52 protein-coding genes and 2 riboswitches (2 of these 54 only partly in view) are annotated in these 56417 nt (G+C 72.2%); of the genes, 27 read left to right on the top strand and 25 right to left on the bottom strand.

All coding sequences use genetic code 11. The features are described 5' to 3' along the window. The 5 genes from ACQP0U_RS09970 to ACQP0U_RS09950 all read right to left on the bottom strand — a co-directional run. Window positions 1-310, bottom strand: partial view of a C39 family peptidase gene (locus ACQP0U_RS09970; RefSeq protein ID WP_433317756.1) — the 5' end (the start) only. The gene continues 539 nt to the left of window position 1, outside the view; 310 of the gene's 849 nt are visible here — the first part of the coding sequence; the start codon lies at window positions 308-310; the stop codon falls past the left edge of the window. Between the two features lie 232 nt (window positions 311-542). Continuing rightward, window positions 543-684, bottom strand: a riboswitch (cyclic di-AMP (ydaO/yuaA leader). A gap of 284 nt (window positions 685-968) precedes the next feature. Further along, window positions 969-1739, bottom strand: coding sequence for a hypothetical protein (locus ACQP0U_RS09965; RefSeq protein WP_433317754.1), 771 nt, complete (start codon window positions 1737-1739; stop codon window positions 969-971). A gap of 133 nt (window positions 1740-1872) precedes the next feature. Then, window positions 1873-2286, bottom strand: a complete 414-nt coding sequence (locus ACQP0U_RS09960; protein WP_433317753.1) for a hypothetical protein — start codon at window positions 2284-2286, stop codon at window positions 1873-1875. A gap of 92 nt (window positions 2287-2378) precedes the next feature. Next, window positions 2379-3611, bottom strand: a complete 1233-nt coding sequence (locus ACQP0U_RS09955; RefSeq protein WP_433317751.1) for an acyltransferase family protein — start codon at window positions 3609-3611, stop codon at window positions 2379-2381. Window positions 3612-3824: 213 nt separating this feature from the next. Continuing rightward, on the bottom strand, window positions 3825-4607 hold the full coding sequence (locus tag ACQP0U_RS09950) for a S1 family peptidase (protein ID WP_433317750.1): 783 nt from the start codon (window positions 4605-4607) through the stop codon (window positions 3825-3827). A gap of 262 nt (window positions 4608-4869) precedes the next feature. Here ACQP0U_RS09950 and ACQP0U_RS09945 point away from each other — a divergent pair, with 262 nt between their 5' ends. Both ACQP0U_RS09945 and pseI read left to right on the top strand, forming a co-directional pair. Continuing rightward, window positions 4870-6033, top strand: coding sequence for a glycosyltransferase family 2 protein (locus tag ACQP0U_RS09945; protein ID WP_433317749.1), 1164 nt, complete (start codon window positions 4870-4872; stop codon window positions 6031-6033). Between the two features lie 133 nt (window positions 6034-6166). Then, window positions 6167-7219 (top strand): pseudaminic acid synthase, encoded by a 1053-nt coding sequence (pseI, locus tag ACQP0U_RS09940; protein ID WP_433317747.1) that lies wholly within the window; start codon window positions 6167-6169, stop codon window positions 7217-7219. A gap of 50 nt (window positions 7220-7269) precedes the next feature. On the opposite strand, the gene ACQP0U_RS09935 is transcribed toward pseI, so the two are convergent. Genes ACQP0U_RS09935 through ACQP0U_RS09920 form a run of 4 tightly spaced genes read right to left on the bottom strand, consistent with a single transcriptional unit; the run spans window position 7270 to window position 10108 of the window. Then, window positions 7270-7809 carry a hypothetical protein gene (locus tag ACQP0U_RS09935; protein ID WP_433317745.1) on the bottom strand — a complete coding sequence of 180 codons (540 nt, stop codon included), beginning with the start codon at window positions 7807-7809 and terminating at the stop codon, window positions 7270-7272. A gap of 22 nt (window positions 7810-7831) precedes the next feature. Continuing rightward, window positions 7832-8587 carry an SDR family NAD(P)-dependent oxidoreductase gene (locus tag ACQP0U_RS09930; protein WP_433317743.1) on the bottom strand — a complete coding sequence of 252 codons (756 nt, stop codon included), beginning with the start codon at window positions 8585-8587 and terminating at the stop codon, window positions 7832-7834. Next, complete coding sequence (locus ACQP0U_RS09925) at window positions 8580-9860, bottom strand: AMP-binding protein (protein WP_433317741.1); 1281 nt, start codon at window positions 9858-9860, stop codon at window positions 8580-8582. The genes ACQP0U_RS09930 and ACQP0U_RS09925 overlap by 8 nt, the downstream gene beginning before the upstream one ends. Further along, window positions 9857-10108 (bottom strand): acyl carrier protein, encoded by a 252-nt coding sequence (locus tag ACQP0U_RS09920; RefSeq protein WP_091401397.1) that lies wholly within the window; start codon window positions 10106-10108, stop codon window positions 9857-9859. Before ACQP0U_RS09920 ends, ACQP0U_RS09925 begins: the two co-directional genes overlap by 4 nt. A gap of 100 nt (window positions 10109-10208) precedes the next feature. On the opposite strand from ACQP0U_RS09920, the gene ACQP0U_RS09915 reads away from it, so the two are divergent. Then, window positions 10209-10718, top strand: coding sequence for a GNAT family N-acetyltransferase (locus ACQP0U_RS09915; RefSeq protein ID WP_433317739.1), 510 nt, complete (start codon window positions 10209-10211; stop codon window positions 10716-10718). A 102-nt stretch (window positions 10719-10820) separates the two neighbouring features. On the opposite strand, the gene ACQP0U_RS09910 is transcribed toward ACQP0U_RS09915, so the two are convergent. Beyond that, window positions 10821-12557, bottom strand: coding sequence for a hypothetical protein (locus ACQP0U_RS09910; RefSeq protein ID WP_433317737.1), 1737 nt, complete (start codon window positions 12555-12557; stop codon window positions 10821-10823). Window positions 12558-12920: 363 nt separating this feature from the next. Here ACQP0U_RS09910 and pseB point away from each other — a divergent pair, with 363 nt between their 5' ends. From pseB to ACQP0U_RS09875, 7 genes are all read left to right on the top strand, one after another. After that, window positions 12921-13904: a UDP-N-acetylglucosamine 4,6-dehydratase (inverting) gene (gene pseB / locus ACQP0U_RS09905; RefSeq protein WP_196927510.1), complete on the top strand. Its 984-nt coding sequence runs from the start codon at window positions 12921-12923 to the stop codon at window positions 13902-13904. Next, window positions 13901-15058, top strand: coding sequence for a DegT/DnrJ/EryC1/StrS family aminotransferase (locus tag ACQP0U_RS09900; RefSeq protein WP_433317735.1), 1158 nt, complete (start codon window positions 13901-13903; stop codon window positions 15056-15058). Before pseB ends, ACQP0U_RS09900 begins: the two co-directional genes overlap by 4 nt. A gap of 10 nt (window positions 15059-15068) precedes the next feature. Further along, window positions 15069-15917, top strand: coding sequence for a hypothetical protein (locus tag ACQP0U_RS09895; protein WP_433317733.1), 849 nt, complete (start codon window positions 15069-15071; stop codon window positions 15915-15917). Continuing rightward, complete coding sequence (locus ACQP0U_RS09890; RefSeq protein WP_433317731.1) at window positions 15907-17733, top strand: class I SAM-dependent methyltransferase; 1827 nt, start codon at window positions 15907-15909, stop codon at window positions 17731-17733. The genes ACQP0U_RS09895 and ACQP0U_RS09890 overlap by 11 nt, the downstream gene beginning before the upstream one ends. A gap of 71 nt (window positions 17734-17804) precedes the next feature. Then, complete coding sequence (locus ACQP0U_RS09885) at window positions 17805-18503, top strand: cytidylyltransferase domain-containing protein (RefSeq protein WP_433320737.1); 699 nt, start codon at window positions 17805-17807, stop codon at window positions 18501-18503. Next, complete coding sequence (locus ACQP0U_RS09880) at window positions 18500-19630, top strand: PseG/SpsG family protein (RefSeq protein ID WP_433320734.1); 1131 nt, start codon at window positions 18500-18502, stop codon at window positions 19628-19630. Before ACQP0U_RS09885 ends, ACQP0U_RS09880 begins: the two co-directional genes overlap by 4 nt. 153 nt (window positions 19631-19783) lie before the next feature. Continuing rightward, entirely contained in the window at window positions 19784-20419 is a 636-nt protein-coding gene (locus tag ACQP0U_RS09875) for an alpha-ketoglutarate-dependent dioxygenase AlkB (protein ID WP_433317729.1), read from the top strand. Between the two features lie 186 nt (window positions 20420-20605). Here ACQP0U_RS09875 and ACQP0U_RS09870 read toward each other — a convergent pair whose 3' ends face one another. From ACQP0U_RS09870 to ACQP0U_RS09860, 3 genes are all read right to left on the bottom strand, one after another. After that, window positions 20606-21124: a TrmH family RNA methyltransferase gene (locus ACQP0U_RS09870; protein ID WP_433317727.1), complete on the bottom strand. Its 519-nt coding sequence runs from the start codon at window positions 21122-21124 to the stop codon at window positions 20606-20608. A gap of 243 nt (window positions 21125-21367) precedes the next feature. Then, window positions 21368-23851, bottom strand: coding sequence for a DNA gyrase/topoisomerase IV subunit A (locus tag ACQP0U_RS09865; RefSeq protein WP_433317726.1), 2484 nt, complete (start codon window positions 23849-23851; stop codon window positions 21368-21370). 56 nt (window positions 23852-23907) lie between these two features. Continuing rightward, entirely contained in the window at window positions 23908-25965 is a 2058-nt protein-coding gene (locus ACQP0U_RS09860; RefSeq protein ID WP_433317724.1) for a DNA gyrase/topoisomerase IV subunit B, read from the bottom strand. Between the two features lie 234 nt (window positions 25966-26199). On the opposite strand from ACQP0U_RS09860, the gene ACQP0U_RS09855 reads away from it, so the two are divergent. The 3 genes from ACQP0U_RS09855 to ACQP0U_RS09845 all read left to right on the top strand — a co-directional run bounded on the left by ACQP0U_RS09855 (window position 26200) and on the right by ACQP0U_RS09845 (window position 29352). Next, window positions 26200-26940 (top strand): hypothetical protein, encoded by a 741-nt coding sequence (locus ACQP0U_RS09855; RefSeq protein ID WP_433317722.1) that lies wholly within the window; start codon window positions 26200-26202, stop codon window positions 26938-26940. 174 nt (window positions 26941-27114) lie between these two features. Beyond that, entirely contained in the window at window positions 27115-28371 is a 1257-nt protein-coding gene (locus ACQP0U_RS09850) for a hypothetical protein (RefSeq protein WP_433317720.1), read from the top strand. 117 nt (window positions 28372-28488) lie between these two features. Beyond that, the gene (locus ACQP0U_RS09845) at window positions 28489-29352 is read left to right on the top strand and encodes an alpha/beta hydrolase family protein (RefSeq protein WP_433317718.1); all 864 of its coding nucleotides are present in this window, start codon (window positions 28489-28491) and stop codon (window positions 29350-29352) included. 33 nt (window positions 29353-29385) lie between these two features. Here the strand turns inward: ACQP0U_RS09845 and ACQP0U_RS09840 are convergent, their stop codons facing one another. Then, a complete protein-coding gene (locus tag ACQP0U_RS09840) occupies window positions 29386-29556 on the bottom strand; it encodes a hypothetical protein (protein ID WP_158629581.1) in 171 nt (56 codons plus the stop codon). Window positions 29557-29753: 197 nt separating this feature from the next. Here ACQP0U_RS09840 and ACQP0U_RS09835 point away from each other — a divergent pair, with 197 nt between their 5' ends. Both ACQP0U_RS09835 and ACQP0U_RS09830 read left to right on the top strand, forming a co-directional pair. Continuing rightward, window positions 29754-30383 (top strand): hypothetical protein, encoded by a 630-nt coding sequence (locus ACQP0U_RS09835; RefSeq protein ID WP_433317717.1) that lies wholly within the window; start codon window positions 29754-29756, stop codon window positions 30381-30383. A gap of 198 nt (window positions 30384-30581) precedes the next feature. After that, complete coding sequence (locus ACQP0U_RS09830) at window positions 30582-30953, top strand: hypothetical protein (RefSeq protein WP_433317715.1); 372 nt, start codon at window positions 30582-30584, stop codon at window positions 30951-30953. A gap of 36 nt (window positions 30954-30989) precedes the next feature. Here the strand turns inward: ACQP0U_RS09830 and ACQP0U_RS09825 are convergent, their stop codons facing one another. Continuing rightward, on the bottom strand, window positions 30990-31895 hold the full coding sequence (locus tag ACQP0U_RS09825) for a DUF72 domain-containing protein (protein WP_433317713.1): 906 nt from the start codon (window positions 31893-31895) through the stop codon (window positions 30990-30992). Between the two features lie 134 nt (window positions 31896-32029). Between ACQP0U_RS09825 and ACQP0U_RS09820 the strand changes: the two genes are divergently transcribed. Beyond that, window positions 32030-32533 (top strand): DinB family protein, encoded by a 504-nt coding sequence (locus ACQP0U_RS09820; protein WP_433317712.1) that lies wholly within the window; start codon window positions 32030-32032, stop codon window positions 32531-32533. A 39-nt stretch (window positions 32534-32572) separates the two neighbouring features. On the opposite strand, the gene ACQP0U_RS09815 is transcribed toward ACQP0U_RS09820, so the two are convergent. From ACQP0U_RS09815 to ACQP0U_RS09805, 3 genes are all read right to left on the bottom strand, one after another. Beyond that, the gene (locus tag ACQP0U_RS09815) at window positions 32573-34639 is read right to left on the bottom strand and encodes an amylo-alpha-1,6-glucosidase (protein ID WP_433317710.1); all 2067 of its coding nucleotides are present in this window, start codon (window positions 34637-34639) and stop codon (window positions 32573-32575) included. Next, a complete protein-coding gene (locus tag ACQP0U_RS09810; protein WP_433317708.1) occupies window positions 34636-35043 on the bottom strand; it encodes an SCP2 sterol-binding domain-containing protein in 408 nt (135 codons plus the stop codon). Before ACQP0U_RS09810 ends, ACQP0U_RS09815 begins: the two co-directional genes overlap by 4 nt. A 108-nt stretch (window positions 35044-35151) precedes the next feature. After that, complete coding sequence (locus tag ACQP0U_RS09805) at window positions 35152-35661, bottom strand: mycothiol transferase (protein ID WP_433317707.1); 510 nt, start codon at window positions 35659-35661, stop codon at window positions 35152-35154. Between the two features lie 79 nt (window positions 35662-35740). On the opposite strand from ACQP0U_RS09805, the gene ACQP0U_RS09800 reads away from it, so the two are divergent. Both ACQP0U_RS09800 and ACQP0U_RS09795 read left to right on the top strand, forming a co-directional pair. Continuing rightward, entirely contained in the window at window positions 35741-36256 is a 516-nt protein-coding gene (locus tag ACQP0U_RS09800) for a 2'-5' RNA ligase family protein (RefSeq protein WP_433317705.1), read from the top strand. A 210-nt stretch (window positions 36257-36466) separates the two neighbouring features. Next, window positions 36467-36652: a hypothetical protein gene (locus ACQP0U_RS09795; protein ID WP_091401337.1), complete on the top strand. Its 186-nt coding sequence runs from the start codon at window positions 36467-36469 to the stop codon at window positions 36650-36652. A 16-nt stretch (window positions 36653-36668) separates the two neighbouring features. On the opposite strand, the gene corA is transcribed toward ACQP0U_RS09795, so the two are convergent. After that, entirely contained in the window at window positions 36669-37799 is a 1131-nt protein-coding gene (corA, locus tag ACQP0U_RS09790; RefSeq protein ID WP_433317703.1) for a magnesium/cobalt transporter CorA, read from the bottom strand. Between the two features lie 169 nt (window positions 37800-37968). Here corA and ACQP0U_RS09785 point away from each other — a divergent pair, with 169 nt between their 5' ends. The 5 genes from ACQP0U_RS09785 to ACQP0U_RS09765 all read left to right on the top strand — a co-directional run bounded on the left by ACQP0U_RS09785 (window position 37969) and on the right by ACQP0U_RS09765 (window position 42839). After that, the gene (locus tag ACQP0U_RS09785; protein ID WP_433317701.1) at window positions 37969-39927 is read left to right on the top strand and encodes an amino acid transporter; all 1959 of its coding nucleotides are present in this window, start codon (window positions 37969-37971) and stop codon (window positions 39925-39927) included. Window positions 39928-40013: 86 nt separating this feature from the next. Next, window positions 40014-40125, top strand: a riboswitch (SAM riboswitch). A 32-nt stretch (window positions 40126-40157) separates the two neighbouring features. Beyond that, window positions 40158-40298, top strand: coding sequence for a hypothetical protein (locus ACQP0U_RS09780; protein ID WP_433317699.1), 141 nt, complete (start codon window positions 40158-40160; stop codon window positions 40296-40298). A 100-nt stretch (window positions 40299-40398) separates the two neighbouring features. Continuing rightward, window positions 40399-41280 carry an ABC transporter substrate-binding protein gene (locus ACQP0U_RS09775; RefSeq protein WP_433317698.1) on the top strand — a complete coding sequence of 294 codons (882 nt, stop codon included), beginning with the start codon at window positions 40399-40401 and terminating at the stop codon, window positions 41278-41280. A gap of 39 nt (window positions 41281-41319) precedes the next feature. Next, window positions 41320-42099 (top strand): amino acid ABC transporter permease, encoded by a 780-nt coding sequence (locus tag ACQP0U_RS09770; protein ID WP_433317696.1) that lies wholly within the window; start codon window positions 41320-41322, stop codon window positions 42097-42099. Then, window positions 42096-42839: an amino acid ABC transporter ATP-binding protein gene (locus tag ACQP0U_RS09765; protein WP_433317694.1), complete on the top strand. Its 744-nt coding sequence runs from the start codon at window positions 42096-42098 to the stop codon at window positions 42837-42839. Before ACQP0U_RS09770 ends, ACQP0U_RS09765 begins: the two co-directional genes overlap by 4 nt. Window positions 42840-42910: 71 nt before the next feature. Here ACQP0U_RS09765 and ACQP0U_RS09760 read toward each other — a convergent pair whose 3' ends face one another. Further along, on the bottom strand, window positions 42911-44485 hold the full coding sequence (locus tag ACQP0U_RS09760) for a Na+/H+ antiporter (protein WP_433317692.1): 1575 nt from the start codon (window positions 44483-44485) through the stop codon (window positions 42911-42913). A 343-nt stretch (window positions 44486-44828) separates the two neighbouring features. Then, window positions 44829-48167, bottom strand: coding sequence for a BTAD domain-containing putative transcriptional regulator (locus tag ACQP0U_RS09755; RefSeq protein ID WP_433317691.1), 3339 nt, complete (start codon window positions 48165-48167; stop codon window positions 44829-44831). Between the two features lie 127 nt (window positions 48168-48294). On the opposite strand from ACQP0U_RS09755, the gene ACQP0U_RS09750 reads away from it, so the two are divergent. From ACQP0U_RS09750 to ACQP0U_RS09740, 3 genes are all read left to right on the top strand, one after another. After that, a complete protein-coding gene (locus ACQP0U_RS09750; protein WP_433317689.1) occupies window positions 48295-49173 on the top strand; it encodes an alpha/beta fold hydrolase in 879 nt (292 codons plus the stop codon). Window positions 49174-49538: 365 nt separating this feature from the next. After that, window positions 49539-49988: a hypothetical protein gene (locus ACQP0U_RS09745; RefSeq protein WP_433317687.1), complete on the top strand. Its 450-nt coding sequence runs from the start codon at window positions 49539-49541 to the stop codon at window positions 49986-49988. Then, complete coding sequence (locus ACQP0U_RS09740; protein ID WP_433317685.1) at window positions 49985-50383, top strand: hypothetical protein; 399 nt, start codon at window positions 49985-49987, stop codon at window positions 50381-50383. Before ACQP0U_RS09745 ends, ACQP0U_RS09740 begins: the two co-directional genes overlap by 4 nt. A gap of 44 nt (window positions 50384-50427) precedes the next feature. Here ACQP0U_RS09740 and ACQP0U_RS09735 read toward each other — a convergent pair whose 3' ends face one another. The 3 genes from ACQP0U_RS09735 to ACQP0U_RS09725 form a co-directional block, all read right to left on the bottom strand. Continuing rightward, complete coding sequence (locus ACQP0U_RS09735; protein WP_433317683.1) at window positions 50428-52596, bottom strand: hypothetical protein; 2169 nt, start codon at window positions 52594-52596, stop codon at window positions 50428-50430. Between the two features lie 7 nt (window positions 52597-52603). Beyond that, window positions 52604-53806, bottom strand: a complete 1203-nt coding sequence (locus tag ACQP0U_RS09730) for a low temperature requirement protein A (RefSeq protein ID WP_433317681.1) — start codon at window positions 53804-53806, stop codon at window positions 52604-52606. A gap of 97 nt (window positions 53807-53903) precedes the next feature. Then, complete coding sequence (locus ACQP0U_RS09725) at window positions 53904-54845, bottom strand: SDR family NAD(P)-dependent oxidoreductase (protein WP_433317679.1); 942 nt, start codon at window positions 54843-54845, stop codon at window positions 53904-53906. A gap of 132 nt (window positions 54846-54977) precedes the next feature. Between ACQP0U_RS09725 and ACQP0U_RS09720 the strand changes: the two genes are divergently transcribed. Beyond that, the gene (locus ACQP0U_RS09720; protein ID WP_433317677.1) at window positions 54978-55799 is read left to right on the top strand and encodes a helix-turn-helix transcriptional regulator; all 822 of its coding nucleotides are present in this window, start codon (window positions 54978-54980) and stop codon (window positions 55797-55799) included. 6 nt (window positions 55800-55805) lie between these two features. Here the strand turns inward: ACQP0U_RS09720 and ACQP0U_RS09715 are convergent, their stop codons facing one another. Beyond that, window positions 55806-56417 carry the 3' portion of a TetR/AcrR family transcriptional regulator gene (locus ACQP0U_RS09715; RefSeq protein ID WP_433317675.1) on the bottom strand. 156 nt of this gene lie beyond the right edge of the window, so the window shows 612 of its 768 coding nt (coding positions 157-768); the start codon falls outside the window, past its right edge; the stop codon is at window positions 55806-55808.

Raw genomic sequence — 56417 nt, 5'->3', positions numbered from 1 at the left:
CCGGGTTGCTCTTGGCCTTGGCGGCGGGTGACGCGGCGCTGGTGGCCGGGGCGGCCGTGGTCGGCGCGGCGGTGGCCGAGGGGGACGCGTCCCGAACCTCGCTGCGGGAGGCGGCGACGTCGCTGCGCATCTCGGCGACAGTGGTCGCGGTGCGCTGGCTGGCCGGGGCGTCGTCGGCCGTGGTGAGCAGGGCGCCGGTGGTGGTGGCGATCGCGAGGGCCGCGGCGGAGGCGGCAACGATCTGGTACGGGCGCTCGGTGGCGAGGCGGCGGAGCTGACGCTGCAGGGTGTGCTTCACGGGGTCCTCCACGGATCGGGGGGAGAGCGGCACACCGGGGCCGGACCGGTATCCGGGCAGGCGCCAGCGCGCGGACCGTGGTCCGCGGATGGTGAACCGCTCAGGGGAACGCCCGGCGTGGCCGGGCGGGGAAGGCGATGACCCGGGGGTCAGCTCACCGTCGCTTGACGAATGAGCGGGTGCACCGCCGCGCCGTGGAGGCGAGGGAACAACCGAGGGGTGGAAAGGTGCTGCACGAGGAGTTGACTCCTTCCGACACCGCCTACCGGGTTAGCTGACGGATTCGGGCGGGAAGATCGCCCTACCGCGGGCCGTGGCTCGCGGATTCACCCCGGACTTACTGGTGGGTCCCCGGTTCGTTGATCACGATTGAGCGGGTCGGTGCGGCGTCGCGTCTTGCGATCGGTTACCGCACCGGACGGGACGACACTACTGGCCGCTTCGCGCCCTGCCAAGCCAGGTTCACCTGCGTAAACCCCAATCGGCACGACAATTTCTGCGCGTATTGCCGATGATGTGACTCGATGGGACAACCGGTTACGGCGACGCCTGCGGGCGACAACCGGACAGGCCGGAAAGAACGCGACCACAATCGCGGGAACAATGACGCGGATCGCGTCGGGCGTCCGATTCCACAATTACGTGACCGGCCTCACATAACGGATCGGGCTCAACCCACCCGGGCCGGGCGCCAGCGTGCCACGACGGCGGGACGCAACGCCCCGGCCACCGTCCGGCGCGCGGGCACCGGGGTCGGACGCAGCCGGGCTGCCGCCGCGTACGCCTCCTCGGCGAGGGTACGAGCCGACTCGGCGGCCAACTCCGCGGCCCGCCAGGCGGCCCGCTCACGGCCGGCGGCCACCTGGTAGTCCGCCAGCCGCGCATCCCGGACCACACGGCTGATCAGCACCTCCTGCTCGACCGGGTGTCGCCGGGGATCCCAGCCGTGCCGGTGCCCGAACACGTCGCCGAGCTGCGCCATGGTCAGGTCGCCCCGCCAGTACGCCGCCATCGCCGCGCGGTGCAGATAGCGTTCCCGGGCGGCGTACTCGGTGGGGGTGTGCGGGGTCTGCGGGGTGGGCAACGCCCCGGCGCCCGCGAAGCGACGCGCGGCGGTGTCCGCCTCGTCGTACCCGGTCCAGGCCCGCTCCATCTCCTCCTGAGCGGTCAGCCAGGCGGCGCGCCGCCGCTTGGCGGTCGTGGCCGCGCCGGTCGCGGCGACCGCCACCTCCTCGGCGTAGCGGCGCCTGTCGACGGCCTCGGCGGCGGCCAGCTCCCGAGGAGTGGGCCCGGCCGGGGGTCTGTCGTCAGTGGGCCGCTCCCGTTCCGGGCGGGCGGCCAGCACGGTGAGCAGGCCCAGGGTCAGCAGGAACAGCGTCGACCAGATGGCGGCGGCCTGCGGCACCTCGGTCACGAACTGGTAGAAGACGACGGTCTCCATGGTCGGCACCTCGGGGAGAGAGCAGTGCGATGGGGAGCCGCGCCGGCCAGCGGGCCACGGTGGGCCACGGGTCGGCGGGGCAGGGAGCGGGTCGGTCGACAGGGCGCGGCGACGGGACTGTCGTCCCGGTGGCTCAGCGCTCGGGCGGGGCCCGGGAAGCTCGACCGCTCGCACCGTCGACGAGGGGCAGCCGGTCCGACTCGGCCGCGCGGACCGGCAGCACGCCGGCCATGGCAGTGCCCTGATCGCCGGGGAGCGTCACCGGCGTGCCGACCGACCCTGCCGGAACCGACTCCTCGGTGGCCTCCGGCGGGGCCGAGCGCTCCGCGTCCTGCGCCTCGGCGTGCCGGCAGGAGGCCGCCAGCGGCCCGGCAGCGACGAAGGCCGGCACCGCGCTCGACGTTGGCACCGGGCTGGGCATCGACACGGCGGCCGTGGCCGGGCCTGCGCCGAGCGCCAGGGCCGCGACGACGGCGAGGCTGGTCAACACCCGCGTCGCCCAGCGCGCCACCCACCACAGCGGACAGGTGAACGCGACCGGAAGCACGTCCCCACGCTACCGTCGCGCCGACCCTGGCGCACCGACCACGGGCGTGTCGGATCACGCCGCGCCGACCCCGCTGACCAGGGTGGACGCTGTCAGCGCCTGTCGACGTACATTGATCGACCGCTGGGCTGACCGACCTCGCCGGCCTCGCCTCGGGCCCCGCTCCCCCGCTCCGGTACGTCGTCGTTGCCGGCGGCCTGGGTGCCGGCCGCGCGTTGCCGGGGGACGGGCGCCGGACGGGCCGGGCGGCGCGGCGCGAGGCGGCGCATCATCGGGGTCTCGACGAAGCGGTGCAGCAGCCCGGCGAGAACGAGGTTCGCCACCAGGAAGCCGAGCACCACGGCCGGCCCACGCCAACCCGCGAAGCCGATCCCCCAGGTTCCGCTCCAGCGCAGCACGCTCGTCATCACCAGCACGTGCACCAGGTAGAAGGCGAACGAGACCTCACCGAGCCAGACAAGCGGCCGGGACCGCCACGGCGAGCGCCGACCCCGCACGTCCGCGTCCGCGGCGGCGGCGATCACCAACAGGTACGCGACCGCGAGCAGCGTCGTCCACAGCTCGGCGCGGATCCACTGCGCGGCCGCCACCCAGGTGGCCAGGAAGATCCCGCTGGCCACGGTCAGACCGGGACCGCGCCAGAGCCCTCGGCGCATCAACTCGGCCGCCACCGCGCCCAACCAGAACTCGAGCGACCGTACCGGCGGGAAGATCTGGGTGAACCACCACCGGCTCACCTCCGGCACCAACTCCTGCGCCGGCCAGAGCGCGAGGATCAGCAGCGGCATCGCGACGATCAGCGCCCAGAGCAGCTTCGGCCGGGCCCGGCGCAGCAGCGGCAGCGCCAGCGGCAGACAGAGGTAGAAGAAGAACTCGCAGGAGAGCGACCAACTGACGGTGTTGATGCTGTAGAACCAGCCCGGCCGGGGGTCCCAGGCCTGGAGCAGCAGCAGGTTCTCCAGCGCGGCCGCCGGTAGGACCGGGTCGGTGAACCACCAGGCGACCACGAGTGTCGCCGCCCACAGCACCAGGTGGTTCGGGTAGATCTTGGCGACCCGCCGCCGCCAGAAGGTGAGCCGGGAGTCGCCCGGACGGGCCGACCAGACCAGCACGAAACCGCTGAGGATGAAGAAGAACTGCACCCCGGAGAGGCCCAGGGTGAACAGCGCGTCGATCACCGCCTTGTAGTCCGGCTCGGCGATGATCCGCATGGTCCCCGCGTGGAAGCCGAAGACCAGCAGAGCGGCGATCCAGCGCAGCCCGGTCAGCGACGGCAGCCGGGGCGGGGCGGGCGGTGCGGCCGACACCGCGGCGGCGGTCGTCATGCCGGGATCCCGACGCTCGGCAGGGTCACCAGCACGGTCGTGTCCTCCTCGGCGCGGCGTCGGACGGCACGACGGCGACGCCCGCGGCGGCCCGGCAGGGCCGCACCGAGGCACCCTACCGGGTCACTCCCGGGTGAACCGGACGTGTCCCAGCGGCACCGAACGCGAAGGGGGCCGGCCCGACGCCGGGCCGACCCCCCACGTGACGTCGTCCTAGACGGTGGCCATCACGTCCATGATCCAGTCCCGGCTCTCGGGCACGGTTCCCCAGTTGGCGATGCCGCCGCACCCTGAGGTGACCGTCGACAACACACCCACCTGGTACCGCAGGCCGTCGACGAGCTTGAACAGCGGACCGCCGGAGTCACCGAAGCACGAGATGCCGTTCAACCCGGTGGTGCGGATGGCCCGGCCACCGTGCAGGTCGACGGCCTCGATGGAGGTGACGTTCTGCGTCGCGCGGCGCAGAATCGCGGACGGATTGCACGTCGCGCACGTCCGACCCCACCCGAAGGCGTAGGTGGTGGCGCCGACCTTGGTGGTCGCCGTGGGCAGCCGGACCGGCTCGGCGTTCGCGGAGCGGGTGAGCTTGAGCAGCGCGATGTCGTGGTTGGTCCGCACCCGGGAATCGGCGACGTTCACCACGCCACCACCTGTGTAGTAGTAGATGCTCTTGACCCGGACGCTGATCCGGCTGTCGGCGATCCGGGTGCTGCCCGAGTAGATGCAGTGTCGCGCGGTGAGCACCCAGTAGTTGTCGACGATCGAGCCGGAGCAGTTGTAGTCACCGTCGATGAGCACCGCAGCGAGCCCGTCGGCGTCGTCCTGGGTCTCGCCTCCGATGATCGGCGCGGGTGCCGCGGCGGCCGACCCGGGGGCGACCAGCGGGGCGGTGACCAGCAGTGCGGCGAGCAGGACGGCGGCGCGTGTGATGCGACCACCTCTGGTGTGACCGGCTCCCCCCGTGGCCCGGAACACTGCAGTCAACCGCTTCATGAGACCTCCATCGATGGGGACAGGTTTCGATGATCTTCGCTCGACCCCTACCCGTCGCGTCGCCCCGTTGATCGTTGGCGTCCCGAAATCGGGCCGGCAACCCAGCCTGTGGTCCATCGGGCGGGTTTCCCGTTCTCCCAGACTCTGGGAAACCCCGCTGCACCGTCGTTAACCTTCCGCTGGGCGGGAGTTCAGGGATTCCACCATCGGCGGCAACGTCAGGTTCCGGGGCTGGCCACCCGGATCGTCGAAGGTGGCGGACGTGGTCAATGAGCCGACGCACGCACCGCTGCTGAGCATCGTCGTGCCCGTGTACGGCGTCGAGGCGTACCTGTACCAGTGCCTCGAGTCGATCCGGGCCGACATCCCGGCGGGCGAGTCGGACGCGGTCGAGCTGATCGCCGTCGACGACGCCTCCCCGGACGGCTGCGGCGACATGCTCCGCTCGTACGCGGTCGGCCGTGACCGCGTACGCGTCGTGCACCTGAGCAGCAACGTGGGTCTGGGGCTGGCCCGCAACGCCGGGCTTGACGTGGCCACCGGCAGGTACGTCTGGTTCGTCGACAGCGACGACTGGTTGCCGCCGGGCACCATCGCGGCGGTGCTGGACCGGCTGCGCCAGCACCAGCCCGACGTGCTGATGCTCGACCACCTGCGGGTGCACGAGGACGGCCGGCGGGAGGTCGACGCCAGCAGCCCGCTGCTGCGCGGAATTCCCGACGTGACCCGGCTGGCCGACCAGCCGCAACTGCTGCGGGTGCAGCACACCGCCTGGAACAAGGTGGTCCGCCGGGACTTCATGGACGAGCTGGAGCTGCGGTTCTTCCCCGGCTGGTACGAGGACATCCCGTTCAGCCACCCCCTGCTGATCGGGGCCGAGAAGATCTCCGTGCTGGACCGGGTCTGCTACCTGTACCGCCAGGGCCGCCAGGGCGCGATCACCTCCACCCGCAGCGGCCGGCACTTCGACGCCTTCGCCCAGTACGAGCGGCTGATGGACTGGGTCGCCCGGAAGCACCCGGACGAGCGGTTGCAGGCCGAGTTGTTCGAGCTGATGATCAGCCACTACCTGGTGGTGGTGGGCAACGACGGCCGGCTGCACCCACACCTGCGGCGCGACTTCTTCCACAGGTCCGCGGCGCACTACCAGCGGTACCTGCCCACCGGCGGCTACCCGCTGCCCCCCGGCGTGACCGGGCTCAAGCACCGCCTCGTCGGGCGGGGTGACTGGTTGGCGTACTCGGCGCTGCGCCAGGCCCACCGGGTCGCCGGCCGCCTGCGTCGGCCCGGCCCGGTGGGTGGCGCCGACAGCGGTTCGCGCGCGGCCGACGAGGACCCGGGCCGAGCGGCGGGCGCCGCCCCGACGCACGACGGTGGGCTCGCGCCGGAGCGGCGCGACGCGCTGGCCGGTGGTCGGCTGCCGTGACCGCCCCCACCGCAGAGCACGCCGGGAGCCGGGGCGGCTCCCGGCGCCCTCGTTTTCCAGGTCGTCCGCCCGCCGGGTGGACGACGACAGCACCACCGCACCCCGGTGCGGGCGTACCTGAGCAGAGGTCGGAATGACGGCGACAATCAAGATCGGACCGCACGCGGTCGGTGCCGGGGAGCGACCGTTCGTGGTCGCCGAGATGTCCGGCAACCACAACGGCGATCTGAACCGGGCGTTGGCCATCGTCGACGCGGTGGCCGAGAGCGGGGCGCACGCGCTCAAGCTCCAGACGTACCGGCCGGACACGATCACCATCGACGTCGACACCCCGGCGTTCCGGATCTCCAGCGGGCACGAGCTGTGGGGCGGGGAGAACCTGTACCGCCTCTACGAGCGCGCGCACACCCCGTACGAGTGGCACGCCCCCATCTTCGCGCGGGCCCGCGAGCGTGGCCTGACCGTCTTCTCGTCGCCGTTCGACGCGACCGCCGTGGAGCTGCTGGAGTCGCTGGACGCGCCCGCGTACAAGATCGCCTCGTCGGAGCTTGTCGACCTGCCGCTGATCCGGCTCGTGGCCAGCACCGGCAAGCCGATGGTGATCTCCACCGGAATGGCGACGGTCGCCGAGATCGACGCTGCCGTTCGCACCGCCCGGGACGGTGGCGCGGCGGGCATCGTCCTGCTGGCCTGCACCGCGTCCTACCCGGCGCCGCCGGCCGACAGCAACCTGCGCCGACTGCCGGTGTTGGCCGGTGCGTTCGACGTGCCGGTCGGGCTCTCCGACCACACGCCCGGCATCGGGGTGGCGGTCGCCTCGGTGGCGCTCGGCGCCTGCTTCATCGAGAAGCACGTGACGCTGGACCGGGCCGACGGCGGCGTGGACTCGGACTTCTCCCTGAACCCGGCGGAGCTCACCGCCCTGGTCGCCGAGTCCGGTCGCGCGTACGCGGCGCTGGGCGGCACCGCGATCGGCCCGACCCCCGCCGAGCGGGAGGGGCTGCGGTTCCGCCGGTCGCTCTTCGTGGTCGAGGACGTCCGGGCCGGCGATCCGGTGACCGCGCAGAACGTCCGCTCGATCCGTCCGGCCGGCGGGCTGGCGCCCGTGGAGATCGACCGGGTCCTGGGCCGTACCTTCACCACCGACGTCCCCCGAGGCACCCCCCTGAGCTGGGACCAGATCTAACCCGTAACCCCGCCCCGGGCCGGCCCGCCCCGGCCCTGGCGATCTTGCACTTACTGTCCCGACCAAAGGCGCGAAAGCTGCGATTGGACGTCAGAAAGTGCAAGATCGCGGGGCGGGAGGGGTGGGGGTGGGAGGGTTGCGGGGGCGAAGCCGACGGTGACCACCAGGTCAGCCGTGCGCAGGGTTCGCCAGAGCGCCGACCCGTCGGCCGGCGTACCCAGACCGTGGCGCCGCCACCAGGCCGCCACCGGCACGTCGGCCAGCTTGCAGCAGCACTCGGCACGGGTCCACCGGGCCCAGAAGTCACTCGCGCCGAACCGGCGGGCAAGCGCCGGGGGCACCGGGGCGTCGGCGCGCTCCGCGTCGATGGCCACCCGCCAGCCGGGCGCCGGTGGGCCGTACCAACCGACGCACCGTCCGTCGTCGAGGTGACTGCGGGTCACCGCGTCGGCCATGGCGGCCGGTGACCCGATGCGCAGGTGGCGCTCGGCGGCGGCGAGCAGCCCCGGCACCGGACGCGGCGCGGCGGCGTCGCCCGCCCCCGACGACGGAGCCGGCCCGGTGGGGACGATCCGCCGCGCGGGTTCCACCGCAGGGGGAATCGGCCGCAGATCAGATGGCGGCGGCACCGTCCACCACGATGACCTGGCCGTTGATGTTGGTGTGCTCCCGCAGCAGCATCCGCACCACCGGCGTGACCTCCTCCGGCTCGGTCAGGTGACCTGTCGGGGTGCGGCGCACGATCTGGTCGAGCTGGGTCGGACCGAGCACAGCGGACATCTCCGAGGCGAAGAAGCCGGGCGCCACCGAGTTGACAAGCATCCGGCCGCCCAGTTCGCGGGCGAGCGAGCGGGTGGCGGCGTCCATGCCGCCCTTGGTGGCCGAGTACGCGACGAGACCGGGGAAACCGCGCTGGCCGCAGATCGAGGTGATGTTGACGATCCGCCCGCGCAGCCCCTTGGCGAGCATCCGGCGGATCACCAGCCGGGTCAGCTGGAGCGGGGCCGTCAGGTTGGTCTCGATGATCCGGGCGATGTCGTCGGTGGCGGTGTGCGCGTGCAGGGAGTCCTGCCCCATGGCGGCGTTGTTGACGATGCCGTCGATCGGGCCGAGGCGCTGCTCCACCTCACGGACGAAGCTCTGCGCGGCGCGCAGGTCGGTGACGTCCACCGAGCCGACGTGCACCCGGTCGGGGTGTTCGGCGGCGAGCTTCTCCAGCTCCGGGGTGATGGTGCGGGCGAACGCGGCCACCCGTACGCCCGCGTCGAGCAGGTCGGTGACGATGGCCAGGCCCAGGCCACGGGAACCGCCGGAGACGAGGACCACGGAGCTGGGCGGGACGAGCTGGGTGTCGGCGGACTCAGACATCGCTCTTCAGGGTCTCCTTGACGGGAATGTCGGTCAGGACGCGGATTCGGCGCGGCACCGCGTGCTCGGGCAGCCGGTCGGCGCACCAGCGGACCAGCGCGGCCTCGTCCGGCACACCGGTGTCGGTGGAGGCCACCCCGGCGGGGGCGAGGACCACCTCGGCGACCACCATCCGCCCGAGCACCGGGGCGCGGCGGCCGGTCACGCGGGACCAGGCCACCGCCGGATGTTCGGCCAGCACGCCGCGGACCACACCGGCGGAGACCTTGCTGCCACCGACGTTGATCTCGTCTGAGTCGAGCCGGCCGGTGATCAGCACCCGGCCGTCGAGCACCTGCACCCGGTCGCCGGTGCGGACCGGGCCGGCGAGACCGGCACCGTGGTATGGAGAGGTGACCACCAGCTCGTCATCGCGGACGGAGAGCGTCGGCCGGCCCGGGGTCGCTCGGTCCAGCCAGTCGACCGGGAAACCGGCCCGCCCGTCGTGCACCACAATGGACGCGCCCACCTCGGAGGACGCGTAGATCCAGGAGATCCGGGCCGTCGGGAAGACCTCCCGCAGCTGGTCCAGGATGGCCTGGTCCACCGGCTCTCCGCCGAGGGTGATCTGACGCAGCGGCACCCGGGCCAGCGCGTCGGCGTCGCGGTAGAGGGTGCGCCGCCAGAAGGTCGGGGTGCCGGAGGCCGCGTCGACCCCGTGCGCTGCCGCGACCGCGGGCCAGTCGTCCAACTCGTCGGGCTCGACCACGACCAGGTGCTGGCCCGGCTGGGTGAGCGACAGCGTGACCACCTGCCACCAGGCGTACGTGCCGGGGGCGTACGGGCAGAGCCAGGTTCGGTCGGGCTGATCCGCCCGCACCGTGGTCAGCGTGTCGAGGGTGTGCCCGACCCGCTTCGGACGGCCGGTGGAGCCCGAGGTCAGCAACCAGAGCCGACCGGGCTCGGCGGCTCGCGGTCGCGCCGGTGGGGTCGGGTGCACGCCGTCGTCGTCGAGGACGCCGACGGTGAACCCGGCCTCCAGCAGCTCGGCACGCATCGCCGCGTCGACCCGACTCGCGGTGCTGAGCAGCAGCTCAGTGCCGTGCACGGCGTGCTGCCGCGCCGCGGTGAGCGCGTGCACGGCGGAGTGGGCGAGCACCGCCGCCGGGTCGGGCAGTGCGGGTGTCGGCAGCGAGCGCCAGGTCAGCGCGGCGCCGCCGACGACGAGCCGGTTGTCGACACCGGCCGGCTCCGGGTGCCCGGCGGTGGGGTGGCGCGACGTCGCGACTGTCACTGGTGTTGAAGCTCGACGAGGAAGTCGAGGACGTCCCCGACGGTGGCGATGCGACGCAGCCCGGGGGCGTCGAAGTTGAGCTCCTCCCCCGTCTCGTCCTCCACCCGCAGGGCCAGCTCGGAGAAGTCGAGCGACCGGAAGCCGATCTCCCGCAACTGCGCCGCGTCGTCCGCGGGCAGCTCCTTGTCCTGGTTCTTCAGCACCTGAGCCATGAGGTCGCGGATCTGCGCGCGACTCAATTCGTTCATGTGCCGCAGTCTACAACCCAACGAATGCATATCTGATTTCCCGGTAGGCCCGGGTAAGGTGCCGGGGCCCGACGTGAACGGCTAGGAAAGCGAGACGCACGTGCTGCGCGAAGCGACGGCGGACGACGTTCATCTGATGTTGTCCTGGCGTAATCAGGAAACCAATCGACAGGTCAGCAAGACCAGTCACGAGATCACCACCGAGGAGCACGCCCGGTGGTGGTCGGCGGTCCGCGACGACCCGTCCCGGCGGGTGCTCGTGTACGTCCGCGACGACCGGCCCTGCGGTGTGGTCACCTTCTTCGACCTGCGGCTGGACGGCCCCCGCACCGGCGCGTGGGGCTTCTATCTCGACGCCGACGGGCTGAGCGGTCGGGACGAGACGCTGCCGGCCTGGCTGGGGGTCATGCGGGAGGCCGTCGAGTACGCCTTCGACGGGCTGCACCTGGAGCGACTCGACGGCGAGGTGCTCGGCCACAATACCGTCGTACGACAGATGAACCGACGTTTCCGATTCGTCGAGGGCACTCCGCGACAGGAGCTGTCCGACGGGCGGGAAATCACCGTCATCCCGATTTCCCTGGCCCGCGCGGACCGCCGTCAGCGCTGATTACCGGACACTTTTCCGCAATGGACCGCAACCATTAACCGACAGTGCTCCCGGTGGACATCCGCCGTTCACGAATAGCGGTGTCCACCGGGGCGTGGCCCGTCAGGCCCGTCGCCAGGCCGCCCAGTGCTGCTCCGGGTTGCCGCCGAGTCGGACGAAGCCGTACGCGGTGCCGTCCCAGTCGTCGGCCTGCCCGGGTGCCCAGCGGGCGAACACCACCTGCGCCGCGGCCGGCGGCTGCCCGACGCCGAACCACCGGACGTCGGTCCAGGTCACCTGGTGGCTGAGGTTGAACCGCAGGACGTAGTGCACACCGGTCGAGGCCCACACCCGCTCGCCGGGGCGTACGCCGACGTCGGCCACCCGGGGTGTCGGCGCGGTGCTCGCGGCGGTCGGTCGCACGATCCGTTGGTCGATCACCTGCATCGTGACGAGGTTGACCACCACGAGGGCGCCGAGGATCGGCAGCCGTAGACGGGGCACCCGGACCGTGGCGACGAGCAGCACGCAGCCGGCGATGCCGACAAGCGACCCGACCACCGGTCGCAGCTCCCGTAATCCCCCGGTCAACGCCACCAGGTCCGGCGCGCTGAAACCGCCGTAGCGCAGTTGGTGGCCCTGGCTGGCCACGTACGCGAGTCGGGCCGCGATCAGCGCGCCGCCACCGACAAGCAGCGCGACCGCGACGGCCGCCCGGCGCAGCACCACCCGCCACCCGGCGGTGAACAGCACCCCCAGCCCGACCAGCAGCCAGAACGGCGCGAGCATCTGCACGTAGCGGCCGTAGATCGCGTCCAGCGGCTTGCCGGTGATGCCGGACAGGATCACCGACGCGCCACCGGCCACCCCGACGGTCACCGCGAGCGCCACGCCCATCGTCCAGCGGGCCGCGTCGCCGTGCCGTGGACGCCACAGCTCGCGTACGGCGCCGGCCCAGGCCACCCCCGCCAACCCGAACGTGATCACCACGAGGTACCAGAGCTGGGTGGTGACCGCCGCGCTCACCCGGACCACACCCTGGGCGGAGGCGATCGCCTCGAGCGTGCTGCCGCCGGGGGTGCTGCCGAGCAGGTAGACCTTGCCGCCGAGGTAACGGATGGCAGCCTCGTTGACGAGCGCCATGGCGAGCACCGGCAGCAGCGCCGCGAGCACCACGGGCGGGCTGATCCGGCGGCGGACGAACAGCAGCAGGACCAACCCGGCGTGCACGGCCACGATCACCAGGCCGCGGGAGTGCAGCAGATGGAAACCGCCGACCAGCAGGCCGACGGTGGCGGCGGCGAGCGGGCCGGGCCGGGCGATCCAGCGATGCACGGCGAGCAGCCAGGCGACCACGAGCGGCGCCATCACCGCGTCGATCATGGCAACGCCCGCGTAGAAGGCGGTGGCCGGCAGGGTCACCGCCGCGACCGCGCCGAGCAGCGCGTACGAGCGGCGCAGCTGGAACAGGCGGCGACCGAACACGTACGCCAGTGGCAGCAGTGTCGAGTTCACCATCGCGTTGATCAGCTGGACGATCCGGTAGCTGTCGGTGAAGTCCCGGTCCCCGAGGAACGCCGGCGAGATCAGCATCGGGTAGCCGACCCGGCGCAGCAGGTCGTTCTCGCTGCTGAAGCCCCCCGGGCCGCCGGCCAGGGCGCGGGCGGTATTCAGGTAGCTGTCCTCGTCGGTGTGCGCGATCGGCAGCACGATGTGCCGGGACCACCACATCCGCCAGGCGACGCTGAGCACCCAACCGACGACCAGCAGCAGCGACACCAGCCAACGCCGGGCGGGCTGGCCACTCGGCGCCTCGGCCACCACCGCCGGCCGTTCGATCACGTCACTACCGGGTGCCATCAACGCCTCCAGAATTGCCCGCCGGACCGGGCCCGTGCCGGCCCGGCGGCCCGCTGGCCGCGTCGGTGACACTCGGGGTGGCCCGCTCGCACCACGCTGGTGTGAATGTCGGGTGAACACGGGAACCGGCTCCGCGCAGGGCCGCCGGGTCATTCGCGCGGTCACTGTAGCGGCCCGATCCGGCCAGGTCAGCCCTCATCCCGGGCGGTTGAAAGTGTTCGCCTACGCGGTGCCCGGCATTCACGGAGACAGGGGTTGTGGTTCACCCACGAGCGCCGGGGAGTTAACCCGCCATGGCTAGCGTGTCACCCCGGTCGGCCGGCCCAGGGCCGCTCGTTCATCCACGAACACGGGAGCACCACATTGAGTGAGTTGAATGGATCGTCCATTCTGATCACCGGGGGAACTGGTTCCTTCGGCAGGACGTTCCTCCGGCACATCCTCAACGAGGCCGACCCCGCCCGCGTGGTGGTGTTCTCCCGTGACGAGCTCAAGCAGTACGAGCTGCGCCAGCAGCTCGGCGACGACCCGCGGCTGCGCTGGTTCATCGGCGACATCCGGGACCGGCACCGCCTCACCCGGGCCATGCACGGCGTGGACCACGTGGTGCACGCCGCCGCGCTCAAGCAGGTGGACACCGCGGAGTACAACCCCTCGGAGTACATCGCCACCAACATCACCGGCTCACAGCACGTCGTCGACGCGGCGATCGAGGCCGGCGTCAAGAAGGTCATCGCGCTCTCCACCGACAAGGCGTCCAGCCCGATCAACCTGTACGGCGCGACGAAGCTCGTCGGCGACAAGCTGTTCGTGTCGGCCAACCACTACGCCGCCCAGCACCCCACCCGGTTCGCTGTGGTCCGCTACGGCAACGTGGTGGGCAGCCGCGGCTCGGTCGTCCCGCTGTTCCGTCGGCTGGCCGCCGAGGGCAAGAGCCTGCCGATCACCGACAAGCGGATGACCCGCTTCTGGATCACGCTCGACCAGGCCGTGCAGTTCGTCATGGACTCGTTCGACCAGATGCAGGGCGGCGAGCTGTTCGTGCCGCGCATCCCGAGCATGCGCATCCTCGACCTGGTCGAGGCAGTGGCCCCGGACGCCACCACCCACGAGATCGGGATCCGGCCGGGCGAGAAGCTGCACGAGGAGATGATCGCGCCCGACGACAGCCGGAGGACGCTGCGCGCCGACGGCCGGTTCATCGTCCAGCCGACCATCGCCACCTGGGGCTACCAGCCGCCGGTCGACTGCGACCCGGTGCCGGACGGCTTCGCCTACCAGTCGGACACCAACGACGAGTGGCTCACCGTCGAGCAGTTGCGCGACATGCTCGGCATCAACGGATGACGGGGATGCTCCCGTACGGCCGGCAGTCGATCAGCGAGGACGACATCGCGGCAGTCGCCGACGTGCTGCGCGGCGACTGGCTCACCACCGGGCCGCAGGTCGACGCCTTCGAGGCCGACCTCGCCGGGTGGACCGGCGGGGTCGGGGTCGCCGCCGTCTCCAACGGCACCGCGGCGCTGCACGTGGCGTACGCGGCGGCCGGGGTCGGACCCGGCGACGAGGTCGTCGTCCCGCCGATGACGTTCGTGGCGACCGCGAGCAGCGCGGTCGCCCTCGGCGCGAAGATCGTGTTCGCCGACGTCGACGACGAGACGTTCTGCCTCGACCCGGCGGCGGCCGCCGCCGCGGTCACCTCGCGCACGAAGGTCGTCGCCGCTGTCGACTACGCCGGCCACCCCGCCGACTACGACGCGCTGCGCAAGTCGGTCGAGGGCAGCGACGCGCTGCTGCTCGCCGACGCGGCGCACTCGATCGGCGGGACGTACCACGGTCGGCCGGTCGGTTCGCTCGCCGACCTGACCACGTTCTCGTTCTTCCCCACGAAGAACCTGACCACCGCCGAGGGCGGCGCCGTCGCGGCGCTGGACCCGGCGATCCTGAAGCGGGCCCGCCGGTTCCGTGGTGTCGGCGTGGTCCGCGAACGCGACGAGCTGCGTTTCCCGGACGAGGGTGGCTGGCACCAGGAGGTGCACGAGTTCGGGCTGAACTACCGGCTGCCGGACGTGCTCTGCGCCCTGGGCCGCAGCCAACTGCGTCGGCTCGCCGAGTTCACGGCCCGGCGCAGCGCCCTGGTCGCCCGCTACGACGAGGCGCTGGCCGACCTGGACGGCGTACTGCTGCCGACCCGCAGGTCATGGGCCGACCCGGCCTGGCACCTCTACCCGATCCGGGTGCTCGACGGTCGTCGCCGCGAGGTGTACGACCGGATGCGGGCCGCCGGCATCGGCGTCCAGGTCAACTACATCCCGGTGCACTGGCACCCCGCCTTCGCCGACCTGGGTTACCGACGCGGATCCTGCCCGGTGGCCGAGTCGTTCTACTCCCAGCAGCTGTCGCTGCCGCTCTACCCGGGGCTCAGCGACGCCGACCAGGATCGCGTCATCGACGCGCTGACCGCCGCGGTACGGGTCGGCTCGGTGCGTTCCGCCGCCTGATGGGAACCTGATGCACCACGCCAACCACTTCTACGGCCACGCGCACGTGCTGGCCCGGTACGCCGGCCTCGGCGACCGGCACCCACCCCGGATCAACGGGTACGTGCAGCACGGCTGGAACATCGGCGACGGCCTGGCCCCCGGCCACCCGTACGCCGAGCGCACCCCCAGCCTGCTCTGGTCCGAGCAGACCCGCCGCCGGGCCTGGTCGGTGGGGCGCCGCAACGTGGTGGTCATCGGCGCGCCGTTCAGCTACCTGCTGGCCCTGCGACCCGAGGAACCACCGGCCGAGGAGCGGGAGGGCACCATCTGGTACCCGTTCCACGGCTGGGAGGGACAGCACGTCAAGGGCGACCACCGCAAACTGATCGCCCTCATCCAGGACACCGAGCCGGGCCCGGTCACGGTCTGCCTCTACTGGCACGAGTACCGGATGCGCAACGTACGCCGGCTCTACGAGCGTGCCGGGTTCCGGGTGATCTGCCACGGCTACCGGGGGCACTGGTGGAAGGACACCGACCCGGAGTTCCTCGACCGGCAGCTCACCGAGCTGCGCCGGCACCGCCGGGTAGCATCCAACCGGCTGACCAGCGCGATCTTCTACGGCATCGCAGCAGGGTGCGAGCCGGCGGTCTACGGCGACCCGATGATCCTGTCCAACGAGGACCCGACGTTCGGCGGCACCGCCCGGATCCGACGGCAGTGGCCGCAGCTGCACGGCACCACCGTCGACCTGCCCACCGCGGTCGAGATCGCCCGCGCCGAGCTGGGCACCGACCACCGCTGCACGCCGGCCGAGCTCCGCGAGCTGCTCGGTTGGGCGAACCTCCAGGAGGAAGAGGAAGACCGTGACGACTGAGACGGCACCCGCCGGCCGGATCACCCTGCCGGGCGGCGAGATGCTGGCCTGGTCGGACCTGCCGCAGGAACGGCTGGCCAACGGTGGGCCGCTCGCCGCGCTGGCCGCACGGCTGGTGCCGCCCGGCGCCCGGGTCCTGGTAGCCGGCCCACACGACCCGGCGCTGCTCGACCAGCTCACCCACGCCGAGGTGACCTGCCTGCTGCGCAGCCACCCGGACGCGGTGGCGCTGGCGCACCGGGCCGCCCGCCTCGTGGTGGGTGGCCCGGCCGGGCTGCCCGACGACGAGACGTACGACGTGGTGATCGCGGCCGCCGGGCTGGACCCGGTGGAGTCGGTGGAGGGCGCCCGGCTCGGCTGGGACGGTGTGCTGGCGCGACTCGCCGCCGCCGTGCGACCGGGTGGCGCGATGCTGCTGCGCCTGGACAACCCGCTGGGCCTGCACCGCCTGGTCGACACCACCCCGTGGTACGCCCGCCGGGACGACTCCGCCTGGGTGATCGGCGGCGTGCTCGACCGCGCCCACCCGGCCAACCGGGACCAGCTGCGCGAGCGGCTCGACGCGGTGGGGCTGCGGCCGGCCGCGTGCTGGGCCGCGTACCCCGATGTCAGCACCCCGACGGCGCTGCTGGACGCCGACCACCTCGACCGGGACGCGGGCTCCGGCCTGTTCGACGCGGTGCTGCACGGCGCCTGCGCCGGAGGTTCCACAAGTGCCACAGTGCTCCAGGACCCGGCCCGGCTGGCGGTGGACGCGCTGCACGCCGGGCGCGCCGCCGACCTCGCACCGGGCTGGCTGACCCTCGCCCACCGGCCCGCCGACCCCACCGACCCGACCACGCCGGCCACCGACGGGGACCTGCCGGTGGCGCTCGTGCAGACCGGTCGCCCCGGGATCGGGGTGCTGGAGGTGCTGCACGGCCCCTCCGGTTGGCGCTGGGGGCTCATCCCGACCACCGACGCGACGAAGCCTGCCGTCGCGCCGTTCGCCAGCCGCGAGGCCGCGTACCGGGACGCAGACGCGTTGTCCGGGCCGGTGCCGTCCGGCCGGCTGCTGCGTACCCTGCTGCTCGACGCCGCCCTCCGCCGCGACCTGGCCGCCCTGCGCGCGCTGCTGCACGGGTACGCGGGCTGGCTCGCCGACCAGGCCGACGCCGACGGCCGGATCGCCGGCGCGGCGGCGCTGGCCGGCACCGACAACGTCGTGGTCGACGGCGAGCGGTACGCGGTGCTCGACCCGAGCTGGCGGGCCACCGCGGCGCTGCCCGCCGACGTGGTGCTCGCCCGTGGGTTGTGGCGCTTCGCGGCGGGCCTGCTCACCGGCGGGTACGCCCACCCGTGGTCGTCCACTCTCGACGTCGCCGGCCTGACCGTGGTGCTCGGCGGACTCGCCGGCCACGACCTCGACCGCGCGACCGTCAGCGAGGCGGTCGAGGCCGAAGCGGCCATCGCCGCCGCGCTGCACGGGCTGAACGCCGACGGCAGGGTCGACCTCGCCACCGAACTGCACGCGGTCGCGCCGACCGACCCGCCCGTCGGCGGGCACAGCTACCAGCAGTTGCGCGAGGCGTGGCTGCGCCAGCGCGAGGAACTCACCAGACTTGCCGCGCTGACCGCCTGGACCGAGGAACTGCTCACCTCGCGGGAACGGGCGCTGCGCCGGGCCGAGACGACTATCGGCCTGCTCAGCGGGTCGATCAGCTACCGGGTGGGCCGGCTCGCCATCACCCCGGCCCGGCTGGCCAAGCGAGGCGCCCGCGCCGCCAAACGCCGGGCCACCGCGGTGCTGGCCCCCAAGCAGGAGGAACAGCAGTGACCGGCGTACCGCTGCCCGAGATCACCGCGAACGACGCGGGGCCACGGATCGTCGGCGTCGTGCAGGCCCGCATGGGCTCGTCCCGGCTGCCCGGCAAGGTGCTCCGCCCGCTCGCCGGACGTTCCGTGCTGGGCCGGGTCGTACGCGCCGCCCGGGACAGCGGCGTCCTGGCCGACCTCGTCGTCGCCACCAGCACCGACACGGTCGACGACGCGGTGGCCGCCGAGTGCGTACGGCTGGACGTGCCGTGCCATCGCGGACCGGTCGACGACGTGCTGGACCGGTTCCTGGGCGCCCTCGCGGCGCACCCGGGGGACGCCGTCATGCGGTTCACCGCCGACTGCCCGCTGCTCGACCCGGAGATCATCGCCCTGGTCGCGTCGGTGTACCGGGCGGTCCCCGGGCTCGACTACGCGAGCACGTCGATCGCCCGGACCCTGCCCCGAGGGCTGGACGTCGAGATCATCCGGGCGGAGACGCTCCGCACCCTGGGCCGGCTCGCCACCGACCACCACCGGGTGCACGTGACCTCGTACGCGTACACCCATCCGGAGCTGTTCCGGGTGCTCGGGGTGACGCTCACCCCGGACCGCTCCGCGCTGCGGCTGACCCTCGACACCGAGCAGGACTGGGCGTTGGTCAGCGCGATCGTCGACCACTTCGGTGACGTCAGCGTGCCGCTGGCCAAGCTCACCGACTGGCTCGACGGACAGCCCCACCTGCGGGCGCTCAACGCCGACGTACGACAGAAGCAGCTGGAGGAGTCCTGAGCACCCTCAGGGTCGGGTTGCGCTGCGACGCCGGGCCCCGGCGCGGCGTCGGCCACCTCGTGCGCTGCCTGGCGCTCGCCGAGGAATTCCTCGCCCGTGGCGCCGACGTCACCGTGTTCGGCACCGTCGAACGACTCGACTGGGCCACCGCCGAGCTGGCCGCGCGGGGCATCCCACTGCTCCCCGGCCCCGACTCGGCGGCCGAACTGGTCGAGGCGGCCCGCCGACACGAGCTGGACGTACTGGTCCTCGACTCCTACGAACTGGACCCGGCCGGGGCGGGCGCCCTGCGCGCCGCCGGCGTGTACACCCTCGCCATCATCGACGGCGACAGCCGAGGTCAGATCGCGGACCTCTACCTCGACCAGAACTTCGGAGCGGAGCTGCCGGGGTTGGCCGCCGGGGCGGAGCCGCCCGGGTTGGCCGCCGGGGCAGGGCTGCCCGGGTTGGCTGCCGGGGTGGGGCTGCCCGGCCGGTTGCTCGCCGGGAGCGGGTACGCCCTGCTGCGCGACACAGTGATCGGCGCCCGACCACCTGTCGCCCCGCCCGCCACGGCGGTCAGCCGCCCCCGGGTGCTTGCCTTCTTCGGCGGCACCGACGCGGTAGGCGCGGCCCCGGTCCTGACCCGGGTGCTTGTCGCCACCGGTCACCCGATGGACCTCACGGTCATCGTCGGGCGACCCGAGATCGAGGCGGAGGTCGAGGACGTCACCCCCGGCCGGGGGCAGATCATCCGACCGGTCCCACCCACCACCTCACTACCCGCACTGATCACCAAGGCCGACCTGGTGGTCAGCGCCGCGGGCACGTCGACCTGGGAACTCTGCTGCCTCGGCGCACCCAGCGCACTGGTCTGCGTGGTCGACAACCAACGTGAGTCGTACACCCGGGTGGTGCGGCACGGCCTGGCCGCCGGCCTCGGCGAGCTACCGGAGCTGACCGCCGGCGGCGTCGCCGGACGAGCCGCCCGCGCGACGGCGGCACGGACCCTGCACGGGCTGCTCAGCTCGCCACAGCGGCGCTCGGCGCTCGCCGCCCGCGCCTGGTCCACCGTCGACGGCCAGGGCCGGGCGCGGGTCGTCGACGAGGTGTTCGACGCCGTACGCGCCGCAGCCGTCACCGGCTGACCGGCTGAGATCACGCTCGATCCTGGAAATAGTCCCCTCGTACCGCGAGCGAGGCCACTGCATCCAGGATCGAGCACGATCATGCCGGGTGGCGGCGGACCCGGGCGGTCCGCGGCTAGCACGGGTGTACGAAAGTGCTGCTAGGGTGGCCGTATGACGCAGGCCGCCTACCAGCCGTCGATGCTCGACCTGGCCGACGCCGGGCCGACCCTGGGATCGCTGCCCGGCCAGGTCCGCCGGCACCAGCTCAGCCGGGGCGCCTGGGTCGACCACCTCCCCGGCTGGGTGCGCGGCTCCGACACGGTCCTCGACACCCTGCTCACCGAGGTGCCCTGGCGTGCCGAACGCCGCACCATGTATGACGCCGAGGTCGACGTACCCCGCCTGCTCTGCTGGTACGACGGCGCGAGGCAACTCCCCCATCCCGTGCTCACCGCCGCGCGGGCCGCGCTGACCGAGCACTACGCGCCCGAGTTGGGCGAGCCCTTCGTCACCGCCGGCATGTGCCTCTACCGCTCCGGGCGCGACAGCGTCGCCTGGCACGGCGACACCATCGGCCGCTCGGCGCACACCGACACGATCGTCGCGATCGTCTCCTTCGGAGCACCCCGCCCGCTGCTGCTCCGCCCACGCGGAGGCGGCGAGAGCCTGCGCTTCCCGGTGGGCCACGGTGACCTGATCGTCATGGGCGGCTCCTGCCAGCGCACCTGGGAACACGCCATCCCCAAGACCACCCGCCCGGTGGGCCCCCGGGTGAGCGTCCAGTTCCGCCCCCACAACGTCGCCTAACCCCACCGAACCCACCCCCGCCGAGTACCGCCCCGCCGATCTTGCACTTTCGGACGCCGTTATGCCCCTTTCGCAGAGCATTGTCGGGGCAGAAAGTGCAAGATCGGCGCCAGCGGGGGCGGGGGCGGAGCGGCGCGAGCGGGGCGGGGGCAGGGTGGAGCGGCGCGCGGCGCGGCGCGGCGCGGGTTAGAGGAGGCCGGCCAGCTTGTAGAGGACCAGGGAGCCGGCTACCGCGACGTTCAGGCTGTGGCCGTGGCCGACCATCGGAATCTCCACCGCCGCGTCCAGCTGGTCGAGCGCCTCGGGTGGGATGCCGGTCGCCTCGTGCCCCAGCAGCACCACGGTGCGGCCCCGAGCGGCGGGCAGATCGCCGAGCCGGACGGCCTCGTCGGCCAGCTCCACCCCGAGAACTTGGCTGCCGGCGGCGCGTTCGGCGGCCAGCCAGCGCAGCGGACTGCCGACCCGGTGGACGCAGCCCGGCTGGCGCAGCGTGTTGCCCCGGGCCACGGCCTCGTCCACCCAGCGAAACGGAGGTACGGCGAGGCAGGCACCGACCGCGTCGCACGTCCGTAACAGGGTGCCCAGATTCGCGCCGTGCAGCGGCCACAGTGGCGCGGCGACCAGGTGACCCCAGCAGCGGTGTGGCCGGGGACGGCGGGCGGCGCGCAGCTCACGCCTCGGCCGGACCCGGATGGCGGCGCTCACGCCGCGCCGGCGACTCCGCCGGACAAAGAAGAAATCATGTTGAGGGGTGCTTAGCGGCGCACCCAGACCCTCACCGACAACAGAGCCCTCACCATACCGCGCTGGCGGCCGCCCCATTTCCCATGATCGTGCTCGATCCAGGATCGAGTGGCATCACCGCGTCAGCGATGCCACTACTTCCCGGATCGAGCACGATCTTCAGCGGGCCGGGCACGCCTCGGGGACGGCGCGGGGTGGGCTCTGTCAGTCGCGCTCGATCACGTGGCCTACCACCGTTGGGCCGAGCATCACGGCGAAGCCACTGCCGTCGCGGCGGGGATCCGCCGCGGGCAGCTCCACCGGGTCGCCGGTGGCGGTCGCGCCGACCGGTCGCGGGCCCACCCAGGCAACCGCCACGTCCGTCTCACCCTTGAGGAAGCGGTGCGCGCGCACGCCGCCGGTCGCCCGGCCCTTTGCCGGGTACGCCTTGAACGGCGTCACCTTGACTGTCGCGCCGGTGGAGGTGACCACCATCGGCTCGCCGTGCCCCGGGTCGTCGGTGCGTACCGCGCCGAAGAACGCCACCCGCGCCCCGGCCGGCAGGTTGATGCCGGCCATGCCGCCGCCCTTGAGGCCCTGCGGCCGGACCAACCCGGCGGGGAAGCGCAACAGCGACGCCTCCGAGGTAACGAAGGTCAGTGTCTCGGTGCCGTCGGTCAGCCAGGTCGCCCCGACCACCTCGTCACCGTCGCGCAGGCCGATCACCTCGAACTCGTCGGAACGCACCGGCCACTCCGGCGCGCAGATCTTCACCGCGCCCTGCCGGGTGCCCAGCGCCAGCCCCGGTGAGCCCTCCGCCTGCCCGCCGAGCGGGGCCAGGCCGACGACGGTCTCCCCCGCCGCCAGCGGCACCAGCTCGGCCGCGGACATACCGCCCCGCAGTGACACAGTGCCCGCCTGCTCGGGCAGCACCGGCAGCGGCAGGACGTCGACCTTGAACGCCCGACCGGCGCTGGTCAACAGCAGCACCCGACCACGGGCGGTGGAGTGCACGATGGCGCGTACCGTGTCGTGCTTGACCCGGCCGTTGCGTCGGCGCCCCTCGGCGCTCTCCTCCGACTCGGCCGCGGTCCGGGCGACCAACCCGGTCGCGGAGAGGATCACCTGGCACGGGTCGTCGGCGACCTCCAGCGGGCCGGCCGGCGCGGACGCGGCCAGCACCTCCTTCAGGTCACCGTCGACAAGCGTCGTACGCCGTTCGGTGCCGAACTGCTTGACCACGGCCGCCAGCTCGTCGGAGACCAGCTTCCTGAGCACCCGCTCGTCGTCGAGGATCTTGCTCAGCTCGGCGATCTCGGTGCGCAGCCGCTCCTGCTCGGTCTCCAGCTCGATCCGGTCGAACCTCGTCAGCCGGCGCAACGGAGTGTCCAGGATGTACGTGGCCTGAATGTCGGAGAGACCGAACCGGCTGATCAGCCCGTCCTTCGCGGCCTGCGCGTCGTCGCTGCCCCGGATCAGCCGGACCACCTCGTCGATGTCCAGCAGAGCGATCAGCAGACCGTCGACCAGGTGCAGGCGCTCCTGACGCTTGCGCCGACGGAACGAGGTGCGCCGGGTGACCACCTCGTAGCGGTGGGCCAGGAAGACCTCCAGCAGGGCCTTGAGGCCCAGCGTGCGCGGCTGCCCGTCGACCAGGACCAGGTTGTTGACGCCGAACGACTGCTCCAGCGGGGTCAGCCGGTAGAGGTCGGCGAGCAGCGCCTGCGGGTTGACCCCGACCTTGCACTCGACGACGAGCCGGGTGCCGCTCTCCCGGTCGGTGAGGTCCTTGACGTCGGCGATGCCGGTCAGCCGCTTGGTCTTGGTGACCTCGTTGGTGATCGCGGCGATGACCTTCTCCGCGCCGACGCCGTACGGCAGCTCGACCACGGTGATCGCCTGACGGCCCCGGCTGCCCTCGATCGGGCCGATCTCCACCTTGCCGCGCATCCGCACCACGCCACGCCCGGTCTCGTACGCCCGGCGCACCTCGTCCAGGCCGAGCAGCACCCCACCGCTGGGCAGGTCGGGGCCGGGGACGAACTCCATGAGTTTGTCCAGAGTGGCGTCCGGGTGGTTGATCAGCCAGCGGGCTGCGGAGACGACCTCCGCCAGGTTGTGCGGGATCATGTTGGTGGCCATCCCGACCGCGATCCCGGACGCGCCGTTGACCAGCAGGTTGGGGAAGGCCGCCGGCAGCACGGTTGGCTGGGTCAGCGACCCGTCGTAGTTGGGCTCGACGTCGACGGTGTCCTCGCCCAGCTCACCGACGAGCAGCATGGCCTCGCGGGACATCCGCGCTTCGGTGTAACGGGAGGCGGCCGGACCGTCGTCGGGGCTGCCGAAGTTGCCGTGCCCGTCGATGAGCGGCACGTTGAGGGAGAAGTCCTGGGCGAGGCGGACCATGGCGTCGTAGATCGCCGTGTCGCCGTGCGGGTGGTACTTACCCATTGTGTCGCCGACGATGCGCGCGGACTTCACGTGCCCACGGTCCGGCCGGTAGCCCTGCTCGTACATCGACCAGAGGATGCGCCGGTGCACGGGCTTGAGGCCGTCGCGGGCGTCGGGCAGGGCGCGGGAGTGGATGACCGAGAACGCGTACTCCAGGTAGGAGTCGGAGACCTCGGTGACCAGCGGGTTGTCGAAGACCCGCGCGCCGGCCTGGTCGAACGAGGAGAGGTCGACCTTGTTTTCCTTACGGCGTGCCATGACTCAGCTCTCCACTGGAACGGGACGGGCGCTGTACCGCGAATTCGCTCGCTCGCTCATGCGTCGATCGCATCCCGGTCGACGCGGTCGGCGGAGTCGATGAGCCAGTTGCGGCGCGGTTCGACCTTCTCGCCCATCAGCAGTTCGAGGATGCGTTCGGCGGCGTCGACGTCGTCGAGGGTGATCCGGCGGACGGCGCGGGTGGCCGGGTTCATCGTGGTGTCCCACAGCTCGTCGGCGTCCATCTCACCGAGACCCTTGAAGCGTGGGATGGGCGTGACGATCTGCTTGCCGGCTTTCTCCAGCTTGCGGACCGTCCCCTCCATCTCGGCCTGGGTGTAGGTGTAGACGGTCTGCGGGCTACGCCCCTTGGTGGTGATCTTGTGGAGGGGCGGCATCGCGGCGTAGAGCCGACCGGCCTCGATCAGCGGCCGCATGTACCTGGCGAACAGGGTGATCAGCAGCGTACGGATGTGGGCGCCGTCCACGTCGGCGTCGGCCATGATCAGCACGCGGCCGTAGCGCAGCGCGGAGAGGTCGAAGGTCCGCCCCGAGCCGGCGCCGAGGACCTGCACGATGGCGGCGCACTCGGCATTGTCCAGAACCTGCTGGAGGTTGGCCTTCTGCACGTTGAGGATCTTGCCGCGGATCGGTAGCAGCGCCTGGTATTCCGAGGAACGGGCCATCCGGCTCGTCCCCAGGGCGCTGTCACCCTCGACGATGAACAGCTCGCTGCGGTCGATGCCGGTGGCCCGGCAGTCGACCAGCTTCGGCGGCATGGACGCGCCCTCCAGGGCGGTCTTGCGCCGGGCGGCGTCCTTCTGCTGTTTCTGGGTGAGGCGCACCCGGGCGGCGTCGACGATCTTCTGGAGGACGGTGCGCGCCTCGGCCTTGGTGCGCCGGTCCTCCAGCCAGGCCTTGATGTGCGCGTCAACCAGGGACTGGAGAACCTTGGTGATGCCGGTGGTGGAGAGCTCGTCCTTGGTCTGCGAGGTGAACTGCGGCTCGGGGATCCGCACGTGCACCACAGCGGTCATCCCCTCCAGGACGTCGTCCAGGGTGGGCGGCTCCTCCTTGGCCTTGAGCAGACCGCGGGTGTTGCGGATCGCGTCGGCGAGCGCGCGTACGAGGGCCCGCTCGAAGCCCCTGCGGTGGGTGCCGCCGTGCGCGTTGCGGATGGTGTTGGTGAAGCACTCGACGGTGCGCTCGTAACCGGTGCCCCACCGGAACGCCACCTCGACCTCGGCGCGCCGCTGCACGTTGGACTGCATGACACCGTTGGCGTCGGCGGCGTTCTCCCGGTAGGTGCCCTCGCCGTTGACGAGCAGGGTGCCGGAGACCGGGCGGTCGCCGGCCGGGGCGAGGAACTCCACCATGTCGCTGAGCCCGTTGGGGTAGTGGAACCGCTCCTCGGCGGGCGTCTCGCCGGTCAGGTCGCGAAGCAGGTAGGTCACGCCGGGGACCAGGAACGCGGTGTTGCGCAGCTTCATCCGGACGGTGTCGACGTCGAGGGCGGCGCCGGTCTCGAAGTAGCGGGCGTCGTGCCACCAGCGGATCGAGGTGCCGGTGCGCTGGCCGCGCTTCATGGCGCCGGTCACCTGGAGCCCGGGGCCGGCGGTGAAGGGCGCGTCCGGCCCGTCGCCGTCGAAGATGCCCGGGACGCCGTGCCGGAACGACATCGCGTGGATCTTGCCGGCCCGGCGGACTGTCACGTCGAAGCGGCGGGACAACGCGTTGACCGCCGACGCGCCGACGCCGTGCAGACCGCCGGAGGTCTTGTAGCCGGAGCCGCCGAACTTGCCGCCCGCGTGCAGCCGGGTCAGCACCAGCTCGACGCCGGAGATGCCGGACTTGGCGTGCACGTCGGTGGGGATGCCCCGGCCGTCGTCGTCGACCTGCACCGAGCCGTCGGCGTGCAGGATCACCTCGACGTGGCTGGCGTGACCGGCGACACCCTCGTCGGTGGAGTTGTCGAGGATCTCGTTGACGAGGTGACCCACGCCACGGCTGTCGGTGGAACCGATGTACATGCCGGGCCGCTTGCGGACAGCGTCCAGCCCCTCAAGGTGGGTGAGGTCATCGGCCCCGTACAGGGTGTCAGGCTCTGCGGTCAACTGGTCGTACTCCCCGGTCTCGGCGGTGTGCTGCCGGTCACCGGCGACATCAGCCGGCGTGGCGCGCCGCAGCGAGCCTAGCCCGAGGCTAGGACAACCACCGGAGGACCTACGCGACCCGCCGCGCGCGGCCCGCCGGACGTGAGCCAACGAACAGCCGGCGGGTGATCATGGGACCACGCAGAGACAGCGTCACCGGTACGCTGACGCGTGATCGCGGCCGGTTGAGCGCGGGTGCACGCCGGTCCGGGTCGAGGAGATCAGGAGGCGGTCGAGGTGGACGAGACGATGCGCGACGCTCTGCGGCGCTCCCTCGGCACGCGGGCCCGGCGGTGGCTGCTGGTGGGCACAGTGGTTGCGGGGCTACTGGCCGCCGTGGCGCTGGTCGCGGCGGCGGCTCCCGCCGATCGGACGTTCGCCGATCTGTCCGGCACCGTCCAGAGCCTGATGTCGGTCGTGACGCCGCTCTTCGGCATCCTGCTGGTACGCGACCTGCGGCGGGCGTCGGTACGTGTCCCGGTTCTGCCCACCGTGCTCGCGGTGGGGGTGCCGGCGGTCGTCATCGGCGTCGTCGGTGTGCTGGTCTGCGCTGCGACGCTGGCCCTCACCCCGGCCGACGTCGCCGACGAGCCGTGGCGGTTCGCCGGGACGGTCGCGGTGGGCAGCGTGCTGGTGCAGATCGTCGCCGGCCTGGTGGGCACCGGGCTGGGCCTGTTGGTGCGCTCGGTGGTGGTGGCGTTCCTGGCCACGATCATTCTGCCGCTGGGGTTGTTCGCGCTGTTGGGTGCCGTGGACGCCAGCCGTCCGGCGCAGCCGTGGCTCACCCCGTTCGGCAGTGTGCGCAACCTGCTCTCGGGCGAGATGACCGTGCTGCGGTGGGTGCAGTGGCTGTGCGTACTCCTGATCTGGGGTGTCGGTCTGAACGCCCTCGGCGCGGCGCTGCTGCACCGCCGCGACGACCCGACCGGTCGCTAGCTCCGCGCGCCGACGGGCGCCGACGAACGCCGATCTCTACGCGGTAGGGCGTCATGCCTACGTGCGCGTGTCTTTCGTCGAACGAATCTGTTACGGGCCATTGACGCCCGTCGCACAGGGGTGATCTGATCGCGCTCTCAGAGAATCTTTCATCTTTCGATGGATGGGGGCCCCATGCCCAGGTTCCGGCGTACCGCGCTCGCCGCGGGACTAACGATCGCCATGGCCGCGTTGTCGACCGCCGTCGCGCTGCCCGCACCCGCGTCCGCCGCGCTGCCCACCGCCGCGGTGGCGCTCGGGGACAGCTTCATCAGTGGCGAGGGCGCCGGGGCGTACACCCCGGTGGTCGACGCCAACGGCGTCAGCCAGGGCTTCCCCGGTTGGACGGCGGCGAACAACAACGCGTTCTTCTGCCACCGTTCGGCGAACGCCTCGCTCAACCAGGCCAACCTGCCGGGCATCCAGAACCGGTTCAACCTGGCCTGCTCCGGTGGCCAGCCGCACGACATCGCCAACGCCTCGCAGGCGCGGACCAACGGTCGCACCGTGGCCTCGCAGCTGAGCCAACTGCGCGCCGTCGCGCAGACCCAGGACATCGACCTGGTGCTGATCGGCCTCGGCTCCAACAACAGCTCGTTCACCTTCGGCAGCGTCGCGGAGAAGTGCGCCAACCGGTTCATCGCCGACGCCTGGACGGGCTGGTGGGAGTTCTGGGCGTACCTGAACGGCCCGGTGGAGCAGAAGCCCTGCAGCGACGCCGACCTGGCCACCGCCGCGCAGCTCAGCGCCGCGACCGCGGAGACCACCGCGGCCGTACGCCAGATCCTGACCACCCTCGACCAGGTGGACGCGGACGGTCAGCACCGGGTGGTGTTCCAGGACTACACGAACCCGCTGCCGCTGGACCTGAACCAGCAGTTCCACGAGGAGGACAGCCGGGACGACACCCGGGACAAGTTCCGTGACCTTGGTGCCGAGCGGTACGCGGCAGGTTGCCCGATCCACCGGGCCAGCCTGGCGCCGGGGCACCGCTTCTCCCAGGGCCTGGGCGGCATCGTGAAGTCCACCCGGGACACTCTGGCCGCCGAGTTCCCGGCCGACGACCTGGTGTACCTGAACGTGCAGCAGGCCTTCAACGGCGCCCGGCTCTGCGAGCAGACCAGCAGCCCGAGCGGCGCGCTTGCCACTCCGATCCGGCTTCAGGACGGCGCGACCGGCACCTTCGTCACCAGCCTCGCCGGCAAGGACAAGATCGCCATCCAGCGGATCGCCAACACCTGCGTCAGCTACTTCCAGACCTGCCAGGAGTCGTGGCACCCGAACGCCACCGGGCACCAGGTGCTCGGCCAGTGCCTGAGCGGCGCGGCCTCCACAAGCGCCCGTGCGGTGGCCTGTGTCCGCGCCAGCAACGGGGCGATCTCGGTCTCCTGACCGCAGCGTCCTCGGAGGGCCCCGCCGTCCGGCGGGGCCCTCCGTCGCGGGTACGGCGTGCCCGCACGTCCCGGCCTGCTGCTACCCGCCGGTAACGTCAGGCCGTAGGCTGGGCCGGTGAACGGGGACCAGGAGTACGCGCAGGAGTTCGTCGACGTCGACGGTGGCCGGCTCGGTGTGCAGGTGTACCCGGAGCCGGCCGGGGTGACGGGCGCGCCGGTGGTCGTGATCTGGCCCGCGATGGGGGTCCGGGCCCGGTACTACCGGCCGTTCGCCGCCACGCTGCGCGCCGCCGGGCTGGCCGTGGTCGTTGCCGACCTGCGCGGCACCGGAGCGAGCACGCCCGCGCCGAGTCGGGCGGACCGGCACGGTTACGCCGAACTGGCCGGCGACGTCGGCGCCGTCCTGGCCGCCCTCAAGCCGCGACTGGACGGACGCCCCCGACTGCTTCTCGGGCACTCGCTCGGCGGGCAGGCCGCGCTGCTGCACCTCGCCCTGCACGGCAGCGGCGACGTGGACGGGTTGGCGCTGATCGCGGTCGGGGTCCCGTACTGGCGGAACTACCCGGGCCGGCGTGGGCTCGGCGTGCTGCCGTACACCCAGGGAATCGCCGCCACGGCGGCGCTGCTCGGGGTCTGGCCGGGCTGGGGCTTCGGCGGCCGGCAGGCGCGCGGCGTGATCCGCGACTGGGCGTACACCGCACGGACCGGCCGGTTCCCCCGGCTCGACGGTACGGACACCGAGGCGGCGATCCACTCGGTACGGACCCCGGTGCTGGCCGTCAGCGTGGACGACGACCAGTACACCCCGCACGAGACGATGGATCACCTCTGCGCGAAGCTCGGCGGCGCGCCGGTGACCCGGGAGCGGTACACAGTGGCGCAGGCCGGGGCGACGTTGGACCACTTCACCTGGGTCCGTGCGAGCGCCCCGCTGGCGCGGCGGATCGCCGCTTTCGTCGGCGACCTGCCGCCCCGCTGAGCCGTACCTGCCGTTCGGCGGGCGAGGGTCGGCTCACTCGTCCTGGTCCAGCGGGACCAGTTCACCGTCCCGCTCCACCTGGATCTCGGCGTGCTCCTTGCGGGGCGCGACCTCGGCGGTGTTGCGGTGTGGGTCGTTGTCGGGGTGCATGAGCACGGCGTCTGTTTTGGGGGTCTTCTCCCGGCTCTCGTCCGGCTGCGACATCGCGTTCCCCTCTCGTCGGCGTCGCTCGGGATCTACCCGCCACCGGGCGAACGACTCCTGCTCAGGCGAGGCTTACCCGCCGACGACACTGATGTCCCGTAGCTGCCCACCAGGGGGCGGATCGGCCCGACCGGGGCGGGGTTAGCCGCCCGACCGGCGGGTAAGCCGCACCGCCCGACACGGCGGAAGGGGATCACATGTCCGAACGGCACACCGCACTGCGCTCGATGCACGATCTGGGCCTGGCGGCCTGGTTTGGCGGCTCCCTCATGGGTGCCTTCGGCGTCAACGGCGCAGCGGCGAAAATCAGCGATTCGACCCAGCGGCTCCCGGTCGCCTCGGCCGGATGGTCCAAGTGGACACCTGTCAACGCGGCAGCGATCGGCGCCCACCTGGCCGGCGCCGTCGGCGAGCTGGTGACCGAGAGCCCACGGGTGGCGGCACAGGCCGGCGTCGGCCGGGCCAGCGCCATCAAGACGGCGTTGACCATCGGCGCGTTGGCGGTCACCGGCTACAGCCGGTTGGTCGGCATGCGGCTGGAGAAGGCCGGCGGCCCGTCGGTGAGCGGCGCGACCGAGCCGAACCATCAGACCCCGGCCAGTGTGGCCTCGTCGCAGCGGCAGATGAAGCTGCTCCAGTGGGCCATTCCGGCACTGACCGGGACCCTGGTCGTGGTCACCGCGTACATGGGTGAGCAGCAGAAGCCCGGCCAGGTGTTCCGCGGGATGCTCGGTCGTGCCGGTGGGATGAGGGGCGCCTCGAAGAGCGTGATCAAGATGGCGGGAATGAGCAACGGCAAGCGGCCGATGGCGATGGCCGGACGCTGAACGTCGGGCCGGCAGGCGTCCCGCCGCCACCTCGACGGCGGGGCGCCGGCCGGCCCTGCGCGCGCACCGGAGCGACGACGGGTCCCGGGCGCGCGGCGGCGTGCCGCGACATGTCGTGCGGCGAGGCCGGGCGGGCTGTTCCGGCCCGGGGACGGCACATCGTCCGCCGGTAGCGGCGGACCGACGAGCGGGGTGGCCATGACGGCGCACAAGGGACGCAGCGGGGACAACGACCGGCTGGAGCCGGAGGCGACCAGGCCGTGGGGCACCGGCGACGGCTTCGACGCCGACGCGCCCTGGGGCACTGACGACGACTCACCGATGGACGAGGGCAGCGAGGAGACCGCGGTACCCGAGGGACGGCGCGGAGAGCGGCGCGCTGGTGCACCGACGGGCCGGTCGGACCCGGCCGGACGACACGGCTTCGGCTCGGTCGAGCCGACCCGTACCACGATGGCCGGACCGGGTGCCCCACCCGATCCCGCCCCCAGCGGCCGGACCTTCCCCGACGACGCGGACATCGGCGAGTCGACCCAGGACGCACTGCGCAGCCGGGGCCGGCGGTCCTGAGCTGACCCACGCCCGCCCGGTCGGCGCGTGCGGCGATCAGCCGGTCGCCGGGACGGTGTGATCGGCGAGCATCGTCTCGGCGAGCAGTTGCGCCAGCCGGGTGGCGTCACGCTGGGCCTGCCCTGCGCAGCAGTTGTTGAACAGCACGTGCAGATCGTCGGGGAGACCTGCGAACTCGGCAAGCAGTCCGGCCCAGTGCCGAAGCTCGTCCTCGGCGTACGCGTACCGGAACTTGTCCTGCTTGTCGCCCTCGCCCCAGGCGTCGCTGTGACCGTGGAACCGGACGATCGCCGGTTCCGCCGTCATGGTCAGGATCGGTGGCACCGACGACGGATGCCCCTGTGGCATGTCGACGCAGACCACTGACAGGTCGTGGGCGCGCAGCAGGTCCAGGGTGTCCGCCGCGGCGGCGTCCTCGAACCAGGAGCCGTGCCGCAGCTCCACACCGACCCGCCACGGGCGGCAGCGCTGCGCCAGCTCGACGATCCGGCGTTCGGCCGCGGGGCTGCGCACGAGCCACGGGGGGAACTGCAGCATCACCGCACCGAGCTTGCCGGCCGCCGCGATCGGGTCGAGGGCCGCGCGGAACCGGGCCCACAGCTCGTCGTACGCCGGCTCCGGCAGGTCACGGCGGCGGATCCGGCTCGGGCCGGCGGCCGGGCGCAGGTCCCGGGGAAGCACGGCGACCGGCGTCGGATGGCCGGTGAAGAGGCTGAACGCCTTGACGTCGAAGGTGAAGTCGTCAGGTGTGGCGTCCACCCAGCTCTGGGTCGTCTCCGGCACCGGGATGGCGTAGTAGGACGTGTCCACCTCGACCAACGGGAACTGGCTGGCGTAGAAGCCCAGCCGGCGGGCCGGTGTGCTGGCCGAGCGTGGGTACCACCCGGAGCGCAGCAGGGACTGGTCCGCCCAGGACGACGTGCCCACCTTAATCACACCCATGTCATTCAGTGGACCGCCGCCGGCGCGGATCGGCAACCGCTGGCGGGTCTTCCGTCGACCTGGTGTCGTGTCGGGGAAGTGTCGGTGCCTCGCCCTACGGTGACACCGGGTGGACATCAACGAAGGGTGGCGGCATGACCAGCACAGGGCAGCTCACCGGTGAGCGCACCGACCTCCTGCAGGCGCTCCGCAGGCACCGCGGCTTCCTCCTGCAGACCGTCGACGGGCTCACCGACGAGCAGGCGGCCAGCCGCCCCACCGTCAGCGGCCTCTGCCTCGGCGGCCTGATCAAGCACGTGACCGGCGTCGAGCACCGGTGGATGCTCTTCGCCGTGGGCGGCGCGGAGGCGATGAGCCGCGAGGAGGTCGACTGGGTCGGTCAGTTCCAGATGGTGGCGGGCGAAACCCTCGCCGGGCTGGTCGAGCGCTTCCAGGAGGTGGCCGCACAGACCGACGAGTTGGTCGCCACCCTCGACCTGGATTCGGCGCACCCGCTGCCGCAGGCGCCCTGGTTCGAGCCGGGGGCGAGTTGGACGGTCCGCCGGGTGCTGCTGCACCTGATCGCCGAGACGTCCCAGCACGCCGGGCACGCCGACATCCTGCGCGAGTCGATCGACGGCGCCAAGACCATGGGTTGACACCGGCGCCGGTGCCGGCCTGAACGCTGGTCGTCGGTCTCAGCGGAGGCGAGGGCGGTGCCGGCGTTCGGTGGTCCGGTCTCGCGCGTACGCGTCGGAGTGACCCCAACGGCCCGGGATGTCCAGCAGTTCCAGCCGCCCGAACCCCTCCGGCACCGCCGGGTTCACCAGCAGGTTGTCGCCGGTGGGTCGCAGGCCCAGCATGGTGCCCAGCAGCATCAGCAACGCCCCCGACGACCAGGACTGCGGCCGGCAGCCCGTCGCCAACTGCACGGGGTAGGTCGTCAGGGTGCGTTCGTAGCCGGCGATCGCCTCGGGCATCGCGCCACCGAGCGTCAGCGCCATGTCGAAGGTGCCGGCCGCGATGCGCGCCGCCTGCACGTCGAGGCGGTAGCGACGCAACCCGGCGGCGATCAGCGCGTTGTCCGACGGCCACACCGCCCCCAGGTGGGTGCCCACCGGGTTGTACGTGCGCTGCCCCTCGGCGAACGTGCGTACCCCCCAACCGCTGAACAGTCGCGGCCCGACCAGGTGCTCGGCGACCGCTTCCGCGCGGTCGTCCGCGACGATCCCGCTCCAGAGCAGGTGCCCCATGTTGGAGGCCAGCGCGTCGACCGGTTCGCCGTACGGGTCGAGCGCCAACGCGTAGTACTCCCGGTGGGGCAGCCAGAAGTCCCGGTTGAAGCGCTCCTTCAGCGCTGCCGCCTCGCGTTCCAACCGGTCGGCGTACGCGGGGTCGTCCCAGAACTCCCGGGCCAGCCGGGCGCCCCGCCGCTTCGCGTCGTACGCGTAGCCCTGCACCTCGCAGGTGGCGCGGGGGAAGGCGGGTTGCTGACCGTGTGCGTCGACGATGGCGTCCGGGGAGTCCTTCCAGCACTGGTTGATCGTGCCGTCGCGCTCGTTGCGGGTCTGGTAGCGCACGTAGCCGTCCCCGGTCATGTCGCCGTACTCGTCGATCCAGTCGAGCGCCATGCGGGCCGGGTGACGCAGCTCGCGGACGAGGTCCGCGTCACCGGACCAGCGCTCGTACTCGTCGAGCAGGACGACGAAGAGCGGGGTCGTGTCCGCCGCGCCGTAGTACAGCGCGCTCGACCGGTCACCGAACGCGGCCGTCTCGCCGTACCGGAGATGGGTCAGGATCTTGCCGGGCTCCTCGTCCAGCGCGTCGTCGAGCTGACCACCCTGCATGAGCGCCAGCATCCGCAGCGTCGCCGGGGCGAGTTCGGGGGTGAACGCCATCGTCTGGAGGCAGGTGATGATGCTGTCCCGTCCGCACAGTCCCATCGCCCACGGCAGACCCCCGATCGGCACCCGCTCGCGGTACGACAACGGCTTGTACCGCAGTGCCGCCAGGTCGGCGAGGCTGCCCCGGTACATCTCCTCCAGGCCGTTGCGTTCGGCCACCAACTGCGGCGCCCGGTCCAGCCACTGCTCCAGGTCCTCGCGCATCCCGGTCCGCACGTCCTGCTGGTGCGCCTGGAGGTCGGCGCGGAGATCCCGGCCGGCCTCGCCACCCATGGTCGCGGTGACGTGCAGGTCGGTCTCCCACTTCCCCTCGGGCGCGATCCGGATCCGGAACGTCATTCCCTCCTCGTCCACCTCGGCGGGAACAGTGCTGCGCACGGTGGTCTCGCGCACGAACCGCTCCCGCTCGTAGCGCAGCACGAGCTGGCTGCCCGCCGGATCGGCGGCGACCCCGACCGACCGCTGCCGAAGTCGCCGACCGACCTCGCTGATGTCGGTGAAGTCGCTGGCCATCTCCATCCGCACGGTGAACTCGGCGGGCTGCGACGAGTGGTTGAGCACTGTGAGCTTCTCGTGGAGACAGTCATGGACCGAGCGGTGCCTGATGATCGACACGTCCGCGTCGACGTAGTGACTCGCCGCCCCGGGGACCAGGAAGAACCGGGTCTCGAAGTACGTGATGTCGTCGCGGGAGAGCGCGTTGATGCGTTCGCCGTCGATCCTGAGCACCCAGTGGGACAGGAACCGGGTGTCGTACGCGAAGAGCCCGACCGGGATCTGCGGGTCGACCTCGATGTCGCCCTGGGCGTCACTGATCGCGAACAGGTTGCCCGCGAGGAGATGTACCAGTTCCTGCTTCACTGCCGCTCGCCCTGCCGGGGCGTCGCGGCGCGACCGACCAGCGCGGCCCGGCCCAGCTCACGCGGATGGCGGGCGCCGTCCGGCCCGGCGAAGATCCGCCGCAGCAGGATCAGCAGTTGCATGTTGCCCTGCACGGTCAGCTCGTTGCGCAGCAGGCCCGCGCCCGGGTGCAGCTCGCCGCGGGCCATCCGGTCGAAGACCGCCCGTTCGGCCCGCACCACCAGTTCGGCGTCGTCGGCCGCGCGGGTCACCCGGACGTGCTGGTCGGCGATGCTGAGGTACCAGTGATCGGTGCTGCCGTCGTCGCGGACATCGAGCCGCAGCGTCCCCGCGGTGGTCTCCGGCAGGTCGGGCCGCCGACCGGTGTCCAGCTGTCGCAGGTACTGCTCCGCCGTCGCGCCCATCAGGTCCCCTCCCCACGGTTTCCCGCAGGATCACCCGGGTCGGGGTGAGCCCGGCTCACCCGAAACGGGTGAGGGGGCGCCCGGGCTGCGCGGCCGTCGGCCCAGGGGTCAGTCGGCCTCGATCAGGCCGCGCACGTAGGCGGCCTGGCCCACGTGTTGCAGGTCGTCCTCGGCGACGCTGACCAACCGGACGCCGAGGGTGACCGGCGGATCCCACGACTCGTCGACCACGCGGTCCAGGTCCGCCGGGCCCAGACCGGCCAGGAACGATCCGGTACGTGTCGCGACCGCCTCGTAGTAGTCGAGCAGTGCCTGCGCGCTCTCCGGCCGCACCGCCGCCACCTGAGCGGCCGAGTGGCCGTAGCCGATGTCGTCGGGGTCGGCGGCGAGCCCGAACCGACCCGCCCAGTCGCCGCTCACCCAGATCTGGTCGGCGTCGAGCAGGTCGGCGACGTGGTGGTCCTGCACTCGGGTGAGGTGCCAGACCAGCCAGCCGATCGAGTTGGCGCCCGGGCCGGGTTGACGACGGAGTTGCTCGGGGCTGAGGCCGTCGACCGCCGCGCGGACGAGGTCGGGCAGCCGGTCGTACGCCTCGGTCAGCAGGTCACTCACATCCACGGGTCACGCCTTCCTGGTCGGCTTCCGTGCAGGTACCGCCGGATCGGGCCGCGCAAACCTCGGCCGCTACGGTGATCAAATGGTCGCCGCGGTGGAGTTGTACCTGGACCCGGACGCCACCCGCCGGATCCGGGTGCTCTGGGACGCGCTGGAGGCCGAGGGCGTGCAGAGCATGCGGTCGCTGCTGGAGCAACGCCACCGTCCGCACGTCTCGCTCGCGGTGGCGCCCCGTTTCGACAGGGAGCAGGTCGTCGAGGCGCTACAGGGGACGGTGGTGGCCGCTCCACTGCGCCTCGACTTCCAGCACTCCGGCCAGTTCGTCGGTCGGGTGCTCTGGCTCGGCGCGGCGCCCACCCCGGAGTTGCTGGCGCACCACCGGCTGGTGCACGACAGGCTCGCCGCCGCCGGCATCCCCCTCGCCGAGCACTACCAGCCGGGGCGCTGGGTGCCGCACTGCACGCTCTCCATGCGGGTGCCGAACACGCTCATGGCCGCTGCGGTACGCCGGTGCCTGGAGGTGTTGCCGCTGGCCGCGACTGTGGTCGGCGCGGCGCTCACCGACCACGCGCGGGGCATCGCCCACCCGCTGCCTTGAGTGAGACTCGACCGTCGATGCGTAATGTCCGGTTTGGCGGGCGGCAGTCGGAAACCCGAAAACAAGCGGTGCGGATGTGGCCAGGCATGGGAAGGTTCGAGTGGCTGTCGTACCGGTGGTGGGCTGCGCGAAGGCGGTCCCGCCCGGCCGGTGTGGCGCGGGGTCACCCCGCGCCGCCCACGGCGGCTTCGACGAGGAGAGGCAGGGCCCATGCAGGCTCAGCGCAGGCCACCGCGCACGGAGCGGAGCCAGACCCGGGATGACCGGACCGGCGGCGGGATGACCGGGGCGGCCACGCCACTGACGATCTGGGCGGCCGCCGTGCTGCTCGGCCGGATCGGTGCCGGCGACGACGACGTCGAGGACGAACGGCACATCCTGCGCGGCATCGAGTGAGTCCCGGCCGCGCGGCTCAGAGCCAGCCGCGCCGCTTGAAGATCACGTAGAGGGTGCCGCAGACCAGCAACATCAACAGCAGCGCGAAGAGGTAGCCGAAGCGCCAGTTCAGCTCCGGCATGTGCACGAAGTTCATGCCGTACACGGTGCCGATGAGCGTCGGAGCGAAGAGGATCGCCGCCCAGGACGAGACCTTCTTCAGCTCCTCGTTCTGGCTGTAGCTGGCCGCGGTGAGGCTGCGCATCTCCTCGTTCTGCTGCTGCGAGACGAGCGTGGCGTTGACGGTGAGGATGTTCTGCAACAGGTGCCGGAACCCGTCCACCCGCTCCACCACCTGGGTCAGGTGGTCGGTCACGTCGCGCAGGTAGCGACGCAGCTCCTCGTCCGCGCTGGCGCTGCCGGCGCCGTCGGCCAGCGCGTCGAGCACGCTGAGCAGGGGGCGGGCGGCCCGCTGGAACTGGATGACCTCGCGGCTGAGCCCGTAGATGCGCCGGCTCGCGTTCGGGTCACCACCGAACACCTGGGTCTCGATCTCGTCGATGTCGTTCTCCAGCCCGGCCACCACCGGCGCGTACCCGTCGACGACCTGGTCGAGGATCGCGTACAGGACTGCCTCCGGGCCGCGGGCGAGCATCTGCGCCTCGGTCTCCATCCGCCGCCGCACGGCGGCCAGATCCGGTGCCTCACCGTGTCGGACGGTGACCACGAAGCCCGGCCCGATGAACAGGTGCAGCTCGGAGAACTCGACCTCCTCCCGGAGGTCGTCGTAGCGGGCGGCGCGCAGCACCACGAAGAGGGTGTGCCCGTACCGCTCCAGCTTGGGCCGCTGATGGGCGTTGATCGCGTCCTCGACCGCCAGGTCGTGCAGCCGGAACTCGCGGGCCAGTGAGGTGATCTGGTCGATGTCGGGTCGGTACAGCCCGATCCAGGCCATCGCCCCGTCCTGCTCCTGGAGGCAGCGGTACGTCTCGGCAAGGCCGGACGGCGAGGCGAACCGGTGCCCCTGGATGTAGACCGCACTGTCCACCAGGCCGCCATCGGATGCAGGGGACGACTCCGTGGACGGCGGCACACCGACAGTCGTCTCGTACTCGTCGAGTTGGCGGCCGAAGCCACCACCCGGGCGGAAGCGACGGCCGCCGACCATGCCCTGTCCCCTCCCCCGGTGCCGTCCGGTCCGGCGCGCGCCCGCCAACCCGGGGGCGCTGCTTCCCCCCTGTCCCGAGCCCGAAACCCGCTGTGGCGTCGGCTGGGTTCCGCGCACCGGCGGACGGGGACGGCACGACGGGCGGATACTCACGGTGACCGTGGGCGGGATGACGGGGGACGCGCCGGTGACTGTCGACAGAGGCGCCGGCCGGTTGCGGGGGTGGTTGCTCGGAGCCGGGTCGGATCAGGCGGTGCAGCACCCGGGGCCGCACGGGCGTCCGCCGGAGCACCGGCACCACCCGTGGTGGAAGGTGATGTGCCTGACCGGTGTGGACTACTTCTCCACGCTGGGTTACCAGCCGGGCATCGCGGCGCTGGCCGCCGGGGCGCTCTCGCCGGTGGCGACAATGGTGCTGGTACTGGTGACCCTGCTGGGGGCGCTGCCGGTCTACCGGCGGGTGGCGGTGGAGAGCCCGCACGGTGAGGGCTCCATCGCGATGCTGGTACGCCTGCTGAGTTACTGGCCGGGCAAGTTGCTGGTGCTGGTGCTGCTCGGCTTCGTGGCCACCGACTTCATCATCACCATCACCCTCTCGGCCGCCGACGCGACGGCGCACATCGACGAGAACCCGTTCTGGCCGAGCGGGCTCAAGGGGCACGAGGTGGTGGTAACGCTGGTGCTCGTGTCACTGCTGGGCGCGGTGTTCCTCAAGGGGTTCACCGAGGCCATCGGGATCGCCGTCGTCCTCGTCGCGGTCTACCTGACCCTGAACGCGGTGGTGGTGGCCGACGCGCTGTGGCGGGTGGTGACACATCCGAGCGCGGTCGGCGACTGGACCACCATGCTGACCACCGGGCACGGTGATCCGTGGATGGTGGTCGGGCTGTCGCTGCTGGTCTTCCCGAAGCTGGCGTTGGGTCTGTCCGGCTTCGAGACCGGGGTGGCGGTCATGCCGAGCGTGCGGGGTGACCCGCAGGACTCGGAGGCCCGACCGCTGGGCCGGATCCGTGGCGCGCGCCGGCTGCTCACCACCGCAGCGGTGATCATGAGCGTCTTCCTGATCACCAGCAGCGTGACGACCACCGTGCTCATTCCGCCGGAGGCCTTCCAGCCGGGCGGGCCGGCGAACGGGCGGGCACTGGCCTATCTGGCGCACGCCCATCTCGGCGAGGTGTTCGGCACCATCTACGACCTGTCCACCATCGGAATCCTCTGGTTCGCCGGGGCATCGGCGATGGCTGGTCTGCTCAACCTCGTGCCGCGCTACCTGCCCCGCTACGGCATGGCCCCGACCTGGGCCCGAGCCGTCCGGCCGCTGGTGCTGGTCTTCACCGCCGTGGCGTTCCTGATCACGATCGTCTTCGAGGCCAGCGTGGACGCGCAGGGCGGCGCGTACGCCACAGGGGTCCTGGTGTTGATCACCTCGGCCGCGACGGCGGTGACGCTCGCGGCGCTGCGGCAACGTCAGCGGGGACGCACCATCGCGTTCGGAGTCATCGCGGTGATCTTCGTCTACACCACGCTGGCGAACGTGGTGGAGCGCCCGAGTGGCGTCAAGATCGCCGCGTGTTTCATCGGCGGGATCATCCTGGTTTCGGTGCTGTCCCGGTTGATGCGGGCCTACGAGCTGCGCGTCGACCACGTCGAACTGGACCGGGCCGCCGCCCGGATGATCGACGAACGCGCCGGGCGGCGGATCCGCCTCATCGCGCACGAACCCGACCGGCGCGACGAGGCGGAGTACCGCGCCAAGCTGGCGCAGACCATGGCGGACAACGACTTCCCGGACGACAGCGACGTCATCTTCGTCGAGGTCAGGGTCACCGACCCGTCCGACTTCGAGACCGAGCTGCTGGTCCGCGGCAGCGTGGTCGACGGCCACTTCCCGGTGCTCAGCCTGGCCAGCTCGTCGGTACCCACCGCGCTCGCCGCCCTGCTGCTGGAGATCCGCGACCGCAGCCGCCGACGCCCGCACATCTACTTCGAGTGGTCCGAGGGCGGCCCGACTCGCAACTTCCTGCGCTACCTGGCGTTCGGACAGGGCGCCATCGCCTCGGTGACCCGGGAGATCCTGCGCCGCCAGGAGCCCGACCCGCACCGTCGACCGCACGTGCACGCCAGCTGACCTGCCAGCGGGCAGCCCGTCGCGCACGGTGAGCGTGGTCATAACGACTGGACGACCCACCCGTTCCTGCTGCTAGCCTCGGCGCAGGTCATGAGCGCCAGCGCGAAGCCCCGGCTCGCTGGCCGGCAACCCTCCTCCGCGGTGGGGTGCCCCGGGTGAAGACCAGGCACCGGCACGACGTCGGTGCAAGCGTGGCCTGGCACCCAGGTCAGCACAGACCCGGGAGAACCATGCGCATCCTCAGCACCGCCCCACCGACCGACGTCGCGGACTCCCGCACCGGCCGACCCTCGCCCGCACTGACCCGGCGACGGCACGTGGACATGATGCGAATGTGCAGCGCCGCCTGTTGTCGCGGCACCGCGCTCTAGCACACCCCTTCCTGAACTCCTTTCCACAGGTACGCCCATCGGGCGCGCCGTCGGTGGCGCACACCCGTGCGCGCCGAGACACCACCCTTCGGAGACACCCGTGCGATTTCTTCCTGCCCTGACCCGCGCCGCAGCCCTGGGCGCGGCCACGATTCTCGCCGCCACCGCCCTCACCGCCTGCGGCGACGACAGCTCGTCCGACGCCACCGCCAACCCGTACGGTCTGGCGCAGCCGGGCGTGCTGCGCGCCGGCACGCTCACCGACGCCCCGCCGAACGTGTACCTCAAGGACGGGAAGTTCACCGGCTTCGACAACGACCTGCTGACCGCCGTGGCCGGCAAGCTCGGCCTCACTGTCGAGTTCGTCGGCACCGACTTCTCCGCGCTGCTCAGCCAGGTCAACAACCGCAAGTTCGACGTCGGCAGCTCCTCGATCACCATCACCGAGGCCCGCAAGAAGACAGTCGACTTCGGCAACGGCTACGACTTTGGCTACTTCGGCCTGGACGTCCCCGCCGGCTCGCCGATCACCAGCTTCGACCAGCTCACCGGCAAGCGGGTGGTGGTGGTGCAGGGCACCGTCCAGGACGACTACGCCACCGGCAAGCAGCTCAACCCGGTGCGGGTGCCGGACTACAACGGCGCGATCAACCAGCTCAAGGCGGGCACCGCCGACGCGTGGATCGCCCCGGCGGAGATCGGCGAGAAGTCGGCCGCCGACAGCAACGGCAAGATCACCGTGGCGGCCAAGCAGCTCAGCCCGGCACCTACCGCGTACGCCGTGGCCAAGGGCGGCGACAAGCTGCGCGCGGCGCTGAACAAGGGCCTGGACGAGGTCATCGCCGATGGCACCTGGAGCCGGTTGCAGGCGCAGTACTACCCGGGCCGGCCGATCCCGGCGGACTTCACGCCGGGCAGCGGCACGGTGCCGGTCCCGTCCGCGTCGACGGCGCCGTCGGCGTCCGCGTCGGCCGCGTCCTGAACCGGTGACGAGCGAGCGGGGCGGTAGGAGGGACGACCGATGGATCCGTTGAGCACCCTGTGGGAGACCTTCTTCGACTGGGACGCGATGCGCGAGGCGCTGCCCGAGATGCTGACCGTCGGGTTGCCCAACACGCTGATCCTGGCGGTCTCCGCCGCCCTGCTCGGCTCGGTGCTGGGCCTGCTGCTGGCCGTCGCCGGAATCTCCCGCAGCCGCTGGTTGCGCTGGCCGGCGCGGGTCTACACGGACGTGTTCCGGGGGCTGCCGGCCGCGGCGACGATCCTGCTGATCGGCGTCGGGCTGGCCCCGCTGGGCATGCAGGTCTGGGGGCCGGACCCCTACCCGTTGGGCATCCTGGCGCTGTCGCTCATCGCCGCCGCGTACATGGGGGAGATCTTCCGGTCGGGCATCCAGTCGGTGGAGGCCGCCCAGTTGGAGGGCGCCCGCGCTCTCGGCTTCTCCTGGCGCGACGCGATGCGGCTGGTGATCATTCCGCAGGGCATCCGGCGGGTGCTGCCGGCCTGGGTGAACCAGCTGATCGCGCTGATCAAGGACTCCAGCCTGGTCTACTTCCTCGGCCTGGTGGCCAGCCAGCGGGAGCTGTTCCGGATCGGGCAGGACTACGCGGCCACCACCGGCAACGAGTCGGCGCTGCTGCTGGCGGGGCTCTTCTACCTGGCGCTGACCGTCCCGCTGACGCACGTCGTCAACTGGATCGACAGGCGGCTGCGCAACGGCCGGCCGGCCACCGCGTCGACCGAAGAGGACGACGACGACGACACCGCGTCGTACGTTGCGACGGAAGGAGAACGGCGATGACCACCGCCACGACGACCTCGGTCAGCCTCGACGTACGCGACGTGCACCTCGCCTTCGGACCGAACCGGGTGCTGCGCGGCGTCGACCTCGCGGTGCCGCGCGGCGCAACGGCCTGTGTCATCGGCCCGTCCGGGTCGGGCAAGTCCACCCTGCTGCGCACCATCAACCGCCTCATCGAACCGGACCGGGGCGATGTGCTGTTGGACGGGCGCAGCGTGCTGGACGACGACCCGGACGCGCTGCGGCAGCGGGTGGGCATGGTGTTCCAGCAGTTCAATCTCTTCCCGCACATGAGCGTGCTGCGCAACGTCACGCTGGCGCTGCGCCGACTGCGCAAGCTCGGTGCGGACGAGGCGGAGACTGTCGCCCGGGCCCAGTTGGAGCTGGTGGGGCTGGCCGGCAAGGCGAACTCTCGACCGGCGCAGCTCTCCGGTGGTCAGCAGCAGCGGGTCGCGATCGCCCGCGCGCTGGCGCTGCGGCCCGAGGTGATGCTCTTCGACGAGGCGACGTCGGCGCTCGACCCGGAGCTGGTCAAGGGCGTCCTCGGGGTGATGGCCGACCTCTCCGCCGCCGGGATGACCATGGTGGTGGTGACCCACGAGATGGGCTTCGCCCGGCAGGTCGCCGACACCGTCGCCTTCATGGACCGGGGCGTGGTGCTGGAGGCCGGACCGCCCGAGGCGATCTTCGAGCGGGCCGAGCATCCGCGTCTTCGCCGGTTCCTCGACCAGGTGCTCTGAGACTGCCGCTCTGAGACCTGCCGTCTGAGACCCAGTGCTCTGAGCCGCGCCGGTCAGACGGCCACCGCGGCTCAGTCGCTGGGTCCGCGCCCCAGCAGCCGGATCTCCTCGTTGTCAAGGGCGGCCTGGAGTTCCTGGAGTACCAGGTCGTCGATCTCCCGGTTGTCGCGCAGTCGGGTGACCTCCCGCCTCTTGTGGGCGAGGACGCCGAGACGCAGTCGGCGTTCCAGCCGGCGCTCCTCGGCGGTGCTCCCGCCGCTCTCGTTGAGGTCCTGCAGATGCCGCTGGTACTCGGCCTCCAGCCGACGTACCGAGTCGTCCTGGGCACCGACCTCGGCGGCGACCTGGGGAAGTGCCGCCAGGCCCACCTCGGTGGCCCGGCGCCGGGCGTTGCGGGCCTCGTCGACGCGTTCCGGGTCGCCGCTGAGCCCGGCCCAGCGCACGACCAACGGCAGAGTGGTGCCCTGCAGGAGCATGATCAGCACGATCACCAGCGCGGTGACGAAGATGATCAGATCACGTTCGACCACCGGTCGGCCGTTGACCATCACCGTCGGGACGGCCAGGGCGGCGGCGAGCGACACGGCGCCACGGAAACCGGACCAGCCCGCGACGGTCCCCACCCGCCAGGCGGACGGCCCCTGGGCCTGGTCCAGGATTCGGCGATGTCGTAGCCGCGCCGACTGCGCGGTGAGGTAGACGAAGATCAGTCGGGTGCCGATCACGACCAGGGTGACCACCAGCACGATCAGTAGAGCCCGCTCGGGCGAGGTGCTGGTGATGCTTCTGACCGACCGGGGGATCTGCGTGCCGAGCAGGACGAACAACCCGCCATTGATCAGGAAGGTGCTCAGGTCCCAGAACGCGTACGCCAGCACCCGGGACCGGGCGCGGATCACCCGGGGGCCGGCGTAGGACAGCACCAGGCCGGCGACCACCACCGCCAGCACACCGCTGGCGTGCACCATGTCGGCGAGCAGGAACGCGGCGAACGGTGTGAGCACACTGAGCGCGCCCTCGCGCAGCGGATCGTCGAGCCGTTTGCGGACCAGCACCACGGCGCCCCCCACCAGCAGGCCGGCCACCACACCGCCGACGCTGGCGCCGACGAACTCCTCGCCGATGCCCAGCACGCCCGGCTCGGCGCTCTGGCTGAGCAGTCCCACTGTCACAGCGAAGACCACAAGCGCGGTGCCGTCGTTGATCAGACTCTCCGCGTGCAGGGTGGTGAGCAGCTTCCGGGGCAGCCGTTTGGCCAGACCGGTGACGGCGGCGGCGTCGGTCGGCGCGAGGACCGCGCCGAGGACCCAGGCGGCGGCGGGGTTCACCCCGAACGCCTGCGCGGTGAACGACACCGTGACCATGGTGAGCACCACCAGCACCACGGCGAGCAGCCCGATCACCGGCAGGTTGGCCCGGATCTCCCGCAGGCTGATGGTGAGGCTCTCCCGGTACAGGATCGCCGGCAGGAAGATCAGCAGGACCAGGTCGGGTTCCAGGGTGACCTCGGACAGCGGCGGAGTGAGCCCGAGCAGCACACCCAACGCGATGAGCAGGACCGGCGGGGCGACCCGGTACCGGCCGCCGAGGGTGGTGCCGACGAGGACGGTGACGCCGAGCGCCACGATCAGGATGAGCGCCTCCACGCGTACCCCCCTCGGACCGTGGCCGGCCGCGGACGCGCCGACGGTTCCATCTGACCGCACCCGACGGTGGGTTCCGCCAGAAACCGGAAAGTCGCCTCTCGGTCGCAACGAGCCCTGGGCCTGGAACAACTGACCCCGCACCAGTGGCGTCCCGGGTTGGGTCGACATCGCATGTCGCCGCGCGACGGGCGCTGCCCGGCGTTCGGCTCGACGGTTGTTCGTAGATCTTGGACACTTTCCGTTCGCGCAAGACGGAAAGTGTCCAAGATCTCGCAGTAGGTACGTCGCCAACGGTTGAATGAAGTGCCGGCCCTGGCATCGGGCAGCACTCGCCCGGTGGCGCTCAGGTTGGGTCGTCGGCCCGGACGCGCGCGGTGAGCACTCGGGCCGTACGGCGGTGCTCGGCGGCTTCCTCGTCGCGGCCCAGCGCGGCGGCCAGATCGGCGAGGTGCCCGGCCACCGGGCCGACGGTGACCACACCGCTGCCGGCGGCCACTTCGGTGGCGGCCGGGCGGAGCGCGGCGGCGGCGCGTTCCATTGTGGGCCGGTCGCCGACGGCGAGCGCCGCCCGAGCGGTGAGGCACAGCCGCACCTCCCGCAGCAGGTCGTGCGGCCCGTCCGGAAGAGCCCGCAGCGCCGCTCCGGCGGCTTTGCGGTCGCCGGCGGCGGCGAGCAGCAGGGGCTGCACCCAGGGCTCGTGCGGGCCCCAGTCCAGCCGCGCCCAGTCCGTGTCGTCCGGCCCGGGAATCGGCCGCCCTCCGGGGGCCAGCCGGGTGTCACCTGCCGACGGGGCGTTGCCCACTGCGTCGGCCAGGCGCAGGCCGAGCAGGGCGAGCGGCAGCAACCCCTGGGCCAGGCCCGGCATCGCGTCGGCGGGCAGTCGTTCAGCGGCAGCACGGTACGCGGTTGCCGCGGCGTCCCGGTCGCCGCCCAACGCCAGGCGCAGCGCGGCGTACCACCGGGTGAGGACGCCGACCAACGGCAGCTCGTACCGTTCGGCGAGGCGGTCGGCGGCGCGCGCGTGGGCGTCGGCGGCGGGCCGGTCGGCCAGCGCGCAGTTGGCCTGGACCAGGACGAGGTGGCCGAGCACCTCGAAGGTCACCAGGTGGTGCCGGACGGCCAGGTCGACCAGTTCGACGCCGATCCGGGCCCGCGCGTCGGCCAGACCGACGCGCTGGAAAGCGTGCATGAAGCGGGCGTTGAGTGCGAAGGCCAACAGTCCGGGATCCCCGATGCCGCGGGCGATCGTCTCGGCCTCGTCGGCGGCGCGGCGGCCACGATCGGTGGTGGTGCCGCGCAGCTCCAGCGCGAGGGTGCTCAGCAGCCGGCTGCGCTGCGCCGAGCGGACCGGGCCGAGCGCGGTCAGGGCGTGTTCGGCGGCTCGGACGATGTGCCCGGACAGCAGCTCGTCGTCGTTGCGCGTCCAGCTGGCGGGCACGTCGAAGCCGGCCAGCGTCTCCTGGATCAGCAGGGGGTCACCGGTGGACTCGGCGGCGGTGATCGCCTCGGCCCGCCGTCGCCGCGCCTCGGCCAGCCGGCCCGTCACGGCCAGCGCCCGTCCCAGGCCGAGCAGCGCGGTCACCCGCCCGCGCGGCTCGACCCCACCGGCGCGGTCGTACGCGTCGATCGCCTGGCCCCACAGCCGGGTTGCCTCGTGGGGGTTGCCGCTCCGTTCGGCCCGCTCGGCCGCCGTTCGGGCGTACGTCGACGCCTCGGCGGCGGCGACCGGCCCACCGGCACGCAGGAGGTGGTACGCGAGATCCGCCGGTTCGACGGGTTCCCGCTGTCTCAGCACCTCGGCGACGGCCGCGTGCCAGGCGGAGCGGCGCGGCGCGGACAGGTCGGCGTAGAGCGTGTCGCGGACCAGGATGTGGGTGAAGCGCAGCCGCCCGTCGGACTCCCGCTCGGTGAGGAACCCGGCCGCCAGGGCGCGGTCAACGGCGTCCAGCGCCACCGTCGGGTCACCGGCCAACGCGGCCAGCACGTCCGGGTCGAGGTCCCGGCCGAGCACTGCCGCCTGCCGCAGCACGGTACGGGTCGAGGCGGGCAACTGCGCCAACCGGTGCCGGATCACGTCGCGTACGCCGGGCGGCACGGCGGCCAGCCCCGCCTCCCCCGCGTCCGCGTAGAGCTGGGCAAGTTCGCGGACGAAGAACGGGTTACCACCGCTGCGTCGCTGGATCGACCGGGCGGTGGCCGGATCCAGTGCCGACCCGACGATGGCGGCGGCCAGCTCACCGGTCGCCGACGCGGGTAGGCCGGCGAGATACTCGCGGACCGGCTCCAGGCCGGCGGCGCGGGCCAGGGTGGCTGTCAACTCCGGGCTGATCTCGGTGGCCCGGTAGGTGCCGAGGATCAGCACCGGCCCGCCGGCCGGTTGCGGACCGGTGAGCAGTGCTGTCAACAGGTCCAGGGTGTCACCGTCGGCGCGGTGCAGGTCGTCGAGGACCAGGAGGACCGGCCCTCGCTCGGCGACCGCCGAGAGCAGCGACGCCGCCGCACGGTGCCGACGAAATCGGCTCTCGGCGGGGCCAGCCGGGCCGGCTGCCGGCGCGACGGCCGTGACGGGAGCAGCGGCCCCGGTGAGCGCGTCGGTGATCTGGGTCCAGGGCCAGGCTGGCGGGGCGCCCTCGTACTCGGGGCTGCGTCCCCACGCGGTGGTCCAACCGTCGGCGGCGAGTCGCCGGGTCAGGGCCTCGGCCAGCGCCGTCTTGCCGGCGCCCGGGTCGCCGCTGAGCAGGGCGAGCGTGGGTCGGTGCCGTCGGGACGCGGCCTCGGCGGCGCGCCGAAGCCGCTCCAGCTCCGTGTCGCGGCCGACGAACGGGCGCTGCCCCACTTCGACGTGTCGAACAGGTTCCCCGGGGCCGGGGGTGGCGGCCCGTTCGAGGGGCGGGGTGAGGTGCGGCGCCTGGGCCAGGATGTCGGCTTCCAGCCGTCGCAGCTCGGGCCCCGGGTCCACGCCCAGCTCGGTTACCAGGACGTGGCGGGCCTCCCGCAGCGCGGCCAGCGCGTCGCCCTGCCGGCCGGCGCGGTACCGGGCCACCGCGAGCAGCCGCCAGGCGTCCTCGCGCAGCGGATGGCTGGCAAGGTGGGCCGGTAGGTCCGCGGCGGCCTCGTCCGGTCGGCCCAGCGCCAGGAGCGCCTCGGCCCGCCGCTCGACGGCGAGCATCCGCAGCTCGTTCAGCCGGTTGATCTCCGCGACCGCCCAGGACTCGTTGGCGCAGTCGGCGTAGGCAGGCCCGCGCCAGAGCCCGAGCGCCGCGTCGAGGGCGGCCAGGGCCGGCGCGGGATGTCCGGTTGCCAGCAGTCGGGCCGCCTCCCCGACGGCCGCCTCGAACCGTCCGGCGTCCACCGCTTCCGGGGCGGCCCTCAACACGTACCCGGGCGGCTCGGTGACCAGGATCCGGGGTGGCTGCCGGGGTGGTCGATCAGGCTCCAGGGCCCGGCGCAGGTCGGCGACGAAGGTCCGGATCGCGCCCACCGCACCGTCCGGGGCGACCTCCCAGAGGTCGTCGACGAGGCGGTCCACCGGCACCACCCGACCGTGGGCGATCAACAACCGGCCCAGCACCAGGCGCTGGCGGTGTCCCCGCAGGGCGACCGGGCCGCGCTCGGTCGCGGCGGTCACCGGCCCGAGCACGCCGAAGGTCACCGCGACGGGCGCCGTCAACTGCCTGGTCATGGCACCACAGTAGGCCGGCGCTGATCCGACGCTGACCGGCTGCTGATCACCGCCGGGCAGGCTCGACGAGGTACGACGGCGACGGGCCACCGCCCCCGCCGGCACCTGCTCACCAGGAAGGTTCCCCGTGGACCCCAGGATCAACGGATTCGACCACCGACGCGTCACCGTCGCCGACGGTGTGACGCTCAACGCCGCCGTGGGCGGTTCCGGGCCGCCGATCGTGCTGTTGCACGGCTTTCCGCAGACCCACCTGATGTGGCGGCACGTCGCGGCCGACCTGGCCGCCGACCACACGGTCATCTGCCCCGACCTGCGCGGCTACGGCGACAGCGACAAGCCCGTCGACACCGACGGCACCGCGTACGCCAAGCGCACCATGGCCGCCGACATCGTGGCGCTGGCCGGCGCGCTCGGTCACGACCGGTTCGCCCTGGCCGGGCACGACCGGGGCGCTCTTGTCGCGTTCCGCGCCGGCCTCGACCATCCGGAGGCGATCAGTCAGCTGGCCCTGCTCGACGTGCTGCCCACCCTCGACATGTGGGACGTGCTGCACGGCGCCAGCGCCGCTGTGGCGTTTCACCTGTACCTGATGGCGCAGCCGCCCGGCCTGCCCGAAGAGCTGATCGCCGGCAGCCCGGACGCCTTCTTCGGTCATTTCCTGGACGTCTGGACCCGTGATCCGGAGGCCCTGCCGACGGACGTGCGGGCCGCGTACCTGCGCGCGTCGCGCAACGCGGTGCCCTCGATCGTCGCCGATTATCGGGCGTCGGCCGGGATCGACGTGGCGCACGACGCCGCTGACCGGGCGGTCGGGAACCAGCTGCGGATGCCGGTGACGGTGCTCCAGCAGGACTGGGGCGCGGCGCTGGGCTACGACGCGGCGGCCGTGTGGCGGGCCTGGGCGCCGGACCTGGATCACCAGACGGTCACCTGCGGGCATTTCATGGCCGAGGAGGCACCGGCCGAGGTGGTCCGGGCGCTGCGCGCGCTGCTCGCCCGCTGATCGATGGACGACCCGGCCACCTGTCACCCTCGGCAAGATATCCGACACTGTTTGTCACCGGGGGTGGTGGCGGCCGGGTCGTCGCGCGCTATCCGTCCCACGGCCCAAAAACGGCCTACAAACAGGCTCTGACCTGCGGAAATGCGACGTTACACCAGGTGGACGCCAAGCGGTCATCGGTGATACACAGGCAGATAACGGCAGCCAACGACGTCGCGTCGCTCTCTCTTCTCGCCCAACGACCGTCCACAGGCAACGCACCAGTGGTCTTCGCCGCACGGACCGCAGCTCGACAGTCGCGACCCACCGAACGGCACTGGTCCACCGGCCGCTGCCGGACGCCGGTCCTCGACCAAGGAGTTGCCGTGGGAAACCTACGTATCCGATCCCGCCACCAACCGTACGAGATCGCTGTCCTGGCCGCAGCGCCTCTCTGCGGCATTCTGATGATGACCCTCAACGTCCGGCCGACGTCCGTTCAGACGTCGATGCCGGCGCCGATCCAGGTCGCCTGGGAGATGGGTCTGATCGCGGTGGGCGTGGGTGGGCTACTGGGCATCCTGTGGCCCGGCCGGCTCTCCACCGGGCTCGGCCTCGAACTCGCGTCGGTGCTGGTGCTCGGCACGATCACCGGCATGTACGCGGTGGCCGTGCTGGTCATGTCGGGCCGAAATTCAATAGTCGCGACGTCATTCGTGATGGCGGTGACTGTCGGGTCGCTCTGGCGGGCCGCGCAGATCGTCATCGATCTGCGCCGCCTGGCCCGGGCCTGCGAGATTGTCCCCTACGAACAGCTCCAGGCAGGTGTCACGTGATTACCGCACCCGCGCCGGCCGCACCGCACTGGGTGCAGGTGGCGCTCAGCGTGCTCGGCATCCTCGGCGGGGGCACCGGCCTGGCCGCGATCGCCACAGTCGTGGTGCAGCGGGGCAAGTTCAAGGCCGATGCCGCCGACACGCTCACCGAGGCCGCCCTCACGCTCGTGCAGCCGTTGCAGACGCGGATCACCCAGTTGGAGGGCGAGGCGTTCAGCGCGCGGTCCGAGCTGGGCACGCTCCGCGAGCAGGTCAACCAGTTGCAGTTCGTGGTCCGGGTGCTCACCCGGACGCTGGACCGCTGGCGTGCCGCGATCCGCGCCCCCGACGCCACGCTGCGGAAGGTCCGCGCGACGGTGGCGGAGTCCGACCGGATTCCCGAGATGGAGCGCTGACCGGCGTCGTGTTCCAGCACTGCCCGCCCCATGAACGGCACGGCTCAGCCAGCGCCGCGGAGGCGTTCGGCGAGTTCACGAACCGCCGCCCGGAACTCGGGGTCGGTCTCGCCCGGCTGGTGCCCCCGTAACGGCGGCGCGGACCGCTCCCCCGGTGCCGGCAGCAGGTCCGGTGGGTCCCGCAACCGCCTGTCGACCTGACCCGCCGGATCGGCCGGGTCCGGGGATGGATCGCCGGGCCGGTGCGCGGCGAAGATCCACCCGCCGACCGGGTCGGTGTCCCGCCAGAGGTTGAGCCACCGCCACTCCACCCGCTCCCCCACCTCGCGCAGCACCTCCTCGTTGAGGTAGGCCGGAAAGAGCCGGGCGTACAGGCGGTCCAGCGGTGACCCGTAGGTGAGCAGCGCGACCCGTTCACGTACACGCGGGGGCAGCCGCAGCACCGCGAGAGCGAGCAGCACGGAGCCATGGCTGTGTCCACAGAGCAGCACCCCGGTGTGCCGCTCGGCCAGTTGGGTGATCCGGTCGGCCAACTCCGGCACGGCGCGGTCGGCGTAGCTCGGGGGCGCGAACGGGTGTGCGGCGCGCGGCCAGAAGGTTCCCAGGTCCCACAGGATGCCGACGTGCCGGCGGAACCACGTGGTCCGGTAGGCGAACGCGCCGGCCGCGAACAGCAGGAGAAGCACCGCGGCGAGCAGGTAGGTGCTCCAGGTGAACCCCATCTCGACGACTTCCGGCGGCAACCCGAGGAGCCGCCGCGCCAGTTCCTCGGGTTCACGCCCGGTCCGCCCCAGCAGACTCGTGCTCAGTCCGACCACCGCGAGCACCGCGTACGTGGCGGACAGCAGGCCCAGCCACTCGGTGAACCGCGCCCGGGCGATGGCCCTCGTCGCCAGCCGCAGCCGCCCGACCGCTTCCGGCGGCACGACCGGGAAGTCGCGACTGGCGATCGCCGCCGCCGCACGGTAGCGGCGTCGCCGCGACAGGACGGTCAGGGCGCCGCACAGCAGCGCGGCCGAGGTTACGTGCAGGAAGAAGGCCAGAAGCGTCCAGCGGTACGGCGAGGGCGGCCCACCACCGTCGGGATAGCCGCCCAGCAACTCCCCGCTCTGGTAGACGAGGCCGGTGGAGAGCGCGCCGCCCAGGCCGACGGCGAAGGCCGCGATGACCGCCGCGCCCAGTCCGCGGCGCAGCGTGGACCGTCCGCCCGCGTGACCGCGATGCCACAGCACCAACCCGCTGAGCAGCACGAGCAGGATCATCTGACCGAACAGCGCCGCACCAGCGATTCCGCCGTAGCCGGGGAGCCCGGCCGACGACGGCCAGCCGGGCGCGTCGCGCGCCACGATGACGAGGGTCGCCACGGTCAGGCCGACAGCCACGACGGCTGTCGTGCGGGCGGTCCGTTCCGCAGTTCGCGCGGTCGCGGCCCTGTCGATCAGCCCCGGGACGGCGAGCAGGGCGACGCAGGCCAGCAGCACCGCCGCGCTGAGCGTCAGCAGCACCGTCGTCGCGACCGTCGCGCCGGCGGCACGACGGGCCACGAGCAGCACGAGATCGAGTACGGCGAGCGCGGCGGCGACGTGGATCGCGCGCAGCCGCCGCACCAGCGGCTCGACGGCCCACAGCGCGTTGCCGGGCGGACGGGACCGGCGGGTGCCCATGAGTCGGAGCAACCCGATGGCGGCGATCGGCACGAGCGCCAGCACGGCCAGCCGCTGCCCGACGTGCCGTCCGTCGACCCCGACCATCGACTCGAAGGGGGCGCGGCAGCGGGCCGCGCCGAGGCACTGCCAGGCGAACAGGTCGAGGGCGACCCCGGCGATGGACACCACGTACAGCACGGTGAGGTTGAGCGCGAGGAGCCGGCACAGCACGGTGACCCCGGCGGCGCTGTGACGACAGGTGGGCCGCATCCAGACCGCCACGTTGCTGAACATGAACGGCAGCAGGAAGACCATGGAGAGGGTCCGGGCCACGGTGCCCGACGGCAGGTCACCCCAGCGGTACGCCTCGAGCGTCACGCCGTCCGGGTCGGCGCCGTCCCGTCGGTCGGTGCGGTGGAAGCCCCCACGGTCGTCGCCGGCGACCTGCCGGACCGACGCCCGGTCGAGGATGACAGCGGGTTCCGCCCCGGACACACCGTGCACCCGCAACTCCACCACGTCCGGTCTTCGCGGCTGGTCGCCGTGCTCCGGCGCGCCCTCAGGCATCGGGCGGCTACCCATGCCGCAGCTGGTCGGGCGGTTCGCGTCCACCGGACTGTCGAATGAACCGCTGCAGTCCGGGCATCGCGTCGACCAGGACGATCAGCAGCAGCACCCCGGCGATGACGGCACTGTTGACAACCTGCGGAAGCCTCGCGGTCGCCAGCCCGGCCACGATGATGGCCGGCACGCCGACCAGGCGCGCCCAGGGCAGGCTGCCGTCGACCACCGCCGCGACCAGGATCCGGGCAGTCAGGAACAGCGCGGGGCCGATGACGCCGACGGCCAACTGATCCGCGTGGTGTTCCCGCGGATCGTCGATCGTCATCTCCATGGCCACCGAGGTGGCCAGCACACCGGCGATCATGACGAGGTGCAGGTAGCCCGCCAGAAGGGTCAACCTGCTGCCGGGCGGCCCCGCCGCCTCGATGCGGGCGCCCAGCCGCCCGCCGGCGGGCACCAGGTACAGCCGGGCGAGGGCCACCGCGGTCACGAACGCCATGCCGAAGGCCAGCGTGCTGTCCCGGTCCAGGCCGGAATCGCTGTACGTGACGCCGGAGATCAGGATCAGCTCACCCAGGGCGATGATGAAGATCTGTTGGTACCGCTCGGAGAGGTGCGTGCCGCTCACCTGGAGTTCCGGCCAGGTGCTCCGCCCGAGCCGCGGGAACGGCCAGCGCAGCCGTGCCATGGAGTACTCCAGCACGAGGGCGAGCGCCCAGAGCACTTCCCGGGCCGGGGCCACGGCCGCCCCGACCACCCACAGCACACCGGAGATCGCGAACCAGATCGCGACCCGCAGGCTGCGCAGCTGCAGCGGATGCCCCCGCAGGGCGGGGATCAGGATCGCCCCCCGACCCACATGGATGGCCACGTAGGCGATGGCGAACACCATCGCGTGCCCGTCGAACGCGGTGGGTACGGCCGCGGCCATCAGCAGGCCACCGAACATCACCCAGAGCAACAGGGCGACGATCAACGGGGCGCGTGGGTCGAACCAGTCCGCCGACCAGGCCGTCACGAACCACACCCACCAGAGCGCCGCCAACATCAGCACGACCCGGAAGCCGCCGCCGAGGCTGAGGTCGTCGAGCAGCGCCCGCGACAACCGGGTCAGCGCGAAGATGAATGCCAGGTCGAAGAAGAGCTCCAGGAACGACGCCTTGCCCGGGTTCTCACGCCGTAGCAGCAGCCGTCCCGGAAGCCCGCCCGCCATCGCCATCCTTCCCCGGCCCGCAGCTGCCACCGCCGCCCCAGTCGTACCACCCGGAATGCCAGGCCCGAGGCGGTTCCGCCGAGCCGGGCCGTCCTGGTCAGCGGCCCGCGGTGACGGCGCGCTGGGAGATCAGATCGGATGCCACGGTCCAGAGCCGCTCGGCGTTACCCGGGTCGACCGCGTACGCGGCCACGCCGCTGTAGTCGGCCGGCCGCTCGGTGACGGTCGGGGCCTCGGCGCAGTCCTCGAAGTAGCGACCACCGACGCCGTCCAGCAACGGGGACGCCGCGAGCAGCACCGAGGTCGCGGCCCCCTGCTGCGGGGTCTTGTGCATCTCCTTTGGCGACTTGAGCCCGCCTGTGTGCTTCTGCAGGCCGGTGGCGATCGCGCCCGGGTTCAGCGCGTTGGCGTGGATGCCCTCATCGGACCAGCGGCGCGTCACCTCGACCGCCAGCAGAGCCTCGGCGCTCTTGGACTGCCCGTAGGCCAGCAGCGGGTCGTACGGCCGGAACGCGAAGTGCAGGTCGTCGAAGATCACCGGGGAGAAGAGGTTGCCGCTGGAGCTGACCGACACCACCCGGGCGCCGCCGGCAGCGGCGAGGGCGTCGTGCAGGCCGACGGTCAACGCGAAGTGCCCCATGAAGTTGGTGGCGAACTGCATCTCCCAGCCCTCGGCGGTGCGCTCCAGCTCGGGCAGCGCCATGATGCCCGCGTTGTTGACCAGGATGTGCAGCGGCTGGTCCCAGCCGGCGACGAACTGGCGTACCGAATCCTGGTCGGCCAGGTCCAGCGCGCGGACGGTGACCCGCTGCGCGCCGATGCTGGCCGCGATGTCGGCGGCTGCCTGCTCCCCCGCCGCGACCCGGCGGACCCCGAGCACGACCTCGGCGCCGGCTGCGGCGAGCGAACGGGCGGTCTCGACGCCGATACCGGCGGCACCGCCGGTGATGACGGCCCGCTTGCCGGTCAGGTCGACCCCGGCGAGGACCTCGTCGGCGGTCGAGGCGAAACCGAAGGGGGTCGTGATGCGCTCTGCCATTACTTGTCCCATCTCTCGATCACGCTTACCTCGACACTGTCACCCGGGTGGCAGGTGCCAGCCGGTTCCCTGTTTTTCCTGGTAGCGGCAGGACCAGGCTGGCTGGCCGATGGCGGCTCCTACGATGGGCGGGTGAGCACGGCCGGCCCGCTCGGCGAATACCTGCGTGCCCGGCGCGAGCTGATCGGGCCGGGTGACGTCGGGTTGCCCGCGCACGGCCGTCGGCGGGTGCCCGGCCTGCGGCGCGAGGAGGCCGCCCTGCTCGCCGGCATCAGCGCCGACTACTACCTGCGGTTGGAGCAGGGGCGCGACCGGAACCCGTCGACCCAGGTGGTCGAGGCCCTGGCCCGCGCGCTGATGCTGGACGCGGACGCGACCGCCCACCTGCACGGCCTGGCCCGACCAGCGCCGGCCCGCCGCAGGGCGCGACCCTCGGAGCGGGTGCCGGTGGGCATCCGACAGTTGGTCGGCTCGTGGGCCGAGACACCCGCCTTCGTGCACGGCCGACACCTGGACGTGCTCTTCGCCAACCCCGTCGCGACCGCGCTGGCGCCGATCTTCACCCCCGGGGTGAACCTGCTACGCGCGGTCTTCCTGGACCCGAGCGTGGCGGCGCTCTACCCGGCCCTGACGGCGGTCGCGGCCAACGCCGTGGCCGGCCTGCGCGCACAGGTCGGGCCCGAGGTGGACGATCCTCGCCTCGTCGAGCTGGTCGAGGAGCTGACGGCCGGCAGCGAGCGGTTTCGGCGGTTGTGGGCCCGGCACGACGTGACCGCCCGCGCGGGCGGCGGAGTGCGGGTGTTCCAGCACCCGGAGCTGGGCGAGTTGGCGTTGCGCTACGAGAAGCTCACGATCAGCGGCACCACCCAGTCGCTGGTGGTCTACCACGCCGAGCCGGGCAGCCCGTCGGCGCGCTCGCTCGCCCGGCTGCCCCGCAGGGCAGCACCACGCTAGGGCTGGCTACCGGTTGGCCGCCCGCTCGGCGACCACCACCGAGATCCCGTCGAGGACGCGTTGCAGGCCGAACTCGAACGCGTACTCCGGGCCGTACGCGGCACCGTGCTGCTGGCCGGCCGCGGTGCCGACCCGGGAGGCTGTCGGGTAGGCGTCGGCGGCCATGAACGTCTCCAGCCAGGGCGCGTGCGACTGCCACCACTGGCCGTCGGTCAGGCCGGTCTCGCGCTCCAGGTCGACCACCTCGGAGGCGGCCCGCGCGGCGCTCTTCACGTGACCCAGCACGAGGGTGAGCACCGCGTCGACCTCGACGTCGGTGAGCCCGATGTCGACGACCGCGCCGAGCTCGTAGTCGTACTTGGCCATCAGGTGTGGGCCGAGCACCGGTCGGGTCGTCTCGGCCCGCAGCATCCAGGGATGCCGCTGGTAGAGCGCCAGGTTGTCGCGGGCGATCCGCTCCAGCCTGGTGCGCCAGTCACCCTCGACGGTGGGGCGCGGCATCTCGCCGTACGCGGTGTCGATCATGACGGCGACGAGTTCGGCCTTGCCCGGCACGTACGTGTAGACCGACATCGTGCCGACCCCCAGCGCCTCACCGACCCGGCGCATGGTCAGCGC

Source organism: Micromonospora sp. CA-269861, assembly GCF_050948505.1.
Classification (GTDB): Bacteria; Actinomycetota; Actinomycetes; order Mycobacteriales; family Micromonosporaceae; genus Micromonospora.
Note: the sequence above shows the minus strand (reverse complement) of the source record. Positions and strands in the feature narration are given on the sequence as shown.

Coding starts and splice junctions, on each gene's coding strand:
- ACQP0U_RS09965 (WP_433317754.1), bottom strand. CDS start 1,739: ATGGAGACCGTCGTCTTCTACCAGTTCGTGACCGAGGTGCCGCAGGCC.
- ACQP0U_RS09955 (WP_433317751.1), bottom strand. CDS start 3,611: ATGACGACCGCCGCCGCGGTGTCGGCCGCACCGCCCGCCCCGCCCCGG.
- ACQP0U_RS09950 (WP_433317750.1), bottom strand. CDS start 4,607: ATGAAGCGGTTGACTGCAGTGTTCCGGGCCACGGGGGGAGCCGGTCAC.
- pseI (WP_433317747.1), top strand. CDS start 6,167: ATGACGGCGACAATCAAGATCGGACCGCACGCGGTCGGTGCCGGGGAG.
- ACQP0U_RS09930 (WP_433317743.1), bottom strand. CDS start 8,587: ATGTCTGAGTCCGCCGACACCCAGCTCGTCCCGCCCAGCTCCGTGGTC.
- ACQP0U_RS09920 (WP_091401397.1), bottom strand. CDS start 10,108: ATGAACGAATTGAGTCGCGCGCAGATCCGCGACCTCATGGCTCAGGTG.
- ACQP0U_RS09910 (WP_433317737.1), bottom strand. CDS start 12,557: ATGGCACCCGGTAGTGACGTGATCGAACGGCCGGCGGTGGTGGCCGAG.
- ACQP0U_RS09900 (WP_433317735.1), top strand. CDS start 13,901: ATGACGGGGATGCTCCCGTACGGCCGGCAGTCGATCAGCGAGGACGAC.
- ACQP0U_RS09895 (WP_433317733.1), top strand. CDS start 15,069: ATGCACCACGCCAACCACTTCTACGGCCACGCGCACGTGCTGGCCCGG.
- ACQP0U_RS09885 (WP_433320737.1), top strand. CDS start 17,805: ATGGGCTCGTCCCGGCTGCCCGGCAAGGTGCTCCGCCCGCTCGCCGGA.
- ACQP0U_RS09875 (WP_433317729.1), top strand. CDS start 19,784: ATGACGCAGGCCGCCTACCAGCCGTCGATGCTCGACCTGGCCGACGCC.
- ACQP0U_RS09865 (WP_433317726.1), bottom strand. CDS start 23,851: ATGGCACGCCGTAAGGAAAACAAGGTCGACCTCTCCTCGTTCGACCAG.
- ACQP0U_RS09850 (WP_433317720.1), top strand. CDS start 27,115: ATGCCCAGGTTCCGGCGTACCGCGCTCGCCGCGGGACTAACGATCGCC.
- ACQP0U_RS09840 (WP_158629581.1), bottom strand. CDS start 29,556: ATGTCGCAGCCGGACGAGAGCCGGGAGAAGACCCCCAAAACAGACGCC.
- ACQP0U_RS09835 (WP_433317717.1), top strand. CDS start 29,754: ATGTCCGAACGGCACACCGCACTGCGCTCGATGCACGATCTGGGCCTG.
- ACQP0U_RS09830 (WP_433317715.1), top strand. CDS start 30,582: ATGACGGCGCACAAGGGACGCAGCGGGGACAACGACCGGCTGGAGCCG.
- ACQP0U_RS09825 (WP_433317713.1), bottom strand. CDS start 31,895: ATGGGTGTGATTAAGGTGGGCACGTCGTCCTGGGCGGACCAGTCCCTG.
- ACQP0U_RS09820 (WP_433317712.1), top strand. CDS start 32,030: ATGACCAGCACAGGGCAGCTCACCGGTGAGCGCACCGACCTCCTGCAG.
- ACQP0U_RS09810 (WP_433317708.1), bottom strand. CDS start 35,043: ATGGGCGCGACGGCGGAGCAGTACCTGCGACAGCTGGACACCGGTCGG.
- ACQP0U_RS09800 (WP_433317705.1), top strand. CDS start 35,741: ATGGTCGCCGCGGTGGAGTTGTACCTGGACCCGGACGCCACCCGCCGG.
- ACQP0U_RS09795 (WP_091401337.1), top strand. CDS start 36,467: ATGCAGGCTCAGCGCAGGCCACCGCGCACGGAGCGGAGCCAGACCCGG.
- corA (WP_433317703.1), bottom strand. CDS start 37,799: ATGGTCGGCGGCCGTCGCTTCCGCCCGGGTGGTGGCTTCGGCCGCCAA.
- ACQP0U_RS09785 (WP_433317701.1), top strand. CDS start 37,969: ATGACGGGGGACGCGCCGGTGACTGTCGACAGAGGCGCCGGCCGGTTG.
- ACQP0U_RS09780 (WP_433317699.1), top strand. CDS start 40,158: ATGCGCATCCTCAGCACCGCCCCACCGACCGACGTCGCGGACTCCCGC.
- ACQP0U_RS09770 (WP_433317696.1), top strand. CDS start 41,320: ATGGATCCGTTGAGCACCCTGTGGGAGACCTTCTTCGACTGGGACGCG.
- ACQP0U_RS09765 (WP_433317694.1), top strand. CDS start 42,096: ATGACCACCGCCACGACGACCTCGGTCAGCCTCGACGTACGCGACGTG.
- ACQP0U_RS09755 (WP_433317691.1), bottom strand. CDS start 48,167: ATGACCAGGCAGTTGACGGCGCCCGTCGCGGTGACCTTCGGCGTGCTC.
- ACQP0U_RS09735 (WP_433317683.1), bottom strand. CDS start 52,596: ATGCCTGAGGGCGCGCCGGAGCACGGCGACCAGCCGCGAAGACCGGAC.
- ACQP0U_RS09730 (WP_433317681.1), bottom strand. CDS start 53,806: ATGGCGGGCGGGCTTCCGGGACGGCTGCTGCTACGGCGTGAGAACCCG.
- ACQP0U_RS09725 (WP_433317679.1), bottom strand. CDS start 54,845: ATGGCAGAGCGCATCACGACCCCCTTCGGTTTCGCCTCGACCGCCGAC.